The 56,775-nt window shown below is 73.4% G+C and carries 53 protein-coding genes (1 of these 53 only partly in view); 31 read left to right on the plus strand and 22 right to left on the minus strand.

What is annotated here, in order from left to right; translation table 11 throughout:
* Positions 1-144: 144 nt before the first annotated feature.
* The gene (locus tag ABD999_RS35510; protein ID WP_345483100.1) at positions 145-3,552 is read right to left on the minus strand and encodes an indolepyruvate ferredoxin oxidoreductase family protein; all 3,408 of its coding nucleotides are present in this window, start codon (positions 3,550-3,552) and stop codon (positions 145-147) included.
* Between the two features lie 232 nt (positions 3,553-3,784).
* Between ABD999_RS35510 and ABD999_RS35515 the strand changes: the two genes are divergently transcribed.
* Entirely contained in the window at positions 3,785-4,549 is a 765-nt protein-coding gene (locus tag ABD999_RS35515; RefSeq protein ID WP_261808493.1) for an SDR family NAD(P)-dependent oxidoreductase, read from the plus strand.
* An 88-nt stretch (positions 4,550-4,637) separates the two neighbouring features.
* Here ABD999_RS35515 and ABD999_RS35520 read toward each other — a convergent pair whose 3' ends face one another.
* The 6 genes from ABD999_RS35520 to ABD999_RS35545 all read right to left on the minus strand — a co-directional run bounded on the left by ABD999_RS35520 (position 4,638) and on the right by ABD999_RS35545 (position 10,385).
* Positions 4,638-5,858: an ABC transporter substrate-binding protein gene (locus ABD999_RS35520; RefSeq protein ID WP_271280115.1), complete on the minus strand. Its 1,221-nt coding sequence runs from the start codon at positions 5,856-5,858 to the stop codon at positions 4,638-4,640.
* Between the two features lie 31 nt (positions 5,859-5,889).
* Positions 5,890-6,597, minus strand: coding sequence for an ABC transporter ATP-binding protein (locus ABD999_RS35525; RefSeq protein ID WP_219549569.1), 708 nt, complete (start codon positions 6,595-6,597; stop codon positions 5,890-5,892).
* Entirely contained in the window at positions 6,578-7,348 is a 771-nt protein-coding gene (locus ABD999_RS35530; protein ID WP_271280114.1) for an ABC transporter ATP-binding protein, read from the minus strand. Before ABD999_RS35530 ends, ABD999_RS35525 begins: the two co-directional genes overlap by 20 nt.
* Complete coding sequence (locus ABD999_RS35535) at positions 7,345-8,361, minus strand: branched-chain amino acid ABC transporter permease (RefSeq protein ID WP_148031124.1); 1,017 nt, start codon at positions 8,359-8,361, stop codon at positions 7,345-7,347. The genes ABD999_RS35530 and ABD999_RS35535 overlap by 4 nt, the downstream gene beginning before the upstream one ends.
* Positions 8,361-9,221 carry a branched-chain amino acid ABC transporter permease gene (locus tag ABD999_RS35540; RefSeq protein ID WP_148031125.1) on the minus strand — a complete coding sequence of 287 codons (861 nt, stop codon included), beginning with the start codon at positions 9,219-9,221 and terminating at the stop codon, positions 8,361-8,363. Before ABD999_RS35540 ends, ABD999_RS35535 begins: the two co-directional genes overlap by 1 nt.
* A 267-nt stretch (positions 9,222-9,488) precedes the next feature.
* Positions 9,489-10,385: a TrmB family transcriptional regulator gene (locus ABD999_RS35545; RefSeq protein ID WP_261808494.1), complete on the minus strand. Its 897-nt coding sequence runs from the start codon at positions 10,383-10,385 to the stop codon at positions 9,489-9,491.
* Positions 10,386-10,505: 120 nt separating this feature from the next.
* On the opposite strand from ABD999_RS35545, the gene ABD999_RS35550 reads away from it, so the two are divergent.
* From ABD999_RS35550 to ABD999_RS35565, 4 genes are all read left to right on the plus strand, one after another.
* Positions 10,506-11,867, plus strand: a complete 1,362-nt coding sequence (locus ABD999_RS35550) for a metal-dependent hydrolase family protein (RefSeq protein ID WP_271280113.1) — start codon at positions 10,506-10,508, stop codon at positions 11,865-11,867.
* Entirely contained in the window at positions 11,860-12,891 is a 1,032-nt protein-coding gene (locus ABD999_RS35555; protein WP_271280112.1) for an amidohydrolase family protein, read from the plus strand. Before ABD999_RS35550 ends, ABD999_RS35555 begins: the two co-directional genes overlap by 8 nt.
* Before the next feature lie 257 nt (positions 12,892-13,148).
* A complete protein-coding gene (locus ABD999_RS35560) occupies positions 13,149-13,853 on the plus strand; it encodes an SDR family NAD(P)-dependent oxidoreductase (protein ID WP_271280111.1) in 705 nt (234 codons plus the stop codon).
* 251 nt (positions 13,854-14,104) lie between these two features.
* Positions 14,105-14,800 (plus strand): ThuA domain-containing protein, encoded by a 696-nt coding sequence (locus tag ABD999_RS35565; RefSeq protein WP_271280110.1) that lies wholly within the window; start codon positions 14,105-14,107, stop codon positions 14,798-14,800.
* Between the two features lie 257 nt (positions 14,801-15,057).
* On the opposite strand, the gene ABD999_RS35570 is transcribed toward ABD999_RS35565, so the two are convergent.
* From ABD999_RS35570 to ABD999_RS35585, 4 genes are all read right to left on the minus strand, one after another.
* Positions 15,058-15,837 carry an SDR family NAD(P)-dependent oxidoreductase gene (locus ABD999_RS35570; protein ID WP_345483102.1) on the minus strand — a complete coding sequence of 260 codons (780 nt, stop codon included), beginning with the start codon at positions 15,835-15,837 and terminating at the stop codon, positions 15,058-15,060.
* Positions 15,838-15,934: 97 nt separating this feature from the next.
* A complete protein-coding gene (locus ABD999_RS35575) occupies positions 15,935-16,675 on the minus strand; it encodes an SDR family oxidoreductase (protein ID WP_219549585.1) in 741 nt (246 codons plus the stop codon).
* A gap of 87 nt (positions 16,676-16,762) precedes the next feature.
* Positions 16,763-16,981 (minus strand): ferredoxin, encoded by a 219-nt coding sequence (locus ABD999_RS35580; RefSeq protein WP_271280490.1) that lies wholly within the window; start codon positions 16,979-16,981, stop codon positions 16,763-16,765.
* Positions 16,978-18,198, minus strand: a complete 1,221-nt coding sequence (locus tag ABD999_RS35585) for a cytochrome P450 (RefSeq protein ID WP_271280491.1) — start codon at positions 18,196-18,198, stop codon at positions 16,978-16,980. Before ABD999_RS35585 ends, ABD999_RS35580 begins: the two co-directional genes overlap by 4 nt.
* A gap of 199 nt (positions 18,199-18,397) precedes the next feature.
* On the opposite strand from ABD999_RS35585, the gene ABD999_RS35590 reads away from it, so the two are divergent.
* From ABD999_RS35590 to ABD999_RS35600, 3 genes are all read left to right on the plus strand, one after another.
* The gene (locus tag ABD999_RS35590; RefSeq protein WP_271280492.1) at positions 18,398-19,585 is read left to right on the plus strand and encodes a cytochrome P450; all 1,188 of its coding nucleotides are present in this window, start codon (positions 18,398-18,400) and stop codon (positions 19,583-19,585) included.
* 283 nt (positions 19,586-19,868) lie between these two features.
* Positions 19,869-20,258, plus strand: coding sequence for a nuclear transport factor 2 family protein (locus ABD999_RS35595; protein ID WP_148031134.1), 390 nt, complete (start codon positions 19,869-19,871; stop codon positions 20,256-20,258).
* A 7-nt stretch (positions 20,259-20,265) separates the two neighbouring features.
* Entirely contained in the window at positions 20,266-20,736 is a 471-nt protein-coding gene (locus ABD999_RS35600) for an Lrp/AsnC family transcriptional regulator (protein WP_345483103.1), read from the plus strand.
* Positions 20,737-20,780: 44 nt separating this feature from the next.
* Here the strand turns inward: ABD999_RS35600 and ABD999_RS35605 are convergent, their stop codons facing one another.
* From ABD999_RS35605 to ABD999_RS35620, 4 genes are all read right to left on the minus strand, one after another.
* Positions 20,781-21,602, minus strand: a complete 822-nt coding sequence (locus tag ABD999_RS35605) for an FAD binding domain-containing protein (protein ID WP_345483104.1) — start codon at positions 21,600-21,602, stop codon at positions 20,781-20,783.
* A complete protein-coding gene (locus tag ABD999_RS35610) occupies positions 21,599-22,066 on the minus strand; it encodes a (2Fe-2S)-binding protein (RefSeq protein ID WP_148031137.1) in 468 nt (155 codons plus the stop codon). The genes ABD999_RS35605 and ABD999_RS35610 overlap by 4 nt, the downstream gene beginning before the upstream one ends.
* Entirely contained in the window at positions 22,056-24,359 is a 2,304-nt protein-coding gene (locus tag ABD999_RS35615; RefSeq protein ID WP_271278193.1) for a xanthine dehydrogenase family protein molybdopterin-binding subunit, read from the minus strand. The genes ABD999_RS35610 and ABD999_RS35615 overlap by 11 nt, the downstream gene beginning before the upstream one ends.
* 106 nt (positions 24,360-24,465) lie before the next feature.
* A complete protein-coding gene (locus tag ABD999_RS35620) occupies positions 24,466-25,032 on the minus strand; it encodes a VOC family protein (RefSeq protein ID WP_271278194.1) in 567 nt (188 codons plus the stop codon).
* A gap of 35 nt (positions 25,033-25,067) precedes the next feature.
* Between ABD999_RS35620 and ABD999_RS35625 the strand changes: the two genes are divergently transcribed.
* The 5 genes from ABD999_RS35625 (at position 25,068) to ABD999_RS35645 (ending at position 29,521) form a co-directional block, all read left to right on the plus strand.
* Entirely contained in the window at positions 25,068-25,814 is a 747-nt protein-coding gene (locus ABD999_RS35625; protein WP_148031140.1) for a FadR/GntR family transcriptional regulator, read from the plus strand.
* A 173-nt stretch (positions 25,815-25,987) separates the two neighbouring features.
* Entirely contained in the window at positions 25,988-26,233 is a 246-nt protein-coding gene (locus ABD999_RS35630; RefSeq protein ID WP_148031141.1) for a hypothetical protein, read from the plus strand.
* Positions 26,230-27,942, plus strand: a complete 1,713-nt coding sequence (locus tag ABD999_RS35635; RefSeq protein WP_271278195.1) for a UGSC family (seleno)protein — start codon at positions 26,230-26,232, stop codon at positions 27,940-27,942. Before ABD999_RS35630 ends, ABD999_RS35635 begins: the two co-directional genes overlap by 4 nt.
* Complete coding sequence (locus tag ABD999_RS35640; RefSeq protein WP_345483105.1) at positions 27,939-28,766, plus strand: acyl-CoA thioesterase domain-containing protein; 828 nt, start codon at positions 27,939-27,941, stop codon at positions 28,764-28,766. The genes ABD999_RS35635 and ABD999_RS35640 overlap by 4 nt, the downstream gene beginning before the upstream one ends.
* A 17-nt stretch (positions 28,767-28,783) precedes the next feature.
* Complete coding sequence (locus ABD999_RS35645) at positions 28,784-29,521, plus strand: NIPSNAP family protein (protein WP_271278197.1); 738 nt, start codon at positions 28,784-28,786, stop codon at positions 29,519-29,521.
* 174 nt (positions 29,522-29,695) lie between these two features.
* On the opposite strand, the gene ABD999_RS35650 is transcribed toward ABD999_RS35645, so the two are convergent.
* Complete coding sequence (locus ABD999_RS35650; RefSeq protein ID WP_271278198.1) at positions 29,696-31,813, minus strand: acetate--CoA ligase family protein; 2,118 nt, start codon at positions 31,811-31,813, stop codon at positions 29,696-29,698.
* Between the two features lie 71 nt (positions 31,814-31,884).
* Between ABD999_RS35650 and ABD999_RS35655 the strand changes: the two genes are divergently transcribed.
* From ABD999_RS35655 to ABD999_RS35665, 3 genes are read left to right on the plus strand one after another with little or no spacing between them, the layout of a single operon-like run.
* Positions 31,885-32,718, plus strand: a complete 834-nt coding sequence (locus ABD999_RS35655; protein WP_271278199.1) for an SDR family NAD(P)-dependent oxidoreductase — start codon at positions 31,885-31,887, stop codon at positions 32,716-32,718.
* A complete protein-coding gene (locus ABD999_RS35660; protein ID WP_271278200.1) occupies positions 32,715-34,811 on the plus strand; it encodes a hydantoinase/oxoprolinase family protein in 2,097 nt (698 codons plus the stop codon). The genes ABD999_RS35655 and ABD999_RS35660 overlap by 4 nt, the downstream gene beginning before the upstream one ends.
* Before the next feature lie 24 nt (positions 34,812-34,835).
* Positions 34,836-36,989: a hydantoinase B/oxoprolinase family protein gene (locus ABD999_RS35665; RefSeq protein ID WP_271278201.1), complete on the plus strand. Its 2,154-nt coding sequence runs from the start codon at positions 34,836-34,838 to the stop codon at positions 36,987-36,989.
* A 141-nt stretch (positions 36,990-37,130) separates the two neighbouring features.
* Here the strand turns inward: ABD999_RS35665 and ABD999_RS35670 are convergent, their stop codons facing one another.
* Entirely contained in the window at positions 37,131-38,357 is a 1,227-nt protein-coding gene (locus tag ABD999_RS35670; RefSeq protein WP_271278202.1) for a CaiB/BaiF CoA transferase family protein, read from the minus strand.
* A gap of 96 nt (positions 38,358-38,453) precedes the next feature.
* Between ABD999_RS35670 and ABD999_RS35675 the strand changes: the two genes are divergently transcribed.
* The 4 genes from ABD999_RS35675 to ABD999_RS35690 all read left to right on the plus strand — a co-directional run bounded on the left by ABD999_RS35675 (position 38,454) and on the right by ABD999_RS35690 (position 42,206).
* Positions 38,454-39,254, plus strand: coding sequence for an ABC transporter ATP-binding protein (locus tag ABD999_RS35675; RefSeq protein ID WP_148031149.1), 801 nt, complete (start codon positions 38,454-38,456; stop codon positions 39,252-39,254).
* Positions 39,251-40,090 carry an ABC transporter permease gene (locus tag ABD999_RS35680; protein ID WP_148031150.1) on the plus strand — a complete coding sequence of 280 codons (840 nt, stop codon included), beginning with the start codon at positions 39,251-39,253 and terminating at the stop codon, positions 40,088-40,090. The genes ABD999_RS35675 and ABD999_RS35680 overlap by 4 nt, the downstream gene beginning before the upstream one ends.
* A 33-nt stretch (positions 40,091-40,123) precedes the next feature.
* Positions 40,124-41,284, plus strand: coding sequence for an ABC transporter substrate-binding protein (locus ABD999_RS35685; RefSeq protein ID WP_187281126.1), 1,161 nt, complete (start codon positions 40,124-40,126; stop codon positions 41,282-41,284).
* A 106-nt stretch (positions 41,285-41,390) separates the two neighbouring features.
* The gene (locus ABD999_RS35690; RefSeq protein WP_271278203.1) at positions 41,391-42,206 is read left to right on the plus strand and encodes an IclR family transcriptional regulator; all 816 of its coding nucleotides are present in this window, start codon (positions 41,391-41,393) and stop codon (positions 42,204-42,206) included.
* A gap of 81 nt (positions 42,207-42,287) precedes the next feature.
* Here the strand turns inward: ABD999_RS35690 and ABD999_RS35695 are convergent, their stop codons facing one another.
* Positions 42,288-42,845, minus strand: a complete 558-nt coding sequence (locus tag ABD999_RS35695) for a flavin reductase family protein (protein ID WP_271278204.1) — start codon at positions 42,843-42,845, stop codon at positions 42,288-42,290.
* A 152-nt stretch (positions 42,846-42,997) separates the two neighbouring features.
* Here ABD999_RS35695 and ABD999_RS35700 point away from each other — a divergent pair, with 152 nt between their 5' ends.
* From ABD999_RS35700 to ABD999_RS35720, 5 genes are all read left to right on the plus strand, one after another.
* Positions 42,998-43,606, plus strand: a complete 609-nt coding sequence (locus tag ABD999_RS35700) for a TetR/AcrR family transcriptional regulator (protein WP_271278205.1) — start codon at positions 42,998-43,000, stop codon at positions 43,604-43,606.
* A 93-nt stretch (positions 43,607-43,699) separates the two neighbouring features.
* Positions 43,700-44,656, plus strand: a complete 957-nt coding sequence (locus ABD999_RS35705) for a bifunctional MaoC family dehydratase N-terminal/OB-fold nucleic acid binding domain-containing protein (protein ID WP_271278206.1) — start codon at positions 43,700-43,702, stop codon at positions 44,654-44,656.
* Positions 44,653-45,078, plus strand: a complete 426-nt coding sequence (locus ABD999_RS35710; protein ID WP_148031154.1) for a MaoC family dehydratase — start codon at positions 44,653-44,655, stop codon at positions 45,076-45,078. The genes ABD999_RS35705 and ABD999_RS35710 overlap by 4 nt, the downstream gene beginning before the upstream one ends.
* Positions 45,075-46,250: a lipid-transfer protein gene (locus ABD999_RS35715; RefSeq protein WP_271278207.1), complete on the plus strand. Its 1,176-nt coding sequence runs from the start codon at positions 45,075-45,077 to the stop codon at positions 46,248-46,250. The genes ABD999_RS35710 and ABD999_RS35715 overlap by 4 nt, the downstream gene beginning before the upstream one ends.
* Entirely contained in the window at positions 46,247-47,821 is a 1,575-nt protein-coding gene (locus ABD999_RS35720; RefSeq protein WP_271278208.1) for a FadD3 family acyl-CoA ligase, read from the plus strand. The genes ABD999_RS35715 and ABD999_RS35720 overlap by 4 nt, the downstream gene beginning before the upstream one ends.
* Before the next feature lie 5 nt (positions 47,822-47,826).
* Here ABD999_RS35720 and ABD999_RS35725 read toward each other — a convergent pair whose 3' ends face one another.
* Positions 47,827-48,297 (minus strand): hypothetical protein, encoded by a 471-nt coding sequence (locus tag ABD999_RS35725; protein ID WP_271278209.1) that lies wholly within the window; start codon positions 48,295-48,297, stop codon positions 47,827-47,829.
* Positions 48,298-48,410: 113 nt separating this feature from the next.
* Between ABD999_RS35725 and ABD999_RS35730 the strand changes: the two genes are divergently transcribed.
* From ABD999_RS35730 to ABD999_RS35740, 3 genes are read left to right on the plus strand one after another with little or no spacing between them, the layout of a single operon-like run.
* Complete coding sequence (locus ABD999_RS35730) at positions 48,411-49,598, plus strand: thiolase family protein (RefSeq protein ID WP_148031158.1); 1,188 nt, start codon at positions 48,411-48,413, stop codon at positions 49,596-49,598.
* Positions 49,595-50,269: a 3-oxoacid CoA-transferase subunit A gene (locus tag ABD999_RS35735; protein WP_148031159.1), complete on the plus strand. Its 675-nt coding sequence runs from the start codon at positions 49,595-49,597 to the stop codon at positions 50,267-50,269. The genes ABD999_RS35730 and ABD999_RS35735 overlap by 4 nt, the downstream gene beginning before the upstream one ends.
* A complete protein-coding gene (locus ABD999_RS35740) occupies positions 50,266-50,925 on the plus strand; it encodes a 3-oxoacid CoA-transferase subunit B (protein ID WP_148031160.1) in 660 nt (219 codons plus the stop codon). The genes ABD999_RS35735 and ABD999_RS35740 overlap by 4 nt, the downstream gene beginning before the upstream one ends.
* 22 nt (positions 50,926-50,947) lie before the next feature.
* On the opposite strand, the gene ABD999_RS35745 is transcribed toward ABD999_RS35740, so the two are convergent.
* A complete protein-coding gene (locus tag ABD999_RS35745) occupies positions 50,948-52,375 on the minus strand; it encodes a PepSY-associated TM helix domain-containing protein (protein ID WP_148031161.1) in 1,428 nt (475 codons plus the stop codon).
* Positions 52,376-52,597: 222 nt separating this feature from the next.
* Positions 52,598-53,194 (minus strand): hypothetical protein, encoded by a 597-nt coding sequence (locus tag ABD999_RS35750; RefSeq protein WP_148031162.1) that lies wholly within the window; start codon positions 53,192-53,194, stop codon positions 52,598-52,600.
* Positions 53,195-53,284: 90 nt separating this feature from the next.
* Here ABD999_RS35750 and ABD999_RS35755 point away from each other — a divergent pair, with 90 nt between their 5' ends.
* Positions 53,285-53,458 (plus strand): hypothetical protein, encoded by a 174-nt coding sequence (locus tag ABD999_RS35755; protein WP_187281127.1) that lies wholly within the window; start codon positions 53,285-53,287, stop codon positions 53,456-53,458.
* 10 nt (positions 53,459-53,468) lie between these two features.
* On the opposite strand, the gene ABD999_RS35760 is transcribed toward ABD999_RS35755, so the two are convergent.
* Positions 53,469-54,620, minus strand: a complete 1,152-nt coding sequence (locus ABD999_RS35760; RefSeq protein ID WP_345483107.1) for an alpha-hydroxy acid oxidase — start codon at positions 54,618-54,620, stop codon at positions 53,469-53,471.
* Between the two features lie 133 nt (positions 54,621-54,753).
* Between ABD999_RS35760 and ABD999_RS35765 the strand changes: the two genes are divergently transcribed.
* Positions 54,754-55,359 carry an HD domain-containing protein gene (locus tag ABD999_RS35765; RefSeq protein ID WP_148031164.1) on the plus strand — a complete coding sequence of 202 codons (606 nt, stop codon included), beginning with the start codon at positions 54,754-54,756 and terminating at the stop codon, positions 55,357-55,359.
* A gap of 70 nt (positions 55,360-55,429) precedes the next feature.
* Positions 55,430-56,775, plus strand: partial view of an AAA family ATPase gene (locus tag ABD999_RS35770; RefSeq protein WP_271278454.1) — the 5' portion only. It continues 160 nt past the right edge of the window; only the first 1,346 of its 1,506 coding nucleotides appear in the window; the start codon lies at positions 55,430-55,432; the stop codon falls past the right edge of the window.

The following is a 56,775-nucleotide window of genomic DNA, read 5'->3' on the forward strand; positions in this document are numbered from 1 at the left end:
CGGCGGGGAAGTTGGGCAGCGTGGACAGGTCGTTGCCGAACTCGGCGGTGCCCGCGGTGAACCGGTCACCGGTGAGTTGCATGCCGTCACCGGAGTCACCGGCGAACCGGATGATCACCCGATCGAGCTGCCGAACCTGCTTGATCACAGCTCCTGAACTCCGTTCTCGAACCGGGCGAGCAGTCTCGCCAGCTCCTCGTGGTATCTCTCGACATTGCGCAGCTTCACGTCCTCGTACCCGCGCACCAGGTCAGGCAGCTCCGCCAGCTGGACCGCGAGCGCGAGGTTGTCCGGGGAGAGGCGGCCGGCGAGGCGCTCCACCAGGCCGGCGTACTCCCGCACCAGCTCACGCTCGACCCGGCGCACCCTCGTACGGCCGAACGGGTCGAAGGCGGTCCCGCGCAGGCGGCGCAGGCCGCGCAGGGCCACCAGCGCCGGCCGGAACCACGGGCCCAGCGTGAGCTTCCGCCGCACGCCCATCGCCCGCAGCAGCGGAGGGTGGAGCTTCCACGACGCCTTGGCGCCGGGTCCGAACCGCTCCGCCAGCGCCGACCGGACGTCGTCGCCGAGGCTGAGGCGGGCGACCTCGTACTCGTCCTTGTAGGCCATCAGCTTGAACAGGTGGCGCGCGACCGACTCGGCGAAGGCGGCCGAGCCGGGCACCCGCGACGCCTCCAGGGCGCGCACCCGTTCCACCAGGCGCGTGTAGCGGCGGGCGTAGCCGAGGTCCTGATAGGCCAGCAGCTCCTGGGACCGGAGCCCCACCAGCCGGGCCAGCTCCGACCCCGGAGGCGCCTGCACGATCCCCGTCACGTCCTCCTGCGGAGCGGGCCCGGGCGCGTCCCGCACGGCGGGGTCGCTGACGAACTTGCGGCCGTGCCGGAACGCCCGCAGGTTGACCTCCACCGCGACGCCGTTGAGCCGGACGGCCTCCTCGATCGCCTCGGCCGGCAGCGGGATCGCGCCCTGCTGGAAGGCGACGCCCACCAGCAGCATGTTGGCCGTCTGGTCGTCCCCGAACAGGTCGGAGGCCAGCGCGCGGGCGTCGAGCAGCCGGGCCAGGCCGGGGCGGACCCGGTCGAGTATCGGGCCGGTGACCTCGTCCGGCTCGGGAAAACCCACCGCCGGGTCGGCGACCATCCGGCCGGTGGGCACCTCGGAGGTGGACAGCACCGCGACGGTCCGCTCGGGCGAGGCGACCGTCAGGTTCCCGGGGTCGGCGGCGACCAGGAGGTCGCAACCGAGGTAGAGATCGCACTCGCCCTCGGCGAGCCGGTTGGAGGTCAGCCTGCGGTCGCGGGAGAACTTCACGTCCGACACCACCGCCCCGCCCTTCTGCGCGAGCCCCGTCTGGTCGAGCGACCGCGCGTTCCATCCGGCGATCAGCCCGGCGGTGGCGAGGATCTGGGAGACGGTGACGACGCCGGTCCCGCCGATGCCGAGCACCCGGACGCCGAAGGCGTCACCGCCCACCACGGACTCCGGCTCCGGCAGGTCCGCCTCGATCGCGCCGCCCTCGCGGGTCACCGGGGCGGCGGAGACCGTCATGAAGGCGGGGCAGTCGCCGTCCAGGCAACGGGTGTCGAGATTGCACGATGCCTGGTGGATGCGCGTCTTGCGGCCGTACTCCGTCGGGACCGGCTGCACCGACAGGCAGTTGGACTTGCGGCCGCAGTCGCCGCAGCCCTCGCAGACGCGCTCGTTGATGAAGACCCGTGTCGCCGGTCGCGGGAGCAGGCCCCGCTTGCGCTTGCGGCGGGTCTCGGTCGCGCACTCCTGGTCGTGCAGGAGCACGGTCACGCCCGGGGTGCCGGCCAGGACCCGCTGCGCATCCTCGACGCGCGACCGGTCCCAGACCTCGACGCCGCGCGGCAGCCGGATCCGGCGGTACCTGCGGCGGTCCTCGGTGGTGACGATGATCTTCGAGACGCCCTCGGCCAGCAGCACGCCGACGATCCGCGCCGCGTCCATCCCGCCGACCGTCCGCTGCCCCCCGGTCATGGCCACAGCGGAGTTGTAGAGCAGCTTGTACGTGATGTCGACGCCCGCCGCCACCGCCGCCCGGATCGCCAGGGATCCGGAGTGGTCGAAGGTGCCGTCGCCCAGGTTCTGCACGTAGTGGTCACGCTCGACGAAGGGCGCCATCCCCACCCATTGCAGGCCCTCTCCGCCCATCTGGGAGAGCCCGGTGACGGAGCCGACCTGGGCCTCGTCCATGAGCACCACCATCGCGTGGCAGCCGATCCCGCCGCCGACCAGGCTGCCTTCGAGCGTCTTGGTGGAGGTGTTGTGCGGGCAGCCCGAGCAGAAGTACGGCGCGCGCCGCAGGAGCGGCAGCGGACGGCGCGGGTCGGGGCGCGGTCCCGGCGTCACCGGGATGCCGTTGGCGAGCAGCCGCCGGCGCAGCCGGGGGACGATCGCGTCCACGTCCAGCTCCCCGTACGCGGGAACCAGCTCGTCGCCGTCCTGGTCACGCTTCCCGGTGACCAGCGGGACGGCCGGGCCGCCGTAGAGGATGTCGCGGACGGCCGTCTCCAGGAAGGACCGCTTCTCCTCGACGACCACGATCTCGGCCAGGCCGTCCGCGAACTCCCTGACGGTCTCCGGCTCCAGCGGGAACGGCATGCCCACCCGGAGCAGCCGGAGCCCGCTCGCGCGCAGGTCCGGCTCGTCGACGCCGAGCCGGCGCAGCGACTCCACCACGTCCAGGAAGGTGCGGCCCGCGGCGATCACGCCGACCCGGTCGCCCGGCGCCGCCCCCACGACACGGTTCAGGCGGTTGAGCCGGGAGTACTCGACGGCCAGCCGCAGCCGGTTGGTCACCAGGTCGCGTTCGAGCGGCCCCAGCGTGGGCTGCAGCAGCCGCGCGGTGGGCCGGTGGCGCCCGGCGCCCGGCGGGAGCACCGGCTCGGGCCGCTCGTCGTCGAGGAACACCGTCGAGGAGCCGTCGGCCACGGCGGTGACGATCTTCAGTCCCACCCACAGCCCGGTGGCCCGGGACAGCTCCACGGCGTGCGCTCCCAGGTCCAGCACGTCCTGGGAGTCGGCCGGATACAGGAACGGCATGGCCAGGTCGGCCAGCGCCGCTTCCGACGAGCAGGGGACGCTGGAGGACTTGGCGGCCGGGTCGTCGCCCACCAGCACGATCGCGCCGCCGTCCGGGTGGGCGCCCATCAGGTTCCCGTGCCGCAGGGCGTCCGTGGCCCGGTCCAGCCCGGGGGCCTTGCCGTACCAGATGCCGAGCACGCCGTCGTACCGGGCGCCGTCGAGGGTGTTGGCCAGCTGGCTGCCCTGCACCGCGGTCGCCGCGCTCTCCTCGTTCAGCCCCGGCCGGAAGACGACATCGTTGGCGTCGAGGAGGCGGCGCTGGCGGTGCAGCTCCAGGTCGTAGCCGCCGAGCGGCGAGCCCTCGTAGCCGGAGACGAAGGTGGCGACCCGGCGGCCGCGAGCCAGGTCCCGGCGGTGCTGGTCGATAGGCAGCCGGGCCAGCGCCTGCACGCCGGTCAGCTGGACCCGTCCAGTCGTCGCCTCGTAGCGATCTTCCAGCCGCATCCGGTCCGTCCCCCTTCCATGGGTGGCTGGGCGAGATTCAGCCAGGCGGGCGCGGCGGGCTCAAGAGGGTCTGGGCCACTGGCACAGAAGAGGCCGGTCGGCCGGCGGGCCCACTGGGCACTTGGCTAGTCGCTAACCTGTTAACGGCTAAAAAGTCACCGAATACGGCTTCCTGGAGCGGTGTAGTCGTCATTAGCATCCCGTCCAAAGGCAATGAGGTCGGGAGGCTTCCGTGGGGCGTTCGCTCGAAGGGATGCCGGTGCTCGTCACCGGGGGCGGTTCTGGGATCGGCGAGGCGGTGGTCCATCGGCTGGTCAAGGCCGGCGCGAAGGTGACACTCGCGGGCCGGCGCGCGGACCGGGTCGAGGCGGTCGCCAGGCAGGCGGGCTCCGGCGCGTGCGGCGTCGTCGCCGACGTCACCGTGGCCGCGGACCGCGAGCGCATGGTCGCGCGGGCGGTCGAGCACGGCGGCGGGCTGGAAGCCGTGGTGCACGCCGCGGGCAACATGTACCGCGGCGCGCTCGAAGACCTCGACGAGCAGGCGCTGCACGACGTGTTCGCCTCCAACACGATCGGCCCCATGATGCTGACCGCGCTCGCCCTGCCGCACCTGCGGGAGCGCTCCGGCGCCGTGGTCTTCTTCGGTTCCGTGCACACCCAGCGCGCCTTTCCCGGCGCGTCCCCGTACGCCGCCACGAAGGGCGCGCTGGAGACCCTGACCGGGGTGCTGGCCGCGGAGCTGGGACCTCAGGGCGTGCGGGTCGGCTGCGTGCGGCCCGGCGGCGTGCTGACCGAGATCAACCAGCGGGCCGGGCTCATGGACGACGCCACCGCCGCCGAGCGCATGCGCTCGCTCGGCCCCGCCCACGCGCTCGGCCGGGCGGGCACCGCGGCCGAGGTCGCCGAGGCCGTCGAATACCTGATCACGGCCGAGTGGGCGACCGGCGGCGTGCTCACCATCGACGGCGGCCTCGGCCTCGGCGTCACCAACGCCTGACGACACGGACGGGCCTGTGCGCGGCGCGGTCCTCGCCTTTACCGGCGGTGGGCGCGTGGTGGGGACACCACGCGCCCTTCCGGTCGTGTCAGGACGCGGACTTGCCGGGCTCCAGCCAGTCCTCGCTGACGAGCTTCCACGCGGAGCCGTCCCACTCCGCGACCTTCGCGCCGGTCGTCCCGACGTGCCCGCCGCCGGCGGCCGGGCCGAAGGTGATCGGCGGGTAGATGCCGGACGCGTGCTCCTTGAGCGACTCGGCGGTCTTCTGGAAGCTCGCCCAGCTCAGGTCGTCGCCCATCCGGTTCACGATCTCGAAGAAGATCTTCGTGTTGGCGTACGCCTGCAGGGCGTAGGCGCTGCCGGCCTGGTCCGGGGCGACGGCCTGCTGGGCGGTCCGCCACGCCGCGGCCTCCGGGGCGTCCGACGTCGGCAGCTCGGAGATGAACGTGCCGTAGATGCCCTTCGCCGCGGGCCCCGCCGGTCCCACCGTGCCCGCGCTGCCCGTGGTCACGGTCGAGGAGGTGCCCATGATTGTGGGCTTCCAGCCCAGCTCGCCGACCGCCTTCATGATCAGCGCCGACTGCGTGTTGTCCGTCCCGAGCACGATGGCGTCCGGTTTCGCCTCCCGCACCTTGAGTACGGCGGAGCTCACCTCGGTCGAGTTGGGCTCGGTCGTCTCGTTCGCGACGACCTCGACCCCCATGGCCGCGGCCTCCTCCTTGACCCCGTCCCGGATCGCGTGGCCGAGCTCGTTGTCCTGCCCGATGACGGCGACCTTCTTGACGTCCTTGCCCGCCAGGAAGTCCACGATCACCCTGGCCTGGTCACGCTGGCTGGTGCCGAGCAGGAACACCGAGTCCTGCTCCGGGTCGGGCGGCAGCACCGGCGCGAACAGCGGCATCCCCTTCTGCGCCAGGTAGGGATAGCTGCCCGGGATGTTGGCCGACCCGGCGGGGGAGACGACCGCGTACACCTTCTCCTGGTCGCCCAGGCGGCGGATGTTGGCGACGCTGCGCGCCGCCTCGAACCCGTCGTCGAGCACGACGAGCTTCACCTGACGCCCCAGGACGCCGCCCTTGTCGTTGATCTCCTTGACCGCCGCGTTCAGCCCGGCTTCGAAGCCCTTTCCCGAGGTGGCGGCGCCGCCGGAGAGCGGCAGGGTGGTGCCGATGGTGATGGTGTCGTCCGTGACACCCTGCACCGTCCCGCCCGCGTCCGACGGCGCGGCCGCCTGGGACGAGCAGCCCGCGACGGCGAGCGCGGTCAGCAGGACGGGCAGGGCGGTGAGCGGGAACCGTCGTGGCCTCATGGGACCCTCCAGTCAGAATGGTGCTAGTGGTTCAGCCGAGGTAGGCGCGGACGAGGTTCTCCGAGTCCGCGAGCTCGTGGGCGGGGCCCGAGGTGTGCACGGCTCCGCCGGCGAGCACGTACGCGCGGTCCGCGATGTCGAGCACGGCCGAGTTCTGCTCGACGAGCAGGAACGCGGTGCCCGACTCCGCCCGCAACCGGGCGACCAGCCCGAGCAGCTGGGTGACCAGGATCGGCGCGAGGCCGAAGGACATCTCGTCCACCATCACCAGGCGCGGCCGGCCGAGCAGCGCCCTGGCGACGGCCAGCATCTGCTGCTGGCCGCCGGACAGCGAACCGGCGGGCGCGGCCAGCTTGTCGCGGAGCGCGTCGAACACCTCCAGCAGCCGCTCCTCGTCCTGGGCGACGTCCCGGGCGCCGCGCCCGCGGGCGGTGGCGCCCAGGCGCAGGTTCTGCCGCACGGTGAGGGACGAGAGGATGCCGCGGCCCTCGGGGACGTGGCCGAGGCCGAGCCTGGCCCTGGCCTCCGGCGGCCGCCCGCCGAGCGTGGCGCCGTCGAAGCTCACCGAGCCCGACCAGGTGGGCAGCACGCCGGAGACGGCGCGCAGCGTCGTGGTCTTGCCCGCGCCGTTGACCCCGAGCAGCGCGACGATCTCGCCCTCCGCCACGTCGAGGTCGACCCCGCGCAGCACCGGGACCCGGCCGTAGCCGGAGGTCAGCTCACGAATCGACAGTAGCAACGCCGGCTCCCAGGTAGGCCTTGACGACATCGGGATGGGCGACGACCTCGGCCGGAGTGCCGTCCGCCAGGATGCGCCCGAAGTGCAGCGCCGCGACCCGCGGGCACAGCCGCGAGACGAGCTCCAGGTCGTGCTCGATGATCAGGATCGACAGCTCGTCCCGCTCGCCGATCTCGGCCAGCGGCGCCACCATCCGGTCGACGTCGGCCGCCGACAGGCCGGCGGCGGGCTCGTCCAGCAGCACGATGCGCGGCCGCGGCGCCAGAGCGCGGACGACCTCGACGATCTTCTGGCTGCCCAGCGGCAGGTTGCCGGCGGGCTCGGCGGCGCGTGCGGCCAGCCCGAAGGCGTCGAGCAGCTCGCGCGCCCGCTCCCTGGCGGCGCGCGCCCCGCGCGAGACCCCGAGGAAGTCGGCCAGCCCGCCGCCGGGAGGCAGCCCGGCGTCCAGCCCGGCCAGCACGTTCGCCTCGACCGACAGCTCGGCCACCAGCCGGGGAGTCTGGAAGGTCCGGCGCACGCCTCTGCGGGCCACGACGGCCGGGCGTCCGGCGCGTACGGGCTCGCCCGCGATCCGCACCGACCCTGCGACCGGCCGCACATAGCCGGTCACCACGTTGAACACCGTCGTCTTGCCCGCGCCGTTCGGGCCGATCAGCCCGGTGAACCCCGGGCCGACGGCGAGGTCGACGCCCTTCAGCACCTCGTTGCCGCCGAAGCGCACGGCGATCCCGGACAGTTCGAGCGCGTTCATCGGGCGGCTCCCGTCAGGTCGGCCTGCCCGGACACGGGCGGCGGTTCGGGCGCCGGCGGGGCCGGGCGCCTGGCCCGCAGCCGGGCGGGCAGCGAGGCCAGCCCGCGCGGCAGGAACGCGATCGCCAGCGCGAGGATCAGCCCGTACACCAGCCGCTGCCAGCTCCCCAGGTCCTGCAGCAGGTCACGCAGCACCACCACCACGACCGCGCCGAGGAACGGCCCGGCGACGTAACCCACGCCGCCGAGGAACGCGACGACCAGGAACTCGATGAGCAGCCCCATGTCGAAGATCTCCGGCGTCAGGTACGACAGGCACTGCGCGTACAGCGCCCCGGCGACGCCCCCGATGAACGCCGACAGCGCGAAGGCCAGCAGCTTCGTCCGCATCGGGCTCACCCCCAGCGACGGCGCGGCGATCTCCGCGTCCCGCACGACCCGCAGGCGCCTGCCGAGCCCGACGCGCCCGATGCGCATGACGACGGCGGTGGTGACGGCCGCCACGGCGAGGCACAGGTACCAGCGGCTGCCGTCGACGTCGATCCCGGGCAGCACCACGGCCTGCACGGCGGTGCCGGCGATGCCGCCGGTGACCGGCGTGGCCTCCACGAACACGCGGATCATCAGCTCGGCGAACGCGAGCGTGGCGATCGCCAGGTAGAAGCCGCGCAGCCGGGTGGCCGGCAGCCCGATCAGCACCCCGAACAGCGCGGCGACCAGGCCCGCGGTGACCGCCGCGAGCGGCCAGGCCCAGCCCTGCGCGACCAGGTACGTGGTCGCGTACGCCCCGACGCCGAGGAAACCGGCCTGGGACAGCGCGATCTGCCCCGACCATCCCATGATCAGGACCAGCCCCAGCCCGGCCGTCGCCGTCACCATGACCAGGCACGCCTGGAACAGCAGGTACGGGTTGACCAGGCCGGGCAGCGCGAGCAGGACGAGGGCCGCCGCCACGGCGCCGGCCACGCCGGCGACCCGCCGGGGCGAGCCGGAGAGCAGCGCGAGCGGTGTCATCAGACCTCCCGGACCTGGTGGCGGCCGAACAGCCCCTGCGGCTTGATCGACAGCACCACGACGATGGCCAGCAGCGCGATCGCGGTCTTGCTCGACGTCGAGATGTACGCGCCCGCCAGGTTCTCCGCGACGCCGAGCGCGAGCCCGCCGACGAACGCCCCGGTGATGCTGGAGAACCCGCCGAGCGTCGCCGCGACGAAGCCCTTGATGAGCAGCCCTGAGCCGTTCTGGTCGGTGAGCAGCGAAGCCTGCCCCTGCAGCAGCAGCGCGATCGTGGCGATCGCCCCCGCCAGGGCCCACGAGGTGCGGAACACCGTCGTGACCGAGACGCCGAGCAGCCTCGGCGTCACGCGGTCCTCCGCGATCGCCTGCATCCGCACGCCGAGCGGCGTGCGGAAGAAGAGGATGAGCCCGGCCATCACCGCCAGCCCGGCCGCGATGCTGAGCAGCTGCTCGTACGCCACGACCTGCCCGGCCACGGTGAACGAGCCCGCGAACGGGGAGTCGATCTTGCGGGGCTCGGATCCCCACACGAGCTGGACGACCGCGTTGATCACGACGAAGACCGCGATCGTCATCAGGACCGTGGCGAAATGGTTCTCCGCCAGGATCGGACGGATAGCCGTTCGTTCCACCACTACGGACAGCGCGACGCCGATGAGCAACCCGATCGGTACCGCCAGCCACCATGACAGGTGCGCGCCGTCGATGAGCGCCCAGGTGCAGAAAGCCGGAAACAATCCCAGCTCAGCCATGGCGAAGTTGGGTACGTCGGTCGCCTTCAGCACGAGGACGATGGCCAGTGCCATGAGGGAGTACCAGCTCCCCGCCTGCAAGCCGCTGATGATCTGTTGCCACACGGTTACGCCTCCAGCCGCTAGTCGTCAGGATGCTAACGTCCAATGGGAAGACGCGACAGTCCCGATTTGGCAACGACGCGGCGGGACGGGAGCGAGCGGAGCGCGATCAGGCGGCCCGGCCTGCGGGCACGCGAAAACGGCGCCCATCGTCAGATGGACGCCGTCGCGATCCCGATGCGGCCCGGCCGCCGGATCGGCGGGCGGGGCCGTCGGGCGGATCCGGGGGTCCGTCCGCCGCGAACCGCCGGACGCCCCCGTGTCAGCGGATCAGCGGGACGTGTCGTTCCCGCGCCGGCGGCCGGGGGCGGGCGGGGGCGCGCCGGCGCCCCTTCTGAGCAGCGTGGCGGGGGCGCCGTGGTCGGCGCGCAGCCGCAGCAGCGCCGGATCGGACTTCCAGAAGGTCTCGAAGTCCTCGGCCGCGAACTTCTCCACGATGAGGTGCATGGCGATGTCGTGGCGCACGTACTCGACCGCGACCAGGACCACCGCCGGGTCGTCGGTGTAGACGCCCCAGGCGTCGTCGTTGATCACGCCGCCGATGACCGCCTGCTCGCGGTCGGCCACCACGACCAGCAGCCGGCAGCCCAGGTTCTCAAGCGCCACCTTGGGGCTGGAGAAGCGGTGCTGGGTGGTGTGGCCCACCGGGTCGGGGTCGTCGCCGAAGACGACCGTGGAGACGTCGACGCCGTCGGACTCGGCCCTGCGGGCCAGCGGCTTGAGCGGCTCCAGCTCCGCCGGCCACCCGGACAGGAACAGGTCTCTGCGCGCCGCCGAGACCACGTCCTCGGCCCGGGTGATCAGCGACGACCGGTCGGTCAGGTTGTGGATCAGCCGGACCTGGGTGGGCGAGGCCACCTCGGGCAGCGACTCGCGCAGCGTGCTGATCGACTGGTCGAACTCGCGCCGCATCCGGTCGAGCAGCGACATCGGGGGCAGCGAGATGTAGCCCACGCCCGCGTCGCCGAGCCGCACCTCGTAGGCGGCTCCCCGGCCCACGAGCTTGCCCAGCGTCTCGTAGACCGTGCTGCGCGGCACTCCCGATCGTTTGGCCACCTCGTAGCCGTTGAGCGGGGCGCCGGCCGCCACGAGCGCGACGTAGGCCTTGGCCTCGTAACCGGACATGCCGAGGCGCTGGAGCTCTTCGATCACTCTCTGCTGAGACACGTTGCCATCGTCGCATCACCTCGGGCTCCGGGACGAATTCCGATCACCGCCAGGCCAGTCTAGCCAGGAGGGTTCATAGTAGTTAACCTTCTGACGCATAACGAGGTCCGAGGAGAGCCGATGGCCGACAGCATCTTGATCACCGGAGGCGCCGTCATCGACGGCACCGGCGCCGCGCCGCGAGCCGACGAGGCGGTGCTGGTGCGCGGCGACCGGATCGCCGCCCTGGGCGCCGAGGCGCTGGCCCAGGCCGAGTCGGGCGGCGTGGACGAGCGGATCGACGCGGGCGGGCGCACGGTCATGCCCGGCCTGATCGACGCCCACACCCACCTCAGCTTCGGCGAACCGACCGGCAACGACGAGCTGCTCAACCACCGCACGCAGGGCTACAGCTCGATGCTGTCGGCCTACCACGCCCGCAAGGTGCTCCGCGCCGGGGTGACCGGCGTGCTCGACGCCGACTGCCTGTGGTCCATCGGCGTCGAGCTGCGGGACGCCATCGACACCGGCATCGTCGAAGGCCCCCGCATGCGCGCCGGGGGACAGGCCCTGATGACCATGCTCGGCGGCACCGCCGGCCGGATGATCCGCGACGAGGGCACCACCGGCTACGCGACCGTCGTCCACAACCGCGACATGATGGTCAAAGAGGTACGACGCCAGATCAAGTACGGGGTCGACTGGATCAAGATCATGGTCACCGGCCTGATCCCGTCCATGAAGGGCCCCGAGGTCAAGGTCTGGAGCTTCGACGAGCTCCGTACCGTCTGCGACGCCGCGCACGAGCTCAACACCAAGGTCGTCGCCCACTGCCGCAACTCCGAGAGCACCCGCGACGCCGCGAGGGCGGGCGTCGACCTGATCTATCACGCCTCCTACATGGACGACGAGGCGCTCGAAGCCGTCGTCGAGTCCGGCAGCGCGCTGTGCCCGACGTTCACGCTCCTCGGCAACCTCGCCGACTACGGCCAGAAGATCGGCAGCGCGCCCGAGCTGCTCGACGTGTTCCGCGCCGAGATCGAGGTCACCGCCGCGCAGATGGCCAAGGCGCACGCCGCCGGCGTGCCGTTCCTCACCGGCTCGGAGACCGGCTTCGCCGTCACCCCCGTCGGCGAGTGGCACGCCCGCGAGCTGGAGATGTTCGTCCAGTACATGGGCATGACGCCGATGGAGGCGATCGTCGCCGCCACCCGCAACGGCGCCTTCGCGCTGCGCATGGAAGGCGAGGTCGGCACCCTGGAGACCGGCCGGCTCGCCGACGTCCTCATCGTCGACGGCGACCCGCTGAAGGACGTCACGATCCTCCAGGACCGCACCCGGATCGCCGAGGTGATCAAGGGCGGGCGCCGGATCGACCTCACCACCCCGATCCCCGAGCGCCGCATGCGCTCCACCGACCAGGTGAGGTTCCTCGCCTCCTGCCCCCTCACCCGCGGGCTGGCCCTGACCGAGGATCAACTGGAGAAGCTGGCCCGTGTCTGACCACCCCGAGCTTCCTTCCCGGCGTTCCCCGGTGATCGACGTGCACGCGCACGCCGTACTGGAGGTCAGCCTCGGGGCGGCCGGCGCGGCGGGGCCCGAGCTGGGCGTCTCGCCCGACGGCACGCCCTTCTACCGCGTCGGCGGGTACGTGCTGAACGGCGTGCGCTACGCCGGAAGCCCCTTCATGGACGTGGACGTCCGCATCGCCGCCATGGACGAGGCCGGCGTCGACGTGCAGCTGCTGTCGCCCAACCCGCTGACCTACTTCGACCGGCTGGACCCCGGCGCGGCGGTGGCCTACGCGCGCACCCACAACGACGCGCTGGCCGAGACGGTGGGCAAGCACCCGGCGCGCCTGCTCGGCGCCGCCCAGCTGCCGGTGCAGGACGTCCCCGCGTCGATCGCCGAGGCCCGGCGCGCCGTGCGCGAGCTGGGGATGGCGGCCGTGTACATCGGCACCGACCCCGCCGGGCGCACCCTCGACGATCCCGGGCTCGACCCGCTCTACGAGGCGCTCGCCGACCTGGACGTGCCGCTGTTCGTGCACCCGTCGCCGCTCGGCCCGGACGGGCCGCCGCAGGACCCCCGGCTGCGCCGCTTCGACCTCGACCTGCTCTTCGGGTTCGCCCGCGACGAGACGCTGGCCGTGGCCGCGCTGGTCTTCGGCGGCGTGCTCGACCGGCACCCCGGCCTGGACGTGTGCGTCTCGCACGGCGGCGGCGCCGCGGCGTTCGTCGCCGGTCGGTTCGCCCGCGCCGTGGAGAAGCGCCCGTGGGCCGGCGCGAAACTGCGGGAGAACGGGTTCGAGCACTACTACCGCCGCCTGTGGTTCGACACCCACGTGCACGACGACCTGTCGCTTCACCTGCTCGCCGAGCACGCGGGGACGGAGCGGCTGGTGTTCGGCACCAACTTCGCAGGCTGGGACTCCGGCGCCCACGAGGGGCCGGGGCTCGACCCCGCGGTCCTGGCCGCCAACGCCGCCAGACTCCTGCGCCGCCCTGACCTGCTGGAGGTCCGATGACGGCGTTCGGCCGTGTGGGAGGTCCGATGACGGCGCCTAGCCGTGAGGGAAGTCTGCTGGAGGTTCGATGACGGTGCTCGGCCGCGAGGGAAGTCCGATGACGCTGCCCGGCCGCGAGGGAAGTCTGCTGGAGGTCCGATGACGGTGCTCGGCCGCGAGGGAAGTCCGATGACGCTGCCCGGCCGCAAGGGAAGTCTGCTGGAGGTCCGATGACGGCGCCTGGCCACGTGGGAAGTCCGGCGAGGACCCTCGGCCACGTGGGAGATTCGGCCAGCGCATCCTGCCGCGTCCTCGTCACCGGTGGCGCCTCCGGCATCGGCCTCGCGTGCGCGCAGCTCCTCGCCGCCCAGGGCTGGGAGGTCGAGGTCGCCGACCTGCGCGCCGGGCCGGGGCGGCACGAGCTCGACGTGGCCGACCGGGAGTCCTGGAAGCGCGTGCTCGACGCGGCCTGGCCGCTCGACGCCCTGGTGAACTGCGCCGGCCACCGCAGCCGCGGCGCGATCACCGAGCTCGACGTCGCCGAGTTCGAACGCATGCTGTCCGTGCACGTCATCGGGACGTTCCTGGGCATCCAGGGCTGCGCCCGGCGCTGGCTGGCGGCCGGCGTCGGCGGCGCCGTCGTCACCATCAGCTCGGTGACCGGCACCCACGCCGTCGCCGGACAGCCGCACTACGTGGCCGCCAAGGCCGGGGTCGCCGGGCTGGTCCGCGCGGCGGCGGCCGAGCTGGCCCCCGCCGGGATCCGGGTCAACGCCATCGCGCCCGGCGTCATCCGTACCCCCATGACAGCGGACCGGCTCGGCGCACCCGAGCAGGCGGCGTGGCTGATGAACCGCGTCCCGATGGCGCGCGTGGGCGAGCCGGAAGAGGTCGCGGCGGCTGTGGCGTTCCTGCTCTCCGGCGGCGCCTCCTACCTCACGGGCGCGGTGATCCCGGTCGACGGCGCCTGGACAGCCACCTGACGATCCCATGCCCTCCACAGCCTCTTCGTGCAGCGTTTCGTACGGCGACGGAGCTTTTCGTGTGGCGGCGGAGCTTTCGTGCGGAGACAGAGCTTTCGTGCGGAGACAGAGCTTTCGTGCGGCGACGGAGCGCCCGTGCGGAGACAGAGCTTTCGTACGGACAAAGCCTTCGTGCGGATAACCAGCTTGCCCCGGCGGCTGCCGCAGAGGCGTTCAGGCTGATCTGACACCTAACTGCGAAGGGACACCCCATGCGTGCCGTTGTGCTGTCCGGAGGGCTCACCCATGACTTCCCCGCCACCACCGCCTGCCTGGTGGAGCTCCTGTCGGGGCAAGGGATCCGGGCGGAGGTCCATACCGACGTAGACGCCGCCCTGCGGGCCCTGCCCGGTGCGGCGCTGCTGGTGGTGAACGCGCTGCGCTGGACGATGACCGGGCCCGGAACCCCCGACCGCTATCGGGAACTGGCCGGAACGGAGGGCGCGAGCCCGTCCCAGAGCGCCAGGGCCAGGCTGGCGGCCCACCTCGAAGCGGGCGGCGGCGTGCTCGGCATGCACACGGCGAGCATCTGCTTCGACGACTGGCCGGAGTGGGGGCGGACGCTCGGCGCCGCCTGGGTGTGGGGCCGCTCGCACCACCCGCCCATCGGCCCCGCGGTCGAGGTGCGGCCGGAGGGCGGGCACGAACTGGTCGACGGCCTTGACCCGTTCACGGTCGTCGACGAGGTGTACGGGGACCTGGAACGGGCACCCGGGACCGTCCCACTCCTGACCGCCGCCCAGCCCACCCGTCCGGACACCCACAGCCGTCACCCCCTGCTGTGGGCCCGCGAACACGCCGGCGGCCGCATCGTCTACGACGCCCTCGGCCACCACCCGCCGTCGTACGAGGTCCCCGAACACCGCGAGATCCTTCGCCGCGCCATCCACTGGACCACCCACGGCTGACCCACACACCCCAAACCGCACCCGCACGTGTGAAGACAACCCTCACCGCCGTACCGACCAGCGCGTATGAAACGGCCGGCCGCACGCGAGACGGCCCGCCACACGGGAGACGGCACGCACAGGGAGACGGCACGCACACGCGAGACGCCCCGCACACGCGACGGCTCGCACATGCGAGACGGCCCCGCAGGTGCGCGAGCAGCCCGTGCACACGACGGCGGGGGCGCGTCACGTACGACGTGACGCGCCCCCAGTCGTCAGGCCTCGGCGAAGCCGACGGAGTCCACTGATGCCGGGCGCGGGAGGGAGGCGAGGGTGCTCTTGATGAGGCCGCCGTCGACGGCGAGGGTCTGGCCGCTGACGTAGGCGGACTTCTCGGAGCCGAGGAAGAGGACGGCGGCGGCGATGTCCTCGGCCGAGCCGAGCCGGGCCAGGGGCACCGCGCCCTCGCGGACGCGCCGGACCTCGGGGTCGGCGTAGATGGCGTCGGACATGCCCGCGTGGATGAGCCCGGGAGCCACGCAGTTGACGCGGATGCCGTGCCTGGCCCACTCCATCGCCATGTGCTCGGTCAACCGGACGACGCCGGCCTTGCTGGCCGAGTAGGCGCCCGCGTTCGGGGCGGCCGCGATGCCGTTGATCGAGGCCAGGTTGACGATCGCGCCTCCGCCGGCGTCGGCCATCGCCCTGGCGAGCGTCCTGGCGACGATGAAGGTGCCCGTCAGGTTGACCCGCAGCGCGGCCTCCCACTCGGCCACCGGGAGGTCGAGCAGCGGCCCGAACCGGACGATGCCGGCGTTGTTCACCACCAGCTGCGGCGGCTCCGGCAGCAGCGCCGCCGCGGCGCGCACCGACTCCTCGTCGGCGACGTCGACGGCCGTGCCCGCGCACGCGTCGCCGATGTCGCGGGCCGTCTGCTCGACGGCCGGGCCGTCGACGTCCCATGCGGCGACCCGGTAGCCCTCTTTCACCGCGTACTCGGCGATGACGGCTCCGATGCCGTGCGCCGCCCCGGTGACCACGGCCCATTTCGTCATGCTGTTCTCTCCCCTTGTCGGCCTGTCCCAAGCGTCGTCATAAGGTTAACTACGCTAGTGGACGCGGCGGCGTGCCTTGTTCACAACGTTCGACGGGTCACAGCAGCGCCTGGTAGGCCCCTCCGTCCACGGGCACCGCCGCGCCGGTGAGGTAACCGGCCTGCGCCGAGCACAGGAACGCGACGACCGCGCCGAGGTCGGCCGGCTCGCCCAGCCGTCCCGCCGGCACGTCGCCGACCGGCGGGCTGTCGCCGTACACCTGCGTGACCCGTTCCGTACGGTGCAGGCCGGGCTGCACGGAGTTCACCGTGATCCCGTCCGCGGCCACCTCGCGGGCCAGCGTGCGCAGGAAACCCGTGGCGCCCGCGCGTGCGGTGTTGGACAGCGCGAGGTTCGGGTACGGCTGGCGCACGCCGAGCGAGGTGATCGCGACGATCCGGCCCCAGCCACCCTCCCGCATGAACGGCAGCGCGGCCAGCGACATCCGCACGACGGCGAGCAGGCTGCGTTCCAGCGCCGGTCGATAGGCGTCCAGCGGGGTCTGCGCGATCGTGCCGGGCGGCGGGCCCGGCCCGTTCACCACCAGGATGTCGAGCCCGCCCATCAGCGCCGCGGCCTCCTCCACGAACGCCGCGGCGCCGTCCGGTCCTGAGACGTCGGCGCGCAGCCACCGCACGCCTGGCCCCAGGCGCTCCGCCGCGGCGCGCGCCCGCTCCTCGTCGGAGCCGCAGATCGTGACCCGCGCCCCCTCCGCGACCAGCGCGGCCGCGCTCGCGTGACCGAGCCCCGCGCTCGCCGCCGCCACGGCCGCACGCCGGCCCCGGATTCCCAGGTCCACGACTACGGCTCGCGCCGCGCGGCGGACCGCCCGAGCGGCCCGCCCAAGGTGTTCACGAACGGGATCAGTCGTGACGCGAAGGCGCCCTCAGTAGACATCGATCTCCTCGTCCCCGTCGAAGACGCGGATGGCGCCGGAGGGACAGTCGCGGGCGAGGTCGAAGATCTGCTCGTCCGTCAGCCGCGGCCCGCCAGGGACCAGCGCGACGATCTCGTCGTCGTCGAAGCGGAACGACTCCGGCGCCTCCGCGACGCACCTGCCGGAGCTGATGCACACGTCCCGGTCGAGCTGGATCCGGTACGTCACTCGCCGCCTCCGAACAGGACCGGGTAGGAGCCCCAGTAGGGCCGCTGGGTGTTGGCGTCACGCTGCGGCGGGTTGTCCGGGTCGCGCCGCACCCGCGCCGCGAACATCCGCTGGACCACACCGGTGACCAGGCCGAAAAGGTGGTCGTCCGGATCCGAGCCGGCCCGTTGCACGACCCCGGCGGCGAGGTCCTGGCCGATGCACACGTGCATCCCCGCGGCGAAGCTCAGCCCGAACGGGGCCACGTTCGGGGGGAACGTGCGGTGCGGGTCGAACGCGGCGGCGTCCGCGCCGAAGACCTCCGGGTCGCGGTTGACCGACTGCAGGTCGATCACCACGGTCGCGCCCTCGGGGATCTCGATGCCGGAACGCAGCGAGACCGGAGCCAGCGCGCGCCTCCGGCCGATCGGGCTGGACGGGTTGAGCCGTACGGTCTCGTGCACGGAGCGCTGGACGAACAGCGGGTCGGCGGCGGCGAGCCCGGCGTCCTCGGGGTGCGCCTCGATCCAGCCCAGGATGTGATCGACCGAGCGGACGAACGCGGTGGCGCTGGTGTGCGCGCCGGCCAGCAGGAAGAACGCGACCTCCCTGCGGATCACCTCGTGCGGCAGGCGCAGCTCCCCGGTGTGGCGCAGCAGCGTGGTCAGCACGTCGCTGGGCACGTCCACGTCCTCGCCGGCCGCCTCCCGCTCCAGCAGGTCGCGGCGGCGGGCGATGGACGGGGCCAGGAACTCCGCGTCCCAGTCTTCGAGAGCCCGCGCGATCACGCGCCGCTGCTCGTCCTTGTCCTTCGTCGAGTGCGCGAGCGTGGCGCCCTCGATGAAGCTCATCATGTACGCGTAGAGCCGGCCGGTCTCCTCGGCGGTGCCCGCGGGGCGGTCGACGCCCGCGGTCAGGGCGGCGAGGTTGAGCATCAGCTCGTGCCCCAGGTGCACCAGGTCGACCCGGCCCTCCGCCTGGTACGGGGCCAGGGTCTGCTCGATCACCCTTGGGAACAGCTCGCGTTCGTAGCGTTCGAACACCTCGCGGCGGAACATCCGGTTCTCCACCCGGCGCCGGGACCGGTGCTCGTCGCCGTGCAGGTTCACCAGCACGTCCGCCATCACGACCTCGCCCTCGTCGTAGAGCGACTGGCGCAGGTCCTTGCTGCGATAGGCGTCCTTGGCGTCCGCGAACGTGGTGAGGACGATCGTTGTCTCTTCGGCGACGGCTGTCATCTGGACTTGCTCCTCCGTTGCGCACGACCGGATCGGGGGGTTGCCGGTCCCTGCTGAGGGTCTCGTGGCGCACCAAGCGGCGTCAAGACCCTAACGACGACTAACAGGGCGGTACGCAGGGTCACATCTTCCGCAGGCCGGTGTCCGCTGGTAGCGTCGTTAGTGTTCTAACCCCGTGTCAATCAGGGAGCGCGTGGCGATGACGACGATCACTCTTGACGGCTACGCCGACGTACGCGAGGCCTTCCGGCTGCGCGACTTCAAGCAGGCGCTCTACGACGAGGGCGGGGTCGTCATGGCCGACTGCCTGCTGGTGCTGCACGGGGAGGACCACCGCGTGCGGCGCAGGGTGGAGAACCGGCTGTTCCGCCGGGGCACGTTCCGGCACTGGGAGCGCGAGTTCCTGCACGACGTCGTACGCGACACGCTGGCGCCGTTCGCCGCCGACGGCCGCGCGGACCTGGTCGAGCTCGGCTACCGCACGATCATGAGCTTGACCGCGCTGGTCGCCGGCATCGACCGGCCCACCGGCTCCGCGGCCGAGGCGGACGCGCTCTACCGGTACGCGAAGAAGTTCTCCGAAGGCGCCACCCTGGTGCACACCACCCGGGACCCGGACGTCGTCCGGGCCGAGGTGCGGGCGGCGCTGGACGAGTTCGACGCCACGTTCATGCGGCCGTCGCTGGAGCGCCGCAGGGCGCTGCTGGCCCGGCACGCGGCCGGTGAGCTGGGTGAGCAGGACCTGCCCCGCGACGTGCTCACCGGCCTGCTGCGCCACTGGGACGAGCTCGGCATCGACCAGGAGATCCTGCTCCGCGAATGCGCCTTCTACCTCCAGGCCGGCTCGCACAGCACCGCCGATGCGTTCACGCACTCGGCCGACGAGTTCTTCGCCTGGGTCCGCCGCGACCCGGCCGCCGCCGAGAAGGCCCTCGACGATCCGGCCCTGCTCCAGCGCTGCGTGCACGAGACCCTGCGGCTGCACCCGGCCAGCCCTGTCGCGCAGCGGCGCGCGCTGGCCCCCGCCGTGCTGCGCGGCGGCACCGAGATCCCCGAGGGCGCGTTCGTCGTGCTGGACATCGCGGCGGCCAACCGCGACCCCCGGGTGTTCGAGCGCCCGGACGAGTTCGACCCCCTGCGCGAGGTCCCGGCCGGCGTCCCCCGCTGGGGCCACGCCTTCGGCGGCGGCACCCACGCGTGCATCGGCACCGAACTCGCCGGCGGTGTCCCGGCGGCGGACGACGCCGAGCAGGTTCTCGGTACGGTCACCCTCATGCTGTCGGCCCTGCTCACCGCCGGCGCCCGCCCCGACCCCCACCATCCGCCGAGGCGCGACCCCAACTCCTCCCGCGACCACTTCGCCTCCTATCCAGTGCTGTTCCGATGACATCCACCCACGCGGTGAGATCGGCCTACGCGGTGAGATCCGTCTGTGCGGTGACGACCGGCTGTGCGGTGACGACCGGCTGTGGGGTGGGATCCGACCAGGCGGTGCCATCCGCCCGGAGGGTGGCGTCCGCTTGCGCGGTGACGCCTGACCAGGCGATGACATCCGCTCGCGCTGTGACATCTGCCTGTGCGGTGGCGTCCGCTTGTGCGGTGAGGACCGGCTATGGGGTGTTGGGCGCTCACGGGGTGGCGGGTGCTCACGGGAGGGTGGGTGGGAACGGATGACGGCCGGGTATCGGGTGACGGAGCGTTTTCTGGCGGCGGTGCACGCCAGGGATGCGGACGCGGCGGCCGGATGTTTCGCGGAGGACGGTACCTACGCGAACGTCCCGCATGCGCCCGTGGCCGGGCGGGCCGGCGTAGCGGCGTTGCTCCGGCCGATTCTGGGCCGCGCCGAGCGGGTGCGGTGGGAGCTGGTGACCGCGAGCTACACGGACGAGCGCGCGTGGCTCGAACGGGTCGACCGGTTCTGGATCGACGGCCGGGAGTACAGCGTCGCCTGCAACGGCGTCGCGGAGGTGGATCCCGCCCGCGAGCTGATCACCGGCTTCCGCGACTACACCGATCTGGCCCCCTGGCGGGCCCTGATCGCCCCCGTGCTCGCGGGCTGACAGTCTCGTGGACCTCGACGACCTGGACCTGGCCCTCCTGCGCCTGCTCCTGGAGGAGCCGCGCGCGGGCTACCGCGAGTACGCGCGGGTGCTCGGCGTCGCCAGGGGCACGGTGCAGGCCCGCATCGCGCGGCTGGAGCGGCGCGGGGCGATCACCGGCTACGCCGCGCACGTGTCGCCGGCCGCCCTCGGCTACACGGTCCAGGCGTTCGTGCACCTGCACCTCGCGCAGGGCAGGCTGGACGACGTGACCGAGCGGCTCGGCCAGCTCCCGGAAGTGCTGGAGGCACACTCGACCACCGGAGAGGGCGACCTGCTGTGCCGGATCGCCGCCCTGGACAACGGTCACCTGGAGCAGATCGTGCAGGCCCTGCTCGCGCTTCCCGGCGTGGTCCGCACCCGTACCGAGGTAGCCCTGCGCGGTCGCGTCCCGTACCGCGTGCTCCCGCTCCTCCAGCAGGTCAAGCCGACGTCCTGAACGAGCGGGGCCCGGCCGCGAGGTCGCGGCCGGGCCCCGGGCTTCTACAGCGCGGCCAGGGCGCGGGTCACCAGCACCTCGGCGAGGTGGGCGCGGTAGGACGCGCTCGCCACCGCGTCGTCCGGCGGCTCGCAGCCCCACGCGGCCAGCCGGGCAGCCTCGGCGGCCGGTTCGCCCGCCGCCAGGGCCTCCTCCACCGCCGTCGCCCGCACCGGCGTCGGCCCCATGCCGATCAGCGCGATCGCCACGCCCCCGCCGGGCCGGGCCTGGGCCGCGACCCCGACCACGGCCCAGTCCAGGGCGCGGCGGCTGAACTTCTCGAACGCGTACGACCGGCCGGGCGCGGCCGGCAGCCGGATCTCGGTGAGCAGCTCGCCCGCCGCCAGCGCGTTACGGCGCCGGCCGGTGAAGAACTCCCGCGCCGGGATCTCCCGTACGCCCGCCGGGCCGCGCGCCACCAGCACCCCGTCCAGCGCGAGCACCGCGCCGGCCAGGTCGGCCGCCGGATCGGCGTGCGCCAGCGAACCGCCGATCGTGCCCCGGTTGCGCACCTGCGGGTCGCCGATCCGGCACGCGGCGGCGGCCAGCAGCGGCACCTGCGCGGCCACCACCGGGTCGCGCTCCAGGGTCCGGTGGCTGGTGAGCGCGCCGACCGCGATCCGGTCGCCGTCCGTTCTGACGTACGACAGCTCGCGGAGCCGGCCGATGTCGACCAGGACGCCCGGCTCGGCCCGCCGCAGCTTCATCGCGGGCAGCAGCGAGTGGCCGCCCGCGAGCGGCCTGGCGGCGTCGCCGTGCCGGGAGAGCTCGTCGAGCGCCTCCTCGACGGAGCCGGCGCGCACGTAGGAGAAGCCGGCCGGGATCACTTCGCGCCTCCGTTCGCGGCGGCCCACTGGACCGACTCGACGATCATCTGGTAGCCGGTGCACCGGCACATGTTGCCCTTGAGCCCGCCGCGGATCTCCTGCTCCGTCGGGTCGGGGTTCTCGGCGAGCAGCGCGGTGGCCGCCATCACCATGCCCGGCGTGCAGAACCCGCACTGCAGCCCGTGGCACTGCCGGAAGCCCTCCTGCACGGGCGACAGCCCGTCCTCACCGGCCAGCCCCTCGACCGTGGTGACCGCGAGGCCGTCGGCCTGCGCCGCCAGGACGGTGCAGGACTTCACGGCCTCGCCGTCGAGCAGGACCGTGCAGGCGCCGCAGCTGGAGGTGTCGCAGCCGACGTGCGTGCCCGTCAGGGACAGCGTGTCGCGCAGGAAGTGGACGAGCAGCAGCCGGGGCTCGATCTCCCGGCTGTGCGCCTGCCCGTTGACGGTGATCTCAACTCGCATCGTGCATGACCTTCCAGACTCGTTCCGGCGTGCAGGGCATCTCCACATCGCGCACGCCGAGATGGGCCAGCGCGTCCACCACGGCGTTCACCACGGCCTGCGGCGCCGCCGTCGCGCCCGCCTCGCCGAGCCCCTTGGCGCCGAGCGGGTTGAAGCTGGACCTCGTCTCGATGTGGTGGGTCTCGTACGGGGGCAGGTCCAGCGCGCCCGGCACCATGTAGTCCTCCAGGGACGCGGTGAGCGGCCGGCCGCCGGCGTCGAAGGCGACCTTCTCGAACAGCGCCTGCGCGATGCCCTGGGCGACCCCGCCGTGGATCTGCCCGCGGGCCGTCATCGGGTTGATGACGGTGCCGCAGTCGTCCACGCAGACATACCGCAGGATCGACACCCGCCCGGTGTCGCGGTCGATCTCCACCACGCACCCGTGCGCCCCGCTCGGGTAGCTGAGGTTCTTCGGCTCGAAGTACGAGGTGTTCTCCAGGCCGAGCGCGGCGCCCTCGGGCAGCAGGTGCGGCTTGAAGGCGCGCTCCGCCACCTCCGCCAGCGTCACCGTCGCGTCGGGCACGCCCTTGACCTGGAACCCGTCGCCGATCCGCACCAGGTCGTCCGCGTCGGCCTCCAGCATGTGGGCCGCGATGCGCCTGGCCTTGTCCGCCACCTCCACCGCGGCCATCCGCACGGCGTTGCCCGCGACCGGCATGCCGCGGCTGCCCATGGTGCCGGTGCCCTCCTGCACGACCGCGGTGTCCCCGTACAGCACGCTGATGGCGTCGAAGGGCACGCCCAGCTGGTCGGCGGCGATCTGGGCCAGCGCCGTCTGGTGGCCCTGCCCGTGCGGGGCGGTGCCGACCAGGACGATCACCGACCCGTCCGGCTGCATCCGGACGTTCGCCGACTCCCAGCCGCCGAGGTAGCCGAACTGCTCGAACAGCGGCGTGGGCCCGAACCCGCCCATCTCCACGAACGTGGACAGCCCGACGCCGAGCAGCGGCGCGCGCGGGTCGGCGAGCCGCCGCGCCTGCTCCTCGCGCAACCCGGCGTAGCCGAGCCGGTCCAGCAGCAGGTCCAGCGCGGCCGGGTAGTCGGCCTCGTCGTACACGATCCCCTCGAACGGGGTCTGGTACGGCATCTCGCCCGGCTGGATCAGGTTCGCCTTCCGGACGTCGGCGGGGTCCCTGCCGAGCTCGCGGGCGACGAGGTCGACCACCCGCTCGATCAGGAAGCTCGCCTCGGGCCGTCCCGCCCCCCGGTAGGACGCGGTAGGCGTGGTATTGGTAACGACGCTCCGGTAGCGCGCGGCGATCTTCGGGATCTTGTAACAGCCGCCCAGCATGTACGAGGTGAGCGTGGCGAGACCGATGCCCACCGGGTCGGGCACGCCGCCGATGTTGACCGTGAGCGTCACGTCCAGGGCGAGGATGCGGCCCTCGTCGTCGAAGCCCACCTCGACGTCCTGCAGCTGGTCGCGGCCGTGGTAGGTGTGCACCATGTGCTCGCCGCGGGTCTCGACGTACTTGACCGGCCGGCCGAGCCGGCGCGACAGCTCGGGCGCGAGGAACAGCTCGGGCATGAACGACGACTTCACCCCGAAGGCGCCGCCGACGTCGGGCGCGACCACCCGGACCAGGTGCCTGGCGAGCCCGAACCGCTCGGCGATCTCCGCCCGGACCCGGTGCGGCGCCTGCACCGTGGCCCACACGGTCGGCCCGGCCCCGGTCCAGTCGGCGAGCACCCCGTACGGCTCCATCGGCGCTCCGGCGCAGCGCTGGTTGACCAGGCGGGCGCGCAGCCGGTGCGGGGCGGCCTCCAGATCGGCCGTCACGTCGTCCGGCGTCACCTGCTGTTCCAGGGCGAGGTTGCCGGGCAGCGGGGCGAAGATGGGCACCGCGTCCGGCGCGAGCGCGTCGGCCACCGTGGCCATCACCGGCAGCGGCTCGTACGCCACGCGCACGGCGCGCGCCGCGTCCGCGGCGGCGTACCGGTCGGCGGCGACGACGACGGCCACCGGCTCGCCGACGTAGTGCACCTTGCCGGCGGCCAGGTAGCCGCGTTCCAGGCCGGGCACGGACGGGCGGGGCGGCAGGCCGGCGAAGTCCCGCGCGGTCCAGACGCCGACCACGCCGGGCAGCGAGCGGGCCTCCTCGGCGTCGACGCCGGTGATGAGCGCGTGGGCCTCCGTGCTGTGCACGTAGACCATGTGGAGCAGCCCGGGACGATGGATGTCGTCCACGAACGTGCCGCGCCCGGTGAGCAACGCGGCGTCCTCCTTGCGTGGTACTGCCGAGCCGATCATCGTCACAGGCCACCTCCGTTGGTGCCAGGGGCGCGTCGTTAGACGTATAGCGACTTATATTGTCGCCTACGTCACACCTCCGGCAAGACCTTGGTGCGGCCGATCATCAAGAGGGGTACACGACGTGGTCGCCGAAGGCGGCGCGCACCACGTCCGCCCGGCGCGCGTCCAGGAGTTCCAGGCACCAGGGCACCTGGGCGTCACGCGACTCCGAGTACAGCCAGAACCCCGGATCGACGGGAAGCGGGCCGCTGCCGCGGGCCACCGCGGACACCGGCGCCCCGGCGGGCCCGGGCCGGAGGCGGGCGGCGGGGGAGTAGGTGACGTCGGCGTGATCGGCGAGCGCGGCCACGGCGTGGTCCAGGTCGCGTACCCAGAAGGCCAGGTGGTGGATGCCGGGGCCGCGGGTCTCCAGCCAGGCCGAGGTGCGGGTGCGGCCCTCCAGCGGCTCGACCAGCTCGATCGCCGTGTCCGCCAGGCGGGCCATGGCGATCCTGGAGCGGGACGGGCCCTGCCGCTCGCCGTGCAGCTGGAGGAGTCCGGCCGGCTGGTCGATCTCGGTGACCAGCCAGTCGGAGACGCCCAGCAGCGTGCCCCAGGTGCGGGTGAACTCCGCCACGCTGGGCACGGCGATGCCCACGTGGCACAGTCCGAGCAGGCCGAGATCGGTCATCGGGTCCTCCTGTGCGTGCTGCGTACAATCTGCGGGTGCGAGTTGATCCCGGTGAGCGCCGCCCGAAGCTGTCTCTCGAGGTCGCCAGGCAGATCGTGGAGACGATGCGCGACAGCGGCATGGGCCCGGGCGACCGCTACCTGCCGGAGGCCGAGGCGATGCGGCGGCACGGCGTGGGGCGGGGCACCTACCGGGAGGCGCTCCGGTTCCTGGAACACCAGGGGCTGATCGTGATGCGGCCGGGGCCGAACGGCGGGCCGGAGATCGTGCAGCCCGGCTGGCCCAACCTCGCCTCCACCGTCGCCCTGCTGCTGCAGTTCGCCGGGGCGCCGCTGAGCTCGGTGCTGGACGCCCGGGTGATGATCGAGCCCGGCCTGGCGGAGCTGGCCGCGCGCAACGCCACCGACGAGGAGCTGGCCGCGATGGCGGGCGACCTCGACGCGATCGAGCGCGGGCTCGGCTCCTACCGGGCCTTCTCCGCGGCTTACGAGTCCTACTGGCGCCACCTGGCCGAGAGCTGCCACAACGAGCTGTTCGCCTTCCTCAGCCCGGCTCTGCGGGCGATCGTGAACAGCGCCGGGTTCGTGCCGGACGAGCGCTACCGCGCGCAGGTGCTGGGCCGGCTGCGCACGGTGCACGCGGCGGTGGCGGCGCGTGACGCGCAGGCGGCCCGCGACGCGATGCGCGAGCTGGAGGAGGAGTTCGGCCGGCGGCTGCGCGAGGGCTACCCCCGGCAGATCGCCCAGGTGATCGACTGGTCGGACGTGCGCGAGCCGTCCTGACTTTCCCGCGCGCACCCGCTTGAGGGTTGCCACCGTTTCACTTTATCGTAGCAATGATAGAAAACATAGCTGAGAAAAACTAGGTACCTGAATTCGCCTCAGATCTCTTGTCGGCCGCTCGCACGGGCTGTAAAACTAGGTACCTGGTTATGGAAGCAAGGGTGGTGATGGCCGTGACGTCGACCGGAGCGCGGCTGGTGGCGGAGTTCGAGCGGATGGTCAGCCGTGACGGCGGCGAGCTCGTGCTGCTGGCGGAGGACGCCGGCACGATCCGGGTCGGCTACCGGCCCGGCAGCGCGGGTCCCGACTGCGCGGACGACGTGTGCGTCCTGCCGCAGCACGAGCTGAGCCAGCTCATGGCGGAGACACTGCGCCGCCGCAGCCCAGGAACGGAGATCGTGGTGGAGGTCCTTACATGAGTGCCCGGCTGAGCATCGTCAACCCGGTGGCCACGCCACGCTCCCACGCCGACGGCGACCGGTTCCCGCCCGCGCCGCGGCCGGAGACGCTCGACGGCGCCACGGTGGCGCTCTACTGGAACGGCAAGCAGAACGGCCTCGACGCGCTGGTCAAGGCCCGCGAGCTGATCGAGGCCGCGTACGAGGACGTCACGTTCGTCGAGATGACCGGCGCGCTCGGCGGCACGACCCGCTACCTGTCGGAGGAGCAGCTCACGCTCATCGAGGAGAAGGTCGACGCCCTGGTGGGCACCTCCGCCGACTGCGGCAGCTGCACCTCCTGGCTCATCCGCGACCTGTGCGAGGTGGAGCGGCGCGGCGTGCCGGCGATCGGCTACACCGCGGCGATCTTCGACGAGGACGCCCGGTTCAGCGCCAAGACCTTCGGGGTGCCCGAGGCCTGCCCGGTCATCGTGCCCGAGTGCTTCTCCAACAAGGACACCGCCGAGATCCACCGCATGGTCGAGGAGTCGTTCGCCGAGGTGGTCGAGTGCCTGACCAAGCCGCGGCCGGTCTTCGACGTGCTGCCCGAGTTCGCCTCGATGGTCCTGGAGAGCGCCCCCGAGCTGCACTACGGAGGCGGCGACCTGCTGGAGGCGTTCGACGAGATGCAGCGCCGGTTCGTGGCCAACGGCTGGAGCGACGGCATGCCGCTGGTGCCGCCCACGCGTGCCAAGGTCGACGCCATGATCGCGGCGTCCGGGCTGGACGGCGGCCACGTCGTGGGCGACTTCGCGCCGGGCTTCGGCATCGGCACGGTCGAGAAGATCGCGGCCAACGCGGTCATGGCCGGCTGCCGGCCCGAGACCATGCCGGTGATCATGGCCATGATGGAGTGCGTGCTGGACCCGTCCATCGGGCTGCGCACCTGGGCCATGTCCACCGGCCCGCAGGCGCCCGTGGTGCTGGTGTCCGGCCCGATCGCCGACGAGATCGGCATGAACCGCGGCATGTGCGCCCTCGGCCCCGGCTCCGTCTCCGAGGTCAACGTCGCCATCGGCCGCGCCCTGCGGCTGATCATGATGAACGTCGGCCTGTCCTACCCCGGCATCACCGACATGGACACCATCGGCACGCCGATGAAGTTCTCCGCCTGCGTGGCGGAGAACGAGGAGCGCACCCCGTGGGAGCCGTGGCGGGTGCAGCAGGGCCACTCCCTCGAAGACTCCACGGTCACCGTGAACGTGCCGTACGGGATGACCGAGTTCTTCGACTTCCAGAACTCCGACCCGGAGAAGCTCATCGAGAGCTGGTCCACGCTCACCTCCCACGCGGTCGGCACGCCGTCCGCAGGGGCGTGGCTGATCAAGAAGGACGCGCCGCTGGAGGCCGGCTACCCGTTCCACGGCACGTTCTCCAACCTGCTGCTGATGGCGCCCGACCACGCCGCCGCGTTCGCCGCCGCCGGATGGACGCCCGCCGACATCAAGGAGGCCATCCACCGGCGCACCAAGCTGCCCTTCCGCCAGCTCATGCTCAACCAGTCGATGCCGGCCTTCGAGACCTCGCACCCCGAGCTGCGCTGGCTGCTCGACGCCCCCGAGACGCCGGTCACCGTCAACCCGTCGGCCGACTGCTTCGAGCTGTTCGTGGTCGGGGCCAAGGCGGGGCGCAGCCAGTTCTGCTTCGGCGGCACCAACTCGGTGACCAAACCCGTGATCAGGCGATGACCTGGCCGCTCGGCGGCCCGCCGTCCGACGTGCCCGTGTCCCGCGAGATCTGCTCCGGGACCGGCGCGCTCTTCGGCGGTTGGGGGCTCGGGCTGCTCGCCGACGCCGCCCAGCGCGCTACCGGGCGGCGGTTGCGCGACCTGTCCGCGGCCTTCCTGCGGCCCGTCGCGCGTGGCGCCCGGCTCTCCGTACGGTGCGACGTGCTCACCGAGGGCCGGGCCCTGTCCCACTGCCGCCTCGAGGCCACCGACGGCGACCGACCGGCCCTCACCGGCACCGCCGTCGTGGAGGCGACCTCAGCCGCGCACCCTGAGACGGACGCCGCGGCCGGGGCCGCCGCGCTCCTTGAGATCGCGGGCGCTGGGACGGTGGCGCCGGGCGGCGTCGTCGCTCGCCCTGGGACGGTGACCTCGGGCGGCGTCGCGAGCCCGCCGCGGGTTCCCGGGCCGTTGGAGTGTCCGGAGCGCTCGTACGAGTCGGGGTCCGGCGGCGCGATGATGCTCGACGTCCGGGTGGCCGGTGGGTCGCCCGGGTCGGTGCTGTTGTGGGCGCGGGTGCTCTGCGACGTGCCGGACGAGGTGCGGCTCGCGGTGGTCAGCGACCACGTCCCCTACCTGTTGCGCCGGACCCTGCCGGGACGGCCCCGGGTGACCACCGTCAGCGCGTCGCTCCGGCTGTTCGGCGGTCCCGTCGCCGAGTGGGTCCTGCTCGACGTGAGCCTGGTGGCCCGCGCCGGCCGCACCGCCGCCGGCCGGGTGGCGTTGTGGCAGGACGGCGCCTCCCTGGCCGGGGTCGCCGAGCAGACCATGCGCCTCAGCGCCTGAACCTCCGGAGGGTCCCCGTGAACGACAAGATGTACATCCACGAGTTCATCGACGTCACCGGTCACAACCGCGCCCGCTACATGCACCACATGACCGCCAACTTCAGCCCCATCGCCCAGGAGGAGCGCGACCAGCTCTGCTACGGGGTGTGGGGCGTCGTCGGCTCGACCGCCTGGTGGCCGGGCGTGGTCAACATCTGGGAGGAGGACGGGTGGGACGGCCTGGCGTCCTCGTTCCGGCACGAGCTGGGCCACCCGTCGCTGCAGGACCCGAAGCTGGCCGCCTGGTGGGCGGCCGCCGCCGAGATGCGCTCCGGCGGCGTCGACCGCCTGCTCCTGCCCGCGCCGTGGACGCGCACCATCGAGGAGCTGTGCGCCGACGGGGTGCGCGGCGAGGTGTACGCGCACGAGCGGATCACGGTGCCGCCGGGGGACGCGGCCGACTTTCTGGAACGGGTCCGCGACCAGGCCGTCCCGCACTACGGGCGCTTCGGCTGGGACCTGGCCGGCGCCTGGCGCACCGCGCTCGGCGACGACTCCGAGTGCTTCCTGCTCTGGGCCGTGCCGGACTACGAGCGGTGGGCCGCCTTCGAGGCCGCGAACGACGCCGACCGGGCCGCCGGCGGCTGGAAGACCCGGCTCCGCGACACGGCCCGGTCGTTCCAGCGCATCCTCCTGGTCGACGCCCCGCTGTCCCCCATGCGCATCGGCCGCCAACCGGCCCGCTCCGACCGCACCGAGGACTGGTCAGAGTAACCAGACCAGGCCGCCGCACCGTGCGCGGGGCCGGGCCGGGTGTGGTGACGGATTCGCCGCAGCATCGTGCGCGGGGCCGGGTCAGGTGTGGTGACAAATCCGGCCGCCGCGAAGTGTTCGGGGCCGGGTCGGGTGTGGAACCCGGCCCGGCCCCGCCTCGTGCGGGGGTTCACGTCAGGACGTGATCACCAGGGCGTCGACGGCCACCGCTCCGAGGCCGCTCGGCCGTACCAGCAGGGGGTTGACGTCCAGTTCGCGTATGGAGTCGCCGAGCTCCAGCGCCAGCGTCTGCAGGCGCATGACCGCGTCGGCGACCGCGTCCAGGTCGCCGGCGGGCCGGCCGCGGACGCCGGCGAGCAGCGCCGGCGCGCGGGTCTCGCCGATCATCCGCAGCGCCTCCTCCCGGGAGAACGGCGGCACCCGGAACGACACGTCCCGCACCACCTCGGTGAACACCCCGCCCAGCCCGAACGTGATCGTCGGCCCGAACGGCGCCTGGTGGCTGACCCCGAGGATGAGCTCGGCCACCGCGTCGGTCACCTGCGGCTGGACCACCACCCCCGTCAGCCGCAGCCCCGAGGCCCCGGCCACGATCTCCGCGTACGCGTCCCGTACCCCGTCCGCGTCACGGAGCCCGACCCGGACCAGCCCGAGGTCGGACTTGTGGGCCAAGCCGTCGGCGAGCGCCTTGAGCACGACGGGGTAGCCGAAACGGGCCGCCGCCGCCACCGCCTCGTCCGGCGACGCGGCGACCGCCTCCTCCACCACCGGGATCCCGTACGCGCGCAGCACGTCCTTCGCGGCCACCTCGTCCAGCGTCGAGCCGGGCACGAGCCGGTCACGGACGGCGGCCAAGGCGGCGGACGGCTCGCGCGGCGCGTCCGCGAACGGGCCCCGGTAGCCGCGGTGCAGCGCCCAGAAGTCCGCCATCGCCCGGATGCCGCGGACCGCCGTGCGGAAGGAGTGGAACACCGGGATGCCCGCCTCGCACAGCGCCCGATGGTCGGCGTCCCTGATCGGCGACGTCCAGGCGACCACGATCGGCTTGCCGCCCCGCTCGTGCAGCGCGATCAGGTCGCGGGTGATGGCGTCGCTCATGCCGGGGAACACGCCGGTGATCGGCGCGAGCAGGACGTCGGTGTTCGCGTCCTCGATCAGCGCCTCCAGCACCTTGCGGCCCTCGGGGCGGGCGGTCGCGACGCCGCCCGTGTCGACCGGGTTGCCGAGGTGCAGGTAGCCGGGCAGCAGCTCGCGCAGCCGGGCGATCGTACGCTCCTCCAGCCGGGGCAGCGGCACCCCGGCCAGGCCGCACAGGTCGGCCACGTGCGAGCCGGTGCCGCCTGACATGACGCACAGCGCCACCCGGTCCCCGGCCAGCGGCGGCGTGTGGCAGAACGCGCCGGAGATCTCGATCGCCTCGTCGATGTCGTCCACCCGGATCACCCCGGACTGGCGGAACACGGCGTCGTGCACCGCGTCGGGGCCGGTCAGGTGCCCGGTGTGCGCCTTGGCCATGGCCTGGCCCTGGTCGCTGCGGCCGACCTTGATGCAGACGATGGGCACGCCCGCGCGCACCGCCTCGTCGGCGGCCAGCCGCATGGTGCGGCCGTCGACGAAGCCCTCGACGTACGCGGCGATGGCGCCGACGCCCGGCGTCCTGGCGAAGTGCGCGGCGAAGTCGGCGAACTCCAGGTCCACCTCGTTGCCGACGGTCGCCCAGGCGTGGACGCCGATGCCCAGCTCCTGCCCCTGCACGACGGGCCGTCCCTGGTTGCCCGACTGGGTCACCACGGCGAGCTTGCGGCCGGGCAGGCCTTCGCGCCACGGCTCGATGAGGTTGAGGTTCGTGTTGGGGCCGATGATCCGCATCGGGCCGCGGGCGAGCTCCTCCAGCCGCCGCTGCGCCGCGTGCCCCTCCTCGGTGCCCAGCTCGGCGAAGCCGGCCGCGAACACGTACGCGAACCGCACGCCCTTGGCCAGGCAGTCCTCCAGCACCGGCAGCGGGTCGCGGACGAGCACGATCGCCACGTCGACGTCGCCGGGGACGTCCAGGACGTTGCGGTACGCGGGGACGCCGTCGATGGCGGGCTTGACCGGGTGGACCGGGTGGACGGCGTGCGCCCCCCTGGCGAGCAGGCGTTCCCTGGCCTGGCGCCACTGGGCCCGCTGCGGGCTGCCTTCGGTGTCGGTGGCCCCGATGACCGCGACCGAGCGCGGGGCGAACAGGGGGTCCCAGTCGATGGCCCGCAGGGCGAGCGGGCGGCCGCTGACGTCGAGTGGGGGTGAAGTCATGTGATCAAGCCTAGCTCAAAGAGAGCAATCATGGTTAAGATTGATAAGACAATAATATCAGTGGAGGTGGCATGGACCTCAGCGCGAAGGCGATCCTGGTGGTGGGAGCGGCCCGCCCGCCCGGCATCGGCCGGGCCACGGCGCTACGGCTGGCCAGGGCCGGCGCGCGGCTGGTCCTCGCCGACGCCGTGGACGTGTCCCAGGGAGACGCGGGCACCGGCAGGGTGGCGGCGGCGAAGCTGGCGGAGGTCGCGGCCGAGGTGTCCGAGGCCGCCGGGCGGCCGGTGGCCGCCTTCCCGGTCGACCCCACCGACCCGGCCTCGGTCGAGGAGCTCGTGGCCCGTGCCGTCGGGGAGCTGGGCCGCCTCGACGCCTGCTGCAACCTGGTCGGCGCCACCGGCCCGGCGCTCGGCGACGGTCCGCTCGCGGCCACCGGCCCGGACGCCTGGCAGCGCGGCCTGGACTGGAACCTCACCGCCGCCTGGCTCATCGCCCGCGCCTGCGTGCCCCCGCTCACCGCGGCCGGCGGCGGCGCCATCGTCACCCTCTCCTCGTACGCCGGCCTGACCCCGGTCGCCGACGCCGGCGTGGTCGGCGTGGCCCGCGCCGCGGTCAACCACCTCACCGCGGCGCTCGCCGGCGAGCTGGGCCCGCTCGGCATCCGGGTCAACACCGTCTGCCCGCTCGGCGTCCACCCGGGCGACCCCCGGTTCCCCAACCCCGGCCTGGTCAGGCTCGCCGAACGCGAAGGGCTCCCGCTGGCCGACTGGCTCGCCCGCACCATCCCGCTCGGCCGCGGCCAGTCGGCGGACGAGGTGGCCGCCGCCGTCGAGTTCCTCGTCTCCGACGCCGCCTCGTTCGTCAGCGGAGTGAACCTCCCGGTCGCGGGCGGGGCCGCCGCATGAACCAGACGGAGGCGAGCGGAGTCAAGGCGTTCATCGGCGTCGACACCGGCGGCACCTTCACCGACACCGTGGTCACCCTCTCCGACGGCCGCCTGGGCGTCGGCAAGGCGCTCAGCACCCCCGGCCGGGTCGAGCAGGGCGTGCTCGACTCCATCGTGCAGGCCGCCGCCGCGCTCGGCCTCACCCTGTCCGAGCTGCTGTCCCGTACGGTGATCCTCACCCACGGCACCACGGTCGGGCTCAACGCGCTCCTCACCGGCGGCGGCGCCCGCGTCGGCCTGCTCACCACCGCCGGGTTCGAGTCCACGCTGCCCATCGCCAAGGCCAACAAGCTGCACGGCCTGGACGAGCTGGACGTCACCATGCCGGTCCGCTGGCGCAAGCCGGACCAGCTCGTCGCCCGCTCCCGCATCGCCGGCGTCAGCGAGCGCGTCGACGTGTCCGGCGCCGTCGTGCGGCCGCTCGACGAGGAGCAGGCCCGGGCCGCCATCCGGCGCCTCGCCGAGCGCGGCGCCGACTCGGTCGCCGTCTGCCTGCTCTGGTCGCCGGTCAACGACGGGCACGAGCGGCGGCTGGCCGCCCTGGTCGCCGAGGAACTGCCCGGCGTGCACGTCTCCTGCTCCTCCGCCATCGCCCCGGTGGTGGGCGAGTACGAGCGCACGTCCACCGCCGTGCTGGACGCGTACGTGGCCCCGGTCGTCGCCACCTACCTGCGCGCGCTGCAGGAACGGCTGCGCGAGCACGGCTTCGGCGGGGTGCTGATGATCCTGCGCACCGGCGGCGGCGCCGAACCCGTCGAGCACACCCTGCGCGCCCCGGTGAACACCCTGCGCTCCGGCCCCGTCGCCGGGCTCGCCGCCACCGCCGCGCTCGCCGCCGAGCTGGGGCACGCCAACGTCGTCGCCACCGACGTCGGCGGCACCAGCTTCGACGTCGGGCTCGTCATCGGCGGCGCCATGCAGCGGGCGAGCACCCCGATGGTGCACCGGCACGCGCTGGCCATCCCGGTGGTCGAGGTCGAGTCCATCGGCACCGGCGGCGGCAGCCTCGCCTGGCTCGACCAGGGACTGGGCGCGCTGCGGGTCGGCCCGCGCAGCGCGGGCGCCGACCCCGGACCGGCCTGCTACGGCCGGGGCGGCACCCGTCCGACGCTCACCGACGCCTCCGCCGTCCTCGGCTACCTGAGCAGGCTCGGCGAGTCGATGCCGCTCGACGTGGCGGCCGCCCGCGAGGCGATCCGCGCGCACATCGCCGAGCCGCTCGGCATCGGCGTCGTGGCCGCCGCCGAGGGGATCGTCCGCATCGCCGCCGACCAGATGCGCGACCTGATCCGCCGCACCACGATCCAGCGCGGGCACGACCCGTCCGCCTTCGCGCTGGTCGCCTTCGGCGGCGCGGGACCGCAGTACGCGAGCTGGTACGCCGACGGGCTCGGCGCGACGGACGTGATCATCCCGAACCTGGCCGCCGAGCTGTCCGCGTACGGGGCGGTGTCCAGCGACCTGAGCATCGGCGTCGAGCGCGGCCTCGTCCCCGGGCCCGTCGCCGAGGCCGGCCCGGCCGTCGCGGCCGCGCTGGCGGAGCTGGCCGGCGGCATCGAGGCGGACCTGCCCGGCGCGGTGGACAGCGTCACGGCGGTGTCCGGCCGCGCCCCCGTCCTGCGCCACACCGTGGCCCTGCGCTTCTACCGCCAGCAGCGCCGCATCGAGCTGCCGGTCGCCGTGCCGGTGGACGCCGCCGAGCTGGCGCGGCTGGAGTCGGAGTTCCGCAAGCGGTACGAGGAGATCGTCGGCGCCGGCACCGCCGCCGACGGCACCCCGGTCGAGGCGGTCGGCGTCCGGGTCGAGCTGGTGGCCCCGGTGCCGGTGCCGCCCCCGGCCACGCGGCCGGGCGGCGCGGCCGAGCCGGTGGACGAGCGGGCCGCGTGGTTCGCCGGAGCCGAGCACCGCTGCGCCGTCTACGACTGGCGCCGCCTGAGCGCCGGCTGCGAGATCACCGGGCCCGCCTTCGTCGAGTCCGGCCAGACCACCGTCGTGCTCCCCCCGGGGCGCCGGGCGCGCATGGACGCCGGCGGCCACCTCCACCTGACCTGATCCCCGAGCTGAGAAGGAACAGTGATGATCGACGAGATCACGTTCGAGGTGCTCAGGCACCGGCTCGACACGATCAACGACGACGCGGCCGCGGTGCTGGCCCGGCTGTCCGGCTCGCACCTGGCAGCCGAGGCCAGGGACCTCAACACCGCGATCATGGCGCCGGACGGGCGGGTCGTCTGCTGCGGCCGGTACGTGCTCGCCCAGGTCGTCTCGATGCACCTGGTCGTACGGGACATCCTGGAGAACTACGCGGACAACCCCGGCTTCGGCCCCGGCGACCAGTTCGTCACCAACGACCCCTACATCGGCACCCTGCACCAGCCCGACGTGGTCGTGGTCGCGCCCATCTTCGTGGACGGCGAACTCGTCGGCTGGTGCGGCTCCACCGCCCACCAGGCGGACGTGGGCGGCCCCAACCCGGGCGGCATCACGTACGACGCCCGCTCCATCTTCGACGAGGCCGTGCCCATGCCTCCGGTGCGGATCGTCGAGGGCGGCCGGCTGCGCCGCGACCTCGAACGCGAATATCTCGTACGCTCCCGTACGGCCGAACTGAACCGGCTGGACCTGGTCGGCCAGGTCGCCGCCAACCGGAGCGTCACCGCCGAGGTGGGCCGCCTGTGCGGGCAGTACGGCGCGGACGCGGTGGCGGCCGTCATGGACCGGCTGCTGGAGCGTACCGAGGCGCTGCTGCGCGAGCGGCTGCGCGCGCTGCCGGACGGCCGCTGGCGGCACGTCGCCTACGTCGAGTACCGCCCGCACGGCGGCACCACCGAGGCCGTGTACGCGGTGCGGCTGACCATGACCAAGCGCGGCGACGACCTGGAGCTGGACTTCACCGGCAGCGACCCGCAGGCGCCCGGCACCATCAACGCCGCCTACCCCGCGCTGGCCGGGTTCGCGATCGGCGGCGTGCTCATCTACCTGTGCGGCGGCCTGCCCTGGGTGCCCGGCGGGGTGTGGCCGGTCGTGCGGATCCGCAGCCGCGAGGGCACCGTCGTGCACGCCCGGTGGCCCGCCGGGGTGGCCATGAGCACCGCCGCCACCTGTCAGGCGGTCCGGGTCTCCGTCAACGCGTGCCTCGCCAGGATGCTGGAGGCGTCGCGGGACCTGGCGCACCTGGTGATGGCGAGCTGCCAGGCCGCGGGCGGCGGGGGCGGGACCGTGCACGGGGAGCGCGGCGACGGCACCTCGTACGCCACCATGACGCTCGACGAGATCACCGGCGGCGGCGGCGCCACCTGGTCCGGCGACGGCGCGGACTCCTCCGGCTACACCACCTCGCCCGGCGCTTCGTGCGCGAACGTCGAGGTCAACGAGGCGTACCTGCCGCTGCTGTACGAGCGGCGCGCCGAACTGGCCGATACCGGCGGACCCGGACGGCACCGCGGCGGCGTCGGCACCCTGCACGCGCTGACCCCGCACGGGGACGGGGCCTCGATGACCATGATGTCGTTCGGCCAGGGGTTGCAGCATCCGCTGGCGGCGGGGGTGTGCGGGGGCGAGTACGGCGGTCAGAGCGTCGTGGCCGTCGTGCCCGATCTCGCGGGACTGGCGGACGAGGGGGAGCGGCGGCTGCCCATGCCGTCGGCGACCGTGCCGATCCGGACGGGCGAGCTGCTGGTCTCCGTCTCCCAGGGCGGCGGCGGGCTGGGCGACCCGCTGGACCGCGACCCGGCCGCCGTGCTGGACGACGTCCTGGACGGCCTGGTGTCGGTACGCGGCGCGCTGCGCGACTACGGCGTCGTCGTCACCGGCGACCCTCGGCGGCCGGACGGGCTGCGCGTCGACGATCCCGCCACGTCCCGGTGCCGCGACGACCGCAGGCACGCCAGGATCGGCCGACCGCCCGCGCCCCCTGCCCCCTCCCGCCAGGGCCGTCCCCTCTCGGCCGTCCTCGACCTCCTCCCACCGGCCGGCGACGCGCCGCACCGGGAGGGCGTCGTGGCGTGCGGGCGGTGCGGCACCGTGCTGTGCGGCGCGGCCGGGAACGTGTACGAGCACCTCGTCGTGTCCGACGCGTCCCCGGCCGAGCGCAGCCCGCTCGGCGCCGTGTACGAGGGCGCTGACCGTTTCGTCCTGCGGCGCCTCTACTGCCCGGCCTGCGCCGTCCAGATCGACGTCCAGGTCTGCCGCACGGGCGACCCGGTCCTGGCGGCCATCGAGGTGCTCTGAGCTCGCCGAGCAAGGGCGTCCAGATCAGGCGGGCTCCGTCACCGCCGGCCACGACGCCCCGACCTCACGGCGCGGTCCGCCGCCCTGAATAGACCCAGGGTGGCGGTTTCGCGGTGCGTCGTCTTCAGGGACCGCTGGAGGTCAGCCCAGAACGCCGGATTCGCGTAGTTCGGCCAGTTCGGATGCCGGGACGCCCAGAGAGGTCAGGACCTCGTCCGTGTGCTGACCGGGGGTGGCGGCGGGGGAGGGGCGGGCGAGTTCCTCGTCCTCCAGGTGGACGGGGAGCGGCAGCAGGTCGGCGCCGTACTCGGCGGCGGGCAGCCACGGGGTGCGGGCGGCGAAGTGCGGATCGGCGGGAAGGGTCGCGGGCGAGTTCACCGGCGCTATCGGCACGTCGGCGGTCAGCCCGAGCCGGATCCAGCCGGCCGTGTCACGGGTGCGGAAGATCTCGGTCAGCTCGGCGCGCAGCCGGTGGTCGCCGAGCGCGTGGTCGGCGACCTCTCCGCCGGGGGTGTCGCCGAGCAGGTCGGGCCGCTCGACCGCGTGGCAGAACCGCTCCCAGAACTTCCGCTCCGTCGCCATGATCAGGACGTGCCCGTCGGCGCTCGGGTACACCTGGTAGCGCACGCTGTCGCCCATCCCCGCCGTGCCCGGCTCGCGGCGCACCCCGCCGTCGGACGGGTTGCCGGTCACCTCGGTCGCCGGCCGCAGATGCGCCCGGTGCCCCTCGATCGTCAGCCAGTCCACCGACGCGGCCGCCTCGGCCTGGGCGATGTCGATCGCGCACCCCCGCCCGGTGCGCGCCGCCCGCAGCACCGCGGCCAGGATGGCGCTCGCCGCCAGCAGGGGCGCCACCCGGGTCCCGAGCGGCACGTTCAGCTCGGCCGAGGCGAACCCCCGCTCGTCGGTCCCCAGCCGCAGCCCGCCCGCCCAGGCGTCGAACGCCACCCCGTGCGCGGCCAGCCCGGCGTACGGGCCGGTGGTGCCGTACCCGGAGACCGTGCACCACACCAGCGCGGGGTGGCGCTCGCGCAGCTCGGCCGAGCCGAGCCCGCGCCGGGCGAGCACGCCCGGCCGCATGCCCTCGATGACGACGTCGCTCGCCTCGACGAGGCGGGCGGCCAGCCGGGCGCCCTCCGGCCGCTGGATGTCGAGGGCGAGGCTGCGCTTGCCCCGGCCCAGGTGGTGGTGCATGAGAGAGACGCCGTTCACGAACGGCCACCCGACCTGGCGGATGTAGTCGCCCCCGCCGGGACGCTCCACCTTCACCACGTCGGCGCCGAGGTCGGCGAGGACGGTGCCGACACCTCCCGCTTCGAGGAGAGCGAACTCCACCACGCGGACACCTTCGAGCAGCCGGACCGCCACGTTGCCTCCTGATCGTTGACTTGTCTCTATTCTCATTACTATCTTGTAAATAATAGCAATGCTAAATCTAATATCCCCTCGCCGACAGGGAGACCCATGGATCACGTTGGCCGGCGCATCGCCGCCCGCGACGTCACCCGCTCCTTCGTCACGACCGGCCGCTCGACCGTGCACGCCCTGGGACCAGTCGACCTGTCGATCGGCGATGACGAGTTCCTCTGCGTGGTGGGGCCGTCAGGTTGCGGCAAGTCGACCCTGCTGAAGATCATCGCTGGCCTGCTGGCGCCGTCCTCGGGAGAGGTCGCGGTCGAGATCTCCGGAGACAACCGCATCCCCATCGCGATGGTCTTCCAGGACTACGGCATCTACCCGTGGAAGACCGTCCGCGCCAACGTCGAGCTCGGGCTCCGGCTCAGCGGCCGGCCTCCCGCCGAACGGCGTGAGACGGTGGACGACTGGCTCGGCCGCCTCGGGCTGACCGACTTCGCCGACGTCTACCCCAGCGCGCTGTCCGGCGGCATGCGCCAGCGCGTCTCCATCGCCCGAGCGCTGGCCATCGACCCCGAGGTCCTGCTCATGGACGAGCCGTTCGCGGCGCTCGACGCCCAGCTCCGCGAGGTGCTGCAGGACGAGCTGCTGGCCATCTGGCAGGCCAGGCGGCGCACGGTCGTGTTCGTCACCCACAGCCTGGAGGAGGCGCTGCTGCTCGGTGACCGGGTGGTCGTGATGAGCGCGCGGCCCGGCCGCGTCATCGCCGACATCGACGTCCCGTTCGAGCGCCCCCGCTCCAGCGCCATCCGCACCGATCCCCTGTTCGCCAAGTTGCGCGGCGAGCTCTGGTCGAGCCTGCACTCCGAGGTCGTCGCCCAGTTCGACGCCGGGAAGGACCCGCGATGAGCACGACGTTGTACCGCCGTCCCGGGGTGGCCGAACTGCATCCCGTACGGACCCGCCGCCGCTGGAACGCGACCAAGGTCGTGCTCGGCGTCTCGGTGCCCGTGGGGTTCGTGGTGCTGTGGCAGCTCAGCGCCGTGCTCGAATGGGTGGACCCGTTCCTCTACCCGCCGCCGAGCCGGTTGATCCCGGGCCTCGTCGCGCTCTGGGAGGACGGCAAGCTGGTCGAGGCCACCGTCACCAGCGTCCGCCGGGTCATACTCGGCTACCTGCTGGGGGCCGCGGGAGGGCTGGTGGTCGGCCTGCTCATGGGCATGTCGCGGGTGTTGCGCGCGGCGCTCGAACCCTTCTCCTGGGCCTGGTACACCGTGCCCAAGCTGGCGCTGCTGCCGATCTTCCTGACCATCTTCGGCTTCGGCGACACCTCGGTCGTGGTCCTGATCGCGGCGACCGTCTACTTCTTCGTCTGGATCTCGGTCATGTCGGCCGTCATGGCGGTGCCCACCGGCTACCGCGAGGCCGCGCTGATGCTGCGCGCCAACCGGTGGGAGATGTTCCGCCACGTGCTGCTCCCCGCCGCGCTGCCGGAGATCTTCGTCGGCCTGCGGATCTCCGCCGGCGTCTCCGTCCTGATGCTCGTCGGCATCGAGTTCGTGATCAGCGACCAGGGTCTCGGCTATCTCATCGAGCAGGGCCGCACCCTGCTGCTGCTGGAACAGAGCTACGTCGGCATCGTGCTCGTCGCCCTCATCGGCTACCTGTTCGCGCTCCTGGTGAAGGCCATCGGCCGGCTGTTCATCCGGTGGACGTCCGACGACAACGCGATCATCCCGACCTGACCCCCCTTCCGCATGTTCATCCTGGAGGAACCCATGTCCAGATTCCGCGTCCTGGGCGCCGCGCTGCTGTTACTGTCCGCCGCGGCGTGCGGCGGTGGCGGCGGGGAGCCGTCGGCCGCGCCCGCCACCGACCTCGGCGCGGTCGTGCCCGTCGAGGGCTGCGGGCCGGACTCGTACGTCGACCCCGCCGACCTGAGCCCGGACCGCAAGATCGCCCGGTGCGAGGCGGGCACGCCCGCGGCGCAGCCGCTCAAGGAGCCCGCGACCATCCGCATGACCTCCGCGTCCCGCTCCAGCAGCCTCGCGCCGATCTTCGTCGGGATGGCGCAGGGCGAGTTCGAGAAGGAGAACCTGAAGATCGAGTTCTCCGTCCTGCCGTTCGCCGACGCGATGCCGCAGCTCGCCGCCGGCCGGGTGGACGTCTCGTACGGCGGGACCGAGGCGGGCCTGTTCAACGCGGTCAGCCAAGGGCTGGACATCAAGTGGGTGCTGGGCAACTTCGTCGAGCCGAAGGCGGCCGACCTGTCCCAGCCGCAGACCGGGCTGTGGGCCCGCCGCGACATCTTCTCCGATCCGGCCGATCCGGACCTGAAGGAGCTGAAGGGCAAGACCCTCGGCTCCACCGTGGGCGCCGCCTCCGCGATCGCCTACCCGATGGACAAGGCCCTGCGCGAGCACGGCATCACGCTGGGGGACATGGAGATCAAGCAGCTCCCGGCCGCCGACCTGATGACCGCGCTGTCCAACAAGGCCATCGACACCGCCTGGCTGCTGGACCCGTACTGGCTGGCCGCGGCCGACCAGCCGGACAGCTACGTGCTCGTCGGCGGGCAGCCGGCGGGTGAGCCGCTCGGCGGCTTCTACGCGGGCAAGTCGATGATCGAGGAGCGGCCCGAGGTGCTCCAGGCGTTCGTCCGCGCGTACATCCGCACGGTCAACACCTACCTGGACGGCGACTACATCAAGGACGACAAGGTGCTGGACGCCATGGCGGAGGGCACCCAGCAGCCGCGCGACTCGCTGACCCGCACGCCGTCGCTCACCTTCGACTGGGAGATCCGCCAGGGGACCGGCGAGTCGGAGCAGAAGGTGTTCATCGCCTTCAAGACCGTGAAGTACGCGGACGTCATCGCGGAGGACCGGTACGTGGACCGCTCGTTCTACGCGAGGGCGGTGGGCCACAGCGCCTCCTGACCCCAGCGGCGTCCCGGGCCCGGCGCGTGACGGCGCCGGGCCTTCCCACGGGTACGTCCCGTTGTTAGGGTCCACGCAAGAATTCATTTCAGATTTGGGAGGTGTGATGACCCCTCTCAATGCGGGCGCGGAGCCGCCGCCGTCCATGGTCGAGCGGATGACGCTCATCATGGACGCGTTCGCCGGCCGCGCCGCCCTCCTCACCCTGGAGGACGTCGCCCGCCGCACCCGGCTGCCGCGCTCCACCGCGCACCGCATCCTCGACCAGCTCGTCAGGCTCGACTGGCTGGAGCACACCTCGTCCGGCTACCGCCTGGGCCGGCGCGCGCTCGGGCTCGGCGGCGACGGCGGCCACGGCCGGATCCGCGAGGCCGCCGCGCCGCTGCTGCACGAGCTGCAGCTGAGCACCGGCCTGGTCGTCCACCTCGCGGTCCTCGACGGCGCCGACGTGCGCTTCCTGGACAAGGCCGGCGGCCCGTTCGCGCGGTCGGTGCCGTCCAGGGTCGGCGGCCGGGCGCCCGCCCGCGCCACCGCGCTCGGCCGGGCGATCCTCGCCTGGCTGGAGCCGGAACGGGTGGAGGCGCTCATCGGCGACCCGGGCTCCCTGCACCAGGAGCTGCACCGCGTCCGGCAGCGCCGCGGGCTGGCCTTCGAACGCGGCGACTGCTTCCCCGGCATCACGTCGGTCGCGGCGGCGATCCGCGGGCCCGAGGGGCCGGTGGCGGGCATCTCGCTGGCGGGCGACTCCCGCGCGCCGCTGGAGCGGGTGGCGCCGCTGGTGTGCGACGCCGCGCGGCAGGCGTCGCGCGCGCTGTTCCCCGAGCCGGAGCCGCTCCGGCACGCCGCCCGCGTGCCGCACCGGGGACGGCTCCCCGGACCGATCGACCGGCTGCTCACCGCCGGACGAGGCGACCGGTCCTGATCCCCGCGGCAGCCCACGCGCCTGCCCGAACGATCGTCGTGGGCCGGTCCTTGCTCCTGTCCAGGGGTTCGCGGGCCGGACTCAGTAGTCGCCCCAGCTCCACAGGTTGGCGCCGGGCTCGCCGGGCCGCCGCTCGCCGAGACCGAACCGGCCGCGGTAGAACAGCATCGGCTGCTGCTCGGTGACCGGTTCGAGCTCCCGTACCAGACCGATGACCACGTCGTGGTCGCCCGCGACGTGCACGTCGCGCACCTCGCCGTGCACCCGCAGCAGCACGTCGCGCAGGGCGGGGACGCCCCAGCGGGACAGATCCCACCCGAGGCCGTCGAACTTCCGGCCGGTGCTGGACCCGAACCGGCCGCAGAGCTCGACCTGGTCCTCGCCCAGCACGTTCACGCAGAAACGGCCGCTCTTCCTGATGCGCGGCCAGGCGCGGCCCCGGTGATCGGCGCAGAACAGGATCAGCGGCGGCTCCAGCGACACCGACGCGAACGACTGGCAGGTGAACCCGACCGGCTCGCCGTCGTCGAGGCCGGTGACCACGGTCACCCCGCTGGCGAACATGCCCATCGCCCTGCGGAACTCGGCCGTGGTAGGTGGGTCGATCAGGGGTTCGGCGTCGGCGAACTCGGCTGTCATCGCTTCCCCTCAACGTGCGCTTGACGACTCGAACCTACAAACCCCCCTCCGGCATTCCACCCCCGGGATCCCGTTGAGTGGAAGACTCCCAGGTCCACGGGCGCGCGGGTGTGTAGGGTCGTGCCATCCCACAGACCGGTCGGGGGGAGAAGGTGCCGAGGATCGCCGAGGTCAGGACACCGGCCGAGCCCAGCTCGCCGGAGCAGCGGGCCCGCCACCTGCGCATCCTCGGGGCGGCGGCGCGGATCGGCGCCGACAGGGGCCTGGAGCGCGTGCAGATGCACGAGGTGGCGAAGGCGGCGGGGGTCGCCATCGCCACCCTCTACCGCTACTTCCCGTCCAAGACCCACCTGTTCACCGCGGTGCTGGCCGAGCAGATCGACCGGTTCAGCGAGAGCCTCCGCCGCCCGGAGCCCGCCGCCTGCCCCGAGGACGCGGTCGCCGACGTGCTCGTCCAGGCCAGCCGCCAGCTCCTGCGCCGGCCCGCGCTGGCCGCCGCGATGCTCCAGTCGGCCAGCACCGCCAACCCGTCCGTGGTCGCCGACGCCGCGCGCGTCGAGGACACCTCCCGCGACATCATCCTGCGGACGCTGGCCGTCGACGAGCCCACCCCGATGGACGTCACGCTGGTGCGGCTGCTCGTCCAGTGCTGGTACGGGGTGCTGCAGTCCGGGCTCAACGGGCGGCTGCCGATCCCTCAGATGGAGAGCGACCTGCGCATCGCCTGCCGCCTCCTGCTCGCCGGTCGCTCGAACGCCTGACGTCGCTCCCGTTCAGCGGGATTCGCCCTCCTGCCGGGGCTCCCGGATGGTTAACGTCGGAGGCCGGCAGGCGTTGCTCAGGGAGGAACCCCGTTGGCCCAGACAGAGCAGGACGGTTACGAGAAACGGCTGGGGGAGTTCGCCGGCCGGGAGGCGGCGCCGCCGCGGCCCGGACCCGACCCGGTCAACGTGCCGATGATCCGCCACTGGGTGGAGGCGATGGGCGACCGCAACCCCGTCTACCTCGACGAGGAGGCCGCCCGCCGGACCGGCCGCGCCGGGATCGTCGCCCCCGCCTCGATGATGCAGGCCTGGACCATGCGCGGGTACGCCGCCGCCACCGCCGGGCAGGACGACGGGTCCGGCCTGGGCGAGCTGATCGCGCTGCTGGCCGAGGGCGGCTACACCTCGGTGGTGGCGACGGACTCGGAGTTCGCCTTCCACCGCGAGCTGACCGTCGGCGACCACGTCGGGGTGCGCGAGATCATCGAGTCGATCTCGCCGGAGAAGAAGACCGCGCTCGGCGCCGGGCGCTTCGTGACCACCGAGCGCACGTACCTGGACCAGCACGGCGAGACCGTGGCCGTCCAGCGCTGGCGCATGCTGTGGTTCCGCCCCGCTCGCACGCCGCCCGGAAGCCGGGAGCCGGCGGCCCTGCGGCCGCGGCCCGCCGTCAACCGGGACAACGCGTTCTGGTTCGAGGCCGCGCGGGAGCACCGCCTCGTCATCCAGCGCTGCGACGCCTGCGGCGCCCTGCGCCATCCGCCCGGCCCCTGCTGCCCGCGGTGCGGCTCGTACGGATGGGACACCGCCGAGGCGTCCGGCCGGGGACGCGTCTACAGCTACGTGGTCAGCCACCACCCGCGCCACCCGGCCTTCGAGCCCCCATACGTGGTCGCGCTCGTGGAGCTGGAGGAAGGCACCAGGCTCGTCACCAACCTGGTCGGCGTCGCCCCCGAGGAGGTCGAGATCGACATGCCGGTCGCCCTCGAATGGCTCGACCCGGACCCGGAGCTGTCGCTCCCGGTGTTCCGGCCGGTGACGGCATGAGGAGCCGCGCGTACGACGAGGTGACGGTCGGCGAGACGCTGCCCGAACTGCCCGTCCCGCTGACCCGCACGCTGATCGTGGCGACGGCGATCGCCAGTCGTGATTACCAGGACGTGCACCACGACCCCGGCCTGGCCGCCGAGCGCGGCTCCCCGGACGTGTTCATGAACATCCTGACCACCAACGGCCTCATCGACCGGTACGTCACGGAATGGGCGGGACCGGCCGCCGAGGTCAAGGCCATCAAGATCAGGCTCGGCGCGCCCAACTACCCCGGCGACACCATGGTGCTGACCGGGACGGTCACCGCCAAGCACGACGAGGACCGCCGGGTCGAGATCGCCGTACGCGGCGCCAACCGCCTCGGCGCGCACGTCACCGGCACCGTCGCGGTGCGGCTGCCGGGCGGGGCGGAGTCGTGAGCGGGCTGTCCGGGCGGGCGGCGATCGCCGGGATCGGCGCCACCGAGTTCTCCAAGGACTCCGGCCGCAGCGAGCTCCGGCTGGCCTGCGAGGCCGTGCTCGCCGCCGTCGCCGACGCCGGGCTGCGGCCGTCCGACGTGGACGGCATGGTGACGTTCACCGCCGACTCCAGCTCCGAGATCCACATCGCCCGCAGCACCGGCATGGGCGAGCTGAGGTTCTTCTCCCGCGTCCCGCACGGCGGGGGCGCGGCCTGTGGCACCGTCCAGCAGGCCGCGATGGCGGTGGCGACCGGCGTCGCCGAGGTGGTCGTCTGCTACCGGGCCTTCAACGAACGGTCCGGGCAGCGCTTCGGACTCGGCAGGGCCGACGCGCCCTCCGGCGCCGGGGCCGACGACGCCGCCTTCGCCTGGGTCAGCCCGTTCGGGCTGTTCACCCCGGCCCAGTGGGTGGCCATGTTCGCCCGCCGTTACATGCACGAGTACAAGGCCACCGGCGAGGACTTCGGCCGGGTCGCCGTGGTCGACCGCAAGCACGCCGCGACCAACCCGGCGGCCTGGTTCTACGGGCGGCCGATCACCCTCGCCGACCACCAGGCCTCGCGCTGGATCGCCGAGCCGCTGCGCCTGCTCGACTGCTGCCAGGAGAGCGACGGCGGCCAGGCCCTGGTCGTGGTCTCCGCCGAACGCGCCCGCGACCTGCCGCACCCGCCCGCGCTGATCCTCGCCGCCGGCCAGGGCTCCGGCGACGACCAGCACATGATGACCAGCTACTACCGTCCCGAGATCACCGGCATCCCGGAGATGGGCCTGGTCGGACGGCAGCTCTACGCGCAGAGCGGGCTCGGCCCCGCCGACGTCGACGCGGCCGTCCTGTACGACCACTTCACGCCGCTGGTCCTGCCGCAGCTGGAGGAGCTCGGCTTCTGCGGCAGGGGCGAGGCCCGGGACTTCATCGCCGACGGCCACCTGGAGGTCGGCGGCAGGCTGCCGGTCAACACCCACGGCGGCCAGCTCGGCGAGGCGTACATCCACGGCATGAACGGCATCGCCGAGGGCGTGCGGCTGGTCCGCGGCACCTCCGTGAACCAGCCCCCGTCCGTACGGCACGTCCTCGTCACGGCAGGGACCGGCGTGCCGACCAGCGGCCTGATGCTGGGAACGGACCGATGAACGAGGACCTGACGATCCCCGCCGTCCTGGCCCGTGCCGTCCGCGAGCACCCGGACGCCGAGGCCGTCGTCGACGGCCCGGTCCGGCTCACCTACGCCAGGCTCGGAGCCCGGGTGCGGGAGGCGGCCAAAGCGTTCGTCGCGGCCGGCGTCCGGCACGGCGACCGGATCGGCATCTGGGCGCCCAACAGCCACCGCTGGGTGGTGACCGCGCTCGGCGCGCTGACCGCCGGCGCCGTCGTCGTGCCCGTCAACACCCGCTACAAGGGCGACGAGGCCCGCTGGATGCTCGGCCGCGGCGGCGTGCGGCTGCTCTTCACCGAGGACGGCTTCCTCGGCAACGGCTATCTCGCCATGCTCGGCCTCACGCCCGGCGCGGGCGTCCCGGCCCCGCCCGGCCTGACCGCTGTCACGTACGACGCCGGACCCCGTCCGGGCGCCACCACCTGGGAGGACTTCCTCGCCGCCGGCGCCTCGGTCGGCGACGAGGAGCTGGACGCCCGCACCGCCGCCGTCCGGCCCGGCGACGTGGCCGACATCCTGTTCACCTCGGGCACCACCGGCCGCTCCAAGGGCGCCATGTGCACCCACGCCCAGGACGTCAGGACCAACCGCGCCTGGGCCGACAGGACCGGGCTGCGCCACGGCGACCGCTACCTGATCGTCAACCCGCTCTTCCACTCCTTCGGCTACAAGGCCGGCGTCTTCGCCTGCCTGATCAGGGCCGCCACCATGGTGCTGCAGCCGGTCTTCGAGGCGGGCGAGACGATGCGGCTGATCGAGGCCGAGCGGATCACCGTCCTGCCCGGCGCGCCGACCATCTACATCACCATGCTGGACGCCCCGGAACGCGCGCGGCACGACCTGTCGTCGCTGCGCCTCGCGGTCACCGGCGCGTCGGTGGTGCCGGTCGCGCTGGTCCGCCGGATGCGGGCCGAGCTGTTCCCCGAGGTCGTCACCGCGTACGGGCTCACCGAGTCGTGCGGCACGGTGACCGCCTGCTCCGTGGACGACGACGACCGGACCGTGGCCACCACCTCCGGCAGGCCCATCGAGGGCGTCGAGGTGCGGGTGACCGGCGCCGACGGCGCGCCGGTGCCCGCCGGGGAGGACGGCGAGATCCTGGTACGCGGCCACAACGTGATGCTCGGCTACCTCGGCGACGAGGCCGCCACGGCGGACGCCGTGCGGGACGGCTGGCTGGTCACCGGCGACCGCGGCCGGCTCGACGAGCGCGGCTACCTCACCATCACCGGCCGCTCCAAGGACATGTACGTGACCGGCGGCTTCAACGTCTACCCGGCCGAGGTCGAGCAGGCGCTGGCCGGGCACGACGCGGTCGCCGAAGCCGTGGTGACCGGCGTGCCGGACGCGCGGATGGGCGAGGTGGGGCGGGCCTACGTGGTGCCCCGCCCGGGCCTGGCCGTCACCCCGGAGGACCTGATCGGCCACTGCCGGGAGCGGCTGGCCGGCTTCAAGGTGCCCCGCGAGATCGTCCTGGTCGGCACCCTGCCCCGCAACGCCACCGGCAAGATCGACAAAGCGGCCCTGGCAGGCTCGGCGAAGCCCTGACCGCCTCAGACGAAGCCCTCGTCGAGGAGCCGTACGCCGCCCTCGTCTATCGCGTGCCTCTGCCCCGACCCGCCCACCACGCGACACCAGCTCTCCACGACGAGCCCGGGCGGCTCCAGTCGGTAGCCGAACCCGCCGTACATGCCGGGCACGGGGAACCAGCAGGACGGGTCCGCCTGCTCGGTGAGCGGCTCCAGCTCGGGCAGCCGGAGCCGGTGGAGGGTGACCAGGTCCTCGGCGCGCTGGCGGATGAGGCCGTGGAAGTGGCGCTGGATCGTCGCCAGCGTGCCCTCCGGCACCGGGTGGAGGATCGCGGGCGTGAGCGGTTCGACCAGGTGCCGATGCCCCTTACGGCGGGCGACGTCCACGGCACGCTCCCCGCTGGCGGTGCGCAGCGTCCGCCAGGCGCCGAACGCCACCAGCCGCTCCACGACCTCCGGCGCTCCCTCTGGTGCCGCGGTGGGAAGTGCGGACACCCTGACAAAGGCAACATCTCATGCCTCTTCGGTAGGTGCGGGTGCTGCGCTAAGCTACACACTGTTCGCATAAGGAACTTGTGTTCGTATAGCGAACAGAAGGGGAGGACGTGATGGGTTCGGCCTTCGTCTACGCCGCCGCGCGCACGCCGTTCGGCAAGTTCAACGGCGCGCTCGCCGGTGTCCGACCGGACGACCTGGCCGCCGCCGCGCTGCGCGGCGTGCTGGCCAGGGTGCCCGAGCTGGATCCGGCCGGCATCGGCGACGTGGTGTGGGGCAACGCCAACGGCGCCGGGGAGGACAACCGCAACGTGGGCCGGATGGCCGTGCTGCTGGCGGGGCTGCCGGTGACGGTCCCGGCGACCACCGTCAACCGGCTGTGCGGGTCGAGCCTCGACGCCGCCATGATGGCCTCGCGCACGATCGAGAGCGGCGACGCCGACGTCGTGGTGGCCGGCGGGGTGGAGTCGATGACGCGGGCGCCGTGGGTGCTGCCCAAGCCGTCGCGGGCCTTCCCCGCCGGCGACGTCACCGCCGTGTCGACCACGCTCGGCTGGCGCCTGGTCAACCCGCGCATGCCGAAGGAGTGGACGGTCTCGCTCGGCGAGGCCAACGAACAGCTGCAGGAGAAGTTCTCCATCTCCAGGGAGCGGCAGGACGCGTTCGCGGCCCGCTCGCACGCGCTGGCCGACGCCGCCTGGAGCGCCGGGTTCTACGACGACCTGGCGGTCCCGGTCGAGGGCACAGAGCTCGCGCGCGACGAGGGCGTCAGGCCCGGCTCCACGCCCGAGGTGCTGGCCGGGCTCAAGCCCGCCTTCCGGCCCGGCGGCACGATCACCGCCGGGAACGCCTCTCCGCTCAGCGACGGCGCGTCGGCGCTGGTCCTCGGTTCCGAGACGGCCGCCCGGCGGCTGGGCGCCGAGCCGATCGCGCGCGTCGCCGGCCGCGGCGCCGCCGCCCTCGAACCCCAGGCGTTCGGGTACGCGCCGGTCGAGGCCGCCAACCAGGCCCTGAGACGGGCCGGCGTCGGCTGGGACGACGTCGGCGCGGTCGAGCTGAACGAGGCCTTCGCCGTGCAGTCGCTGGCCTGCGTCGACGCCTGGGGGATCGACCCGGAGATCGTCAACGTCAAGGGCGGCGCCATCGCCATCGGCCACCCGCTGGGCGCCTCCGGCGGCCGCGTCCTCGGCACCCTCGCCCACGTGCTGCGCGAGCGGCGCGAGCGGTGGGGCGTCGCCGCCATCTGCATCGGCGTCGGCCAGGGCCTGGCGGTCGTCCTGGAGAACGTGAGCGCCGCATGACCGCGATACTCACCGACCCCGACGAGGCGCTCGCGGGCGTCGAGGACGGCTCGACCGTCCTGATCGGCGGCTTCGGCATGGCAGGCATGCCGGTCACGCTCATCGACGCGCTGATCCGGCAGGGCGCCAAGGACCTGACCGTGGTCAGCAACAACGCGGGCAACGGCGACACCGGCCTGGCGGCGCTGCTCGCCGCCGGCCGGGTACGCAAGATGATCTGCTCGTTCCCGAGGCAGAGCGACTCGTGGGTGTTCGACGGCCTCTACCGCGCGGGCGAGATCGAGCTTGAGGTGGTGCCGCAGGGAACGCTCGCCGAGCGGATGCGCGCCGCCGGGGCCGGCATCGGCGCGTTCTACTGCCCCACCGGCGCAGGCACGCCGCTGGCCGAGGGCAAGGAGACGCGCACCATCGACGGCCGCGACCACGTGCTGGAGTACCCGATCAAGGGCGACGTGGCGCTCATCGCCGCGCACGCCGGCGACCGGCTCGGCAACCTCGTCTACCGCAAGACCGCGCGCAACTTCGGCCCGGTCATGGCGACCGCGGCCGCCCTGACGATCGCGCAGGTGAGCCACGTGGTCGAGGTCGGCGACCTGGACCCCGAGACCGTCGTCACCCCCTGCGTCTACGTCGACCGGATCCTGGACACGAAGGCGGGGGAGGCAGCATGAGCACCGTCGAGCATCCGGGCCGTGGGCCGCTCGGCCGCGAGGAGCTGGCCGCCGTGGTCGCCCGCGACATCCCGCGCGGCGCGTTCGTCAACCTCGGCATCGGCCAGCCCACCACGGTCGCCGACCACCTGCCGGCCGACTCGGGCGTCATCCTGCACACTGAGAACGGCATGCTCGGCATGGGCCCCGCGGCCAAGGGCGACGAGGTGGACCCGGACCTCATCAACGCCGGCAAGCTGCCCGTCACCGAGCTGCCGGGGGCGTCCTACTTCCACCACGCCGACTCCTTCGCCATGATGCGCGGCGGTCACCTCGACGTGTGCGTGCTCGGCGCCTACCAGGTGTCGTGGCGCGGCGACCTGGCCAACTGGCACACCGGCGCCCCCGACGCCATCCCGGCCGTCGGCGGCGCCATGGACCTGGCCATCGGGGCGAAGCAGGTGTTCGTCATGATGACGCTGTTCGCCAAGGACGGCACGGCCAAGCTCGTCCCGGAGTGCACGTACCCGCTGACGGGCCTGGCCTGTGTGAGCCGCCTCTACACCGACCAGGCGATCTTCCACCTCGGCCCGGACGGCGTCACGGTGGCGGAGACGTACGGCATCGGCTTCGACGAGCTGGCCGCCCGGCTGGAAGTCCCCGTCCGCCGAGGCTGAGCGCCCGGACCGGCCCGCGCCGTCAGCCGACGATCTCGGCCAGGCGCGGGATCCGGCGCAGCACCAGCCGGTCCAGCAGCAGCACCGCCAGCATCGTCACGCCCGCCAGCGGGAACAGCACCCCCAGCACCACCATGATCGCCGTCACCCCGTACGCGGCGCGCCTGTCCATCGGCCGGGCGGGCGCGCCCATCCGGCCCTTCGGACGGCGCTTCCACCACATCCACGCCCCCGAGACGACCAGCGTGATCAGCGCCAGGCAGGCGCCCAGCATCACCAGCAGGTTGACCGTGCCGTAGCGGCGGCCCTCGTGCAGCGCCACGCCCTGCTCCACAGCCTTGGCCAGCACCCCGTACTCGTCCCACCCGTACGAGACGAGCACGCGGCCGCTGTACTGGTCCACGTGCAGGGTCTGGGCGGCCGACGGGTCGCGGCGCGGGGCGGTGACGACCGTGTAGACGCCCTCGTGGTCCTTCGGCAGGAGGATCTTCAGGTCGCACTCGGCCGGCGAGCAGTCCCGGATGGCAGGCCGGGCGGCGGCCAGCGCCTGCTCCAGGGGGAGCGCGCCCGGGTGCAAGGCGCTCCCGCCTCCCGCGTCGTGGCCCGCGTGCCCGCCGTCCTGGGAGGTCGGCACCGGCAGCCGTTCCGCGGCCCACGGCACCTTGGCGTCGGGGTTGTCCGACAGATCCGCCGAACGGTTCGGGTAGTCGCCGGCGTCGGGGTAGGTGGAGCCGGTCCGCTCCTGGATCCGCTGCAGCGCGTCACCCCACACGCCCGACCAGGGCAGGCCCGAGATCACCAGGAACACGATGACGACGCCGGCGCCCGCCCCGGTCAGCGCGTGCACGCGGCGCAGCCTGGCCCTCGGCGAGCGGGCCGGGCGCCTGCCGCGGCTGGTCCACCACAGGTACGTGCCGGTCGCGACCAGGATCAGCGACCAGCACGCCGCAGTCTCCACCACCCGGTCGCCGGCGGTGCCCGCCATCAGCTCGCCGTGGATGGTGCGCACCACCCGCATGAACGTGGCCGCGTCGTCGATCGTGCCGACGACCGTGGCCGACCCCGGATCGACGTACACCGAGACGCCCTCCGCCCACGGGCCGGCGTCCTCGCCCTGGAAGATGATCCGGGTCGTGCGGTCGGGAGCGGTCGGCGGGATCACCGACATGACGGGCGCGCCTGGCATGCTCCGCTGCGCGGCCGTGATCTGCTCCGACAGCGGGCGGGCGGTGGTGACGGGCTCGGCGAGCGTGCGCACGTCCTGGTAGCGCCACTCCTCGAACGGTTCCTTGAACAGGTAGACGGACCCCGTGATGGCCAGGACGAGCAGGACGGGGGCGACGAACAGGCCCGCGTAGAAGTGCCAGCGCCAGAAGGCGCGGTACCGCCGCGAGGAGGACGGGGCGGGCCGGACGGTGACGGTCTCCGGGCGCGCGTGGACAGTGGTCATGGTCAACTCCGGAAGAACGAGAGCGAGGGGGCCGCCACGGCCGGCATCCGGCCATGACGATCAGGCCGCGCGACGGCGACCGGCCACAGCGGCGGGCATCCCGCGGCACGATCGAACCGACGGCGGTTCCGGCGCCGTGATCACGGCGCGACGGACCGACGGCGGGTTTCCGGCGCCGTGGTCAGGGCGTGGCTCCGTCGGCGGACGATGTCTTTCCCCGCTCTAGCGGGGCGGTCCCCGATGGCTCACGGCCCACGCGAGCACCTGTGGCCCGCGTACCGGTGGCTCTCCGGCGGCGGGCACGATCCGGAGAGGCGCAGGAGTCAGCGGGCCGCGCGGCGACGGCCGCGACAGCCCGGCCAGCGAGCAGCCCAGCAGGACGAGCACGGTCACCAGCGCCGTCTCGCCCCGCTCCAGCCACCAGGCGCACAGCACGGCGACCAGCACGTGCGCGAGCGGCATCGCCACCCCGGGCAGCGGGCCCCCGCCATGGTGGCCCGCGCCGTGGCCCAGGACGTGCGCCGCATCGGGGATGTCCGCGCTGAACACCTGGTGCATGCCGTACTGGGCGGCGAACGAGGCCGCCACCAGCACACCCCTGCCCCGGCGGCGCCGGCCCAGCAGGTACGCGCCCGCCCCGGCGGCCACGGTCGTCGCGGCCACCACCCCCAGGGAGGCCCCGGAACCACCGGCCAGCACGTGCGTCCCGAGCGCCGCGTACACGCAGACCGTCGCGAACACGGCGGCGCCCAGGAGCCGCACGGCGGACCGGCCGGTCGCCTGCGCCTCCCGGGCGCCGCGTGCGCGAACACCACTCACACGCGGGGATACGCGGAGCGCGCGGCCCGGGTTCAACAGCCCCGCGCAGGGGCCCTGTTCGGGGAGGTATGTCCGGCGTACCGTCGGGTCATGAATGACACGTTCATCGCCACCACGCTCCGCCGGGTCCGGGAGGCGGCCGCGGAGGTCGAGCGGAGCGGCACCGGCGTCGAGGAGGCGTTGCGGGCGGTCCGCAAGCTGCGGACCGCCGCCGAGCAGGCCGAGGACGAGCTGATGGAGCACCGGCTGTCCCGGCTCAGGTAGTCCGCCAGGCTCAGCGCAGCCGCACCACGTCCGCGTCCAGACCGTCCACCCCGGACGCGCCCAGCAGCGCGAGCGTGCGCACCAGCTCGCCGCGGAGCATCGCGAGCACCCGGTCCACGCCCGCCTCCCCGCCCGCCATCAGGCCGTACAGGTAGGCGCGGCCGACCAGGCAGGCCCGCGCGCCCAGCGCCACCGCCGCCGCGACGTCCGCGCCGCTGCGCACGCCGCCGTCGAGGAACACCTCGGTCCTGTCGCCCACCGCCGCCGCCACCTCCGGCAGCAGCTCCAGCGGCGTGGGGGAGCGGTCGAGCTGCCGGCCGCCGTGGTTCGACACCACCAGGCCGTCCACCCCCGCCGCCACCAGCTCCTCGGCGTCGTCGACCCGCTGCACGCCCTTCACCAGCAGCCGCCCGCCCCACTCCGACCGGATCCACTCCAGGTCGCGGAGGGTCACCGCCGGGTCGAACATCAGGTTCGTGATCCCCGCCAGGTCGTCCGGCGCCCCCTCCACCGTCGCGAACCGCAACGGCTCGCCGGTCAGGAAGCCGAACCACCAGGCCGGCCGGGTCATCGCCTGCGCCAGCCCGCCCCAGCGCAGCGACGGCGGCATGGTCATGCCGTTGCGCACGTCACGCAGCCGCCCGCCGGCCACCGGCACGTCCACGGTGACCACCAGCACGTCCATGCCCGCCTCACGGGCCTGCCGCAGCCACTCCCTGACCCGCCCCCGGTCACGCACCACGTACAGCTGGAACCAGTTCCACCCGCCGGGCGCCGCCGCGGCCACGTCCCGGGCGCTCGTGGTGCCCATCGTGGAGAGTGTGTACGGGACCCCGGCGCGGGCGGCGGCCCTGGCCACGGCCCGCTCACCGGCCCGGTGCATCATCCGGGTGAACCCCGTGGGCCCGAGCACCACCGGCATCGATACCCGCCGCCCCAGGATCTCGGTCCCGGTGTCGACGCGGGCCACGTCCCGCAGCACGTGCGGCCGGAACTCCACCCGCGCGAACGCCTCCGCCGCCCTGGCCGTCGACAGCTCGCCCTCGGCCGCGCCGTCGACGTAGTCGAACACCACCCGGGGCGCCCGCCGCCGCGCCAGCCGGCGCACGTCCGCCACGTCAGCCGCCCCGGCCAGCCCGCCGCGCGCCCGCCTCCGGGGCACGAACGCGCGCAGCTCCCGCCACCGCGGCAGCCGCCGGCCCGCACCCTGACCCTGCTCGATGCCGCCACGCTAACAAGCGGGCGGCGACCCGTGAACCTTCCCGGCGGTCACGGCGCGCGGCTAGGGTGGCCGGGTGCTGGAGGAGTGGCGTGCGCTGGTGGGCGGGTCCCGGGCCGGGGACGCGGTGGGAGCCGAGCTGGTCGCCCGGTGGTCCGAGCCGCACCGGCGCTACCACGACCTCGACCACCTGCGGGCAGTCCTGCGCGCCGTCGGCCTGATCCAGGAGTGGGCCGCGGACCCCGTGGCCGTGCGCCTGGCCGCCTGGTTCCACGACGCCGTCTACGACGGCAGGCCCGGGTGGGACGAGGAACGCAGCGCGCAGCTCGCCCGGTCCCGCCTGCCCCGCTGCGGCGTGCCGGCGCGGCGGGTGGCCGAGGTGTCCAGGCTGGTACGGCTGACCGCGGCGCACGACACGCTGGCCGAGGGAGACCGCGACGGGGCCGTGCTCTGCGACGCCGACCTGGCGGTGCTGGGCGGCGACGGGTACGCGGACTACGCGGCCAAGATCAGGCAGGAGTACGCGCACGTCCCCGGTGAGCTGTTCAGGCGGGGCCGGGCCCAGGTGCTCCGCCGCCTGCTGGCCGTACCCCGCCTCTACAGGACACCGCCGGCGCGCGAGCTGTGGGAGGCGCGCGCCCGGGAGGCCGTGAGCGCGGAGCTGGCCGAGCTGGAGCGCTGACGAGCGGCATGACCGCGCTTGACGGACAAGGAGCGGCGCGCGGCCCGGCGATCTGTCAGTGTGGGCGGTCATGGACACCGACGACGCCCGGTCACTGGCCCGGTCGCTGAGAGAGCTGATCCAGGACGCCCACCACACCCTCGCCCTCGACACGCCACCCGAGCTGGTGACCCGCGTGACCGGCCACCTCGGCTGCGAGCTGAGACACGTGGTCAACGTGGTGGCCGCGTTCCCCGGCTGGGAGCACGCCAACCTGCAGCGCGGCGTCGACGCCTACCTCGCCGCGCACACCCCCGGCGCCGAGTGGTTCGGCATCGCCGGTCAGGGCCGCGAGCACGACGACATCGTCAACATGCTGGCCCGCGCCGCCCGGGGCTGGGAGCGGTACGAGCCGGGCGCGGTCGACTACGAGGCCGTGGCGATCGGCCCCGACGAGACGACCGAGGTGATCTCGCTGGGGATGGTGCTCACCCGGGCCCCCGGCGGGACGCCCGTGGTGCTGGCGCTGCGCGGCGCCCAGGAGCACATGTCGACCGACTGCCAGGTGGTCGTGCTGGCGCCGGACAGGGCCGCCGCCAAGGAGTCGCGCGACGAGATCGAGCGCCTGATGCGCGAGCACGACGTCTACCGGGGGCAGATCCTGTCGTTCGCGTGGAGCGAGTACCGCGGCAACGACCTGGTGACCTTCCTGCCCCGCCCCGACCTGAGGCCCGGCCAGGTGGTGCTGCCCGACGGCGTGCTGGAGACGATCGAACGGCACATCGTCGGCGTCGCCGAGCAGGCGCCGCGGCTGCGCGCGCACGGCCAGCACCTCAAGCGCGGCCTGCTGCTGCACGGCCCGCCCGGCACCGGCAAGACCCACACCGTCCGCTACCTCATGGCCAGGATGACCGGCTGCACGGTGATCGTGATGACCGGAGGGGCGATCCGGTTCGTGTCGCAGGCGGCCGGGCTGGCCAGGCGGCTGCAGCCGGCGATCGTGGTGCTGGAGGACGTCGACCTGGTGGCGCGCGACCGGTCGTTCGGCGACGACGGCAACCCGCTGCTGTTCGCGCTCCTCGACGCCATGGACGGGGTCGGCGCGGACGCCGACGTGACGTTCGTGCTCACCACCAACCGGGCCGACGTGCTCGAACGCGCGCTGGCCGACCGCCCCGGCCGGGTCGACCTGGCCGTGGAGATCCCCAGGCCCGACGCCGCCGGGCGGGCGGCGCTGCTCCGCCTCTACGCCCGCGACCTGCCCCTGCGGGCCGACCTGGAGCCGATCGTGGCGCGTACCGAGGGCGCGACCGCCTCGTTCTTCAAGGAGCTGCTGCGCCGGGCCGTGCTGGACGCGCTCGCGCACGACGGCGGGACGCCCGCGATCACCGGCGACCTGCTGAACCGGGCGCTCGACCGGATGCTGCACGAGCGCGC

The organism is Nonomuraea ferruginea (assembly GCF_039540635.1).
In the GTDB taxonomy this organism is placed as follows: Bacteria; Actinomycetota; Actinomycetes; order Streptosporangiales; family Streptosporangiaceae; genus Nonomuraea; species Nonomuraea ferruginea.

Coding starts and splice junctions, on each gene's coding strand:
- ABD999_RS35530 (WP_271280114.1), bottom strand. CDS start 7,348: ATGAACGCGCTCGAACTGTCCGGGATCGCCGTGCGCTTCGGCGGCAAC.
- ABD999_RS35655 (WP_271278199.1), top strand. CDS start 31,885: ATGGACCTCAGCGCGAAGGCGATCCTGGTGGTGGGAGCGGCCCGCCCG.
- ABD999_RS35550 (WP_271280113.1), top strand. CDS start 10,506: ATGGCCGACAGCATCTTGATCACCGGAGGCGCCGTCATCGACGGCACC.
- ABD999_RS35755 (WP_187281127.1), top strand. CDS start 53,285: ATGAATGACACGTTCATCGCCACCACGCTCCGCCGGGTCCGGGAGGCG.
- ABD999_RS35720 (WP_271278208.1), top strand. CDS start 46,247: ATGAACGAGGACCTGACGATCCCCGCCGTCCTGGCCCGTGCCGTCCGC.
- ABD999_RS35660 (WP_271278200.1), top strand. CDS start 32,715: ATGAACCAGACGGAGGCGAGCGGAGTCAAGGCGTTCATCGGCGTCGAC.
- ABD999_RS35730 (WP_148031158.1), top strand. CDS start 48,411: ATGGGTTCGGCCTTCGTCTACGCCGCCGCGCGCACGCCGTTCGGCAAG.
- ABD999_RS35570 (WP_345483102.1), bottom strand. CDS start 15,837: ATGACGAAATGGGCCGTGGTCACCGGGGCGGCGCACGGCATCGGAGCC.
- ABD999_RS35535 (WP_148031124.1), bottom strand. CDS start 8,361: ATGACACCGCTCGCGCTGCTCTCCGGCTCGCCCCGGCGGGTCGCCGGC.
- ABD999_RS35635 (WP_271278195.1), top strand. CDS start 26,230: ATGAGTGCCCGGCTGAGCATCGTCAACCCGGTGGCCACGCCACGCTCC.
- ABD999_RS35675 (WP_148031149.1), top strand. CDS start 38,454: ATGGATCACGTTGGCCGGCGCATCGCCGCCCGCGACGTCACCCGCTCC.
- ABD999_RS35745 (WP_148031161.1), bottom strand. CDS start 52,375: ATGACCACTGTCCACGCGCGCCCGGAGACCGTCACCGTCCGGCCCGCC.
- ABD999_RS35740 (WP_148031160.1), top strand. CDS start 50,266: ATGAGCACCGTCGAGCATCCGGGCCGTGGGCCGCTCGGCCGCGAGGAG.
- ABD999_RS35615 (WP_271278193.1), bottom strand. CDS start 24,359: ATGATCGGCTCGGCAGTACCACGCAAGGAGGACGCCGCGTTGCTCACC.
- ABD999_RS35685 (WP_187281126.1), top strand. CDS start 40,124: ATGTCCAGATTCCGCGTCCTGGGCGCCGCGCTGCTGTTACTGTCCGCC.
- ABD999_RS35735 (WP_148031159.1), top strand. CDS start 49,595: ATGACCGCGATACTCACCGACCCCGACGAGGCGCTCGCGGGCGTCGAG.
- ABD999_RS35565 (WP_271280110.1), top strand. CDS start 14,105: ATGCGTGCCGTTGTGCTGTCCGGAGGGCTCACCCATGACTTCCCCGCC.
- ABD999_RS35520 (WP_271280115.1), bottom strand. CDS start 5,858: ATGAGGCCACGACGGTTCCCGCTCACCGCCCTGCCCGTCCTGCTGACC.
- ABD999_RS35650 (WP_271278198.1), bottom strand. CDS start 31,813: ATGACTTCACCCCCACTCGACGTCAGCGGCCGCCCGCTCGCCCTGCGG.
- ABD999_RS35695 (WP_271278204.1), bottom strand. CDS start 42,845: ATGACAGCCGAGTTCGCCGACGCCGAACCCCTGATCGACCCACCTACC.
- ABD999_RS35665 (WP_271278201.1), top strand. CDS start 34,836: ATGATCGACGAGATCACGTTCGAGGTGCTCAGGCACCGGCTCGACACG.
- ABD999_RS35620 (WP_271278194.1), bottom strand. CDS start 25,032: ATGACCGATCTCGGCCTGCTCGGACTGTGCCACGTGGGCATCGCCGTG.
- ABD999_RS35585 (WP_271280491.1), bottom strand. CDS start 18,198: ATGACAGCCGTCGCCGAAGAGACAACGATCGTCCTCACCACGTTCGCG.
- ABD999_RS35610 (WP_148031137.1), bottom strand. CDS start 22,066: ATGCGAGTTGAGATCACCGTCAACGGGCAGGCGCACAGCCGGGAGATC.
- ABD999_RS35690 (WP_271278203.1), top strand. CDS start 41,391: ATGACCCCTCTCAATGCGGGCGCGGAGCCGCCGCCGTCCATGGTCGAG.
- ABD999_RS35710 (WP_148031154.1), top strand. CDS start 44,653: ATGAGGAGCCGCGCGTACGACGAGGTGACGGTCGGCGAGACGCTGCCC.
- ABD999_RS35595 (WP_148031134.1), top strand. CDS start 19,869: ATGACGGCCGGGTATCGGGTGACGGAGCGTTTTCTGGCGGCGGTGCAC.
- ABD999_RS35590 (WP_271280492.1), top strand. CDS start 18,398: ATGACGACGATCACTCTTGACGGCTACGCCGACGTACGCGAGGCCTTC.
- ABD999_RS35510 (WP_345483100.1), bottom strand. CDS start 3,552: ATGCGGCTGGAAGATCGCTACGAGGCGACGACTGGACGGGTCCAGCTG.
- ABD999_RS35680 (WP_148031150.1), top strand. CDS start 39,251: ATGAGCACGACGTTGTACCGCCGTCCCGGGGTGGCCGAACTGCATCCC.
- ABD999_RS35640 (WP_345483105.1), top strand. CDS start 27,939: ATGACCTGGCCGCTCGGCGGCCCGCCGTCCGACGTGCCCGTGTCCCGC.